The organism is Edaphosphingomonas laterariae, assembly GCF_900188165.1.
Taxonomy (GTDB): Bacteria; Pseudomonadota; Alphaproteobacteria; order Sphingomonadales; family Sphingomonadaceae; genus Sphingomonas_E; species Sphingomonas_E laterariae.
In genome coordinates this window covers 1-56,225 of the sequence record NZ_FZOS01000016.1, presented here as the reverse complement: position 1 = coordinate 56,225, position 56,225 = coordinate 1, and the positions used below count along the sequence as shown (strand labels likewise).

The window sequence follows — 56,225 nt, the reverse complement described above, 5'->3', positions numbered from 1 at the left end:
GCGGCCATGGCCTGACCGGCCATGACGGCAAGAGAGGTGGCGGCGAGAATGCTCAAAGCGAAACGGCGCATGGATAGCCCTCCGGTTAACTCTGAAACCTCCTGAACGAACCTGCCCACCGATCGTTCCCGACCCATAACGCAAAATGCCGCCGATCTTGCGATCGACGGCATCCTGCTTTGAACGGTAATGAACCGTGGTGTCAGGCGACCTGCGCCGGACGATAGGCAACGCGGCGGCGCATCGAGGCGCCGACCACGCCGAAGCCGACCAGCATCATCGCCCAGGTCGTCGGTTCCGGAACGGCATTCACCGTCACCATGTCGAGCACCGCACCATAGGCGCCTTCCGTCGGGTTCGACGAGAATTGCAGCGTGGTGCTGCTGCCGGTCGCCGTGAACTGGAAGGTGTTCTTCAGATACTGCATGTCGTCATGCGCGGGCGCCTTGATGCCCAGGATCGTGTCGCTGGCGAAGATCGTCGCGCCGTTGATCGCGGCAACCAGGCCCTGCTTGGCGATATCGCCGCCATCGGGGTTGCCCGACAGATAATAGTCGACCGTATAGGTCTGGCCCGCGACGGTGGCGAAGGTCTGTTCGATCGCGCCGGGCACGCTGCCGGCCAGATCGACGCTGTGCGTGCCATCGAAGGCATCCCAATAGCCGTTGATCCAGTCAACCGAACCGCTGCTGACCGTCCAGCCGGTGATCGTGCTGTCGCCCGAAGCGAGCGTCGAGAAGCCGCCCGAAGCCGGGTTGGTGGTGCCGGTTTCGAAGCTGCCGTTGACGATCAGCGACGCATTGGCCGAGCCGGCCATCAGCACCGCAGCGGCGACACCGAGAAGAAGTTTACGCACCATAACAGCCATCCCTTTTAAAACTTTGCGTCCCCACGACGCCGGACAGCCAATCAATAAGCAATTCGCGTGCCAGATTGAAATTTGGTCGAAAAACCCCCGTTTTGCGTCGCAACACGACAAGCGCCCTATATCGATGGTTAGCGGTTCGTAAAATATTCCGACGGAATCAGGCGCCCTCTGCAACGGCGCCGGCCATCGGACGGCGATGATTGCGCCGGACGAGTAACGCAGCCGCAGCAAAACAGAGCGTCGCCACCGCGAAACCCGCGATATGCGTGGCCACCGCCAGGCCGTAATTGCCCGTCCAGTCCCGCAACCAGCCGGCAAGCGGCGACATTCCGAAGAGAAATGGCACCGTCAATATTCCCGACAGTCCCATCACCTGAGCGAACGACCGACGGCCGAACAGGTGGTTCACCAGCACCGCCTTGGCTGCGATGAAGCCGCCGCCGCACATGCCGATGACGACCGCATCGAACACCAGCACGCCGAAGCCCACGGGCAGGATCAGGATCATCCAGACGATGCCTTGGATCACGCAATTGGCGATCAGCGCGCCGCCGCCGCCCCAGCGATCGGCCAGCCAGCCGAACAGCAGCGATCCGGCAATGCCGGTGCCACCCGAAATCGACGCGAGCAGCGCCGCCTGTTCGAGGCTCCAGCCGCGTTCGGTGACGAGCGGGACGAGGTGGACCGATTTGGTGACGCCCGCGCCGACGGCCAGCGCCGAACCCAGCACGATCAGCAGGAAAGCCGGCATGGCGAGCAGCTGGAGCATCGGCATCACCGTGGCATCCGCCGCCGCGTCAGGCGTGCGCCGCGCATCTTCGCCAAAGGCCTGCTGCCCCACTTTTTCGGGCCGGTCGATGACGAACAGCAGGACCGGCAGAACCAGCGCGTGCACCGCCGCCAGAAGGAGGAGCACGCGGTGGAAACCGAGGGCTGGCAGCACCCAGGCCACCGCCAACGGCACCAGCATCACCATCAGCGGCATCTGGACGATGCCGATCATCCGCCCCTGCCGTTCGGCATACCAGTTGGTGACCAGCGTGGCGCTGGGCAGCATGCCGAGAAAGGCCACGCCCGGCCCGATCATCAGTCCGTAAATCGCCAGCACCTGCGTGCCGGAGGTGGCCATGGCGAGCGCACCATAGCCGAGCGTCAACAACACCGCGCCCAGCATCATGGTGCGGCGGATGGTGACGCGATCGACGAACTTGCCGATCACCGGGGCGAGCAGGCCAGTGGCGAGCACGACCAGCGACAGAGGCAGCGAAACCATCGCCCGCGACATGCCGAAGGCGCGTTCGAATTCGCCGACGAGCGGCCCGAACGCGCCATAAGTCGGGCCGATCGCCACGCTCTGCGCGATGAACGCAAGGGCGACCATGCGCGGCCCGAGGAACCGCGCGCCATCGGCGCTCACGCCGCGGTCTCCGGCCGGCAATGCATGATGGCTAGGCAACGCGCCGGCGTGGCTTCCGGGTTGCGCCAGGCATGGTTGGTGCCGCGCTGGACGACGACATCGCCGGCCTTCAGTTCGGCCCGGCCTTCATCGAGTTCGAGCACCAACCGCCCTTCGAGCAGGATGAGATAATCGAGCGTCGGGGTACGGTGGAAACCGTTGGCATCAAGGCCGGGAATGCCCTGCTTCAAATATTCGGCCATCACGGCATCGGGGGGAATTTCGATATGGCGGGCGGAAAGGCCGCCGGGCCGGAATTCCAGCGTATCCCGGCTGCCGTCCGGCTCGCTGCCCAGCCAGTTGGCGGGATCCGATTCCCAGACGAGCCCAAAGGGCGGCACATCGGCTTCGACCAGAATGCGCGAACGCCCGTCCGCGCCTTCGGTGGTGACGATGCGCTTCACGCCGCCACCTGTTCGCGAATGTCGAGCATCACCTTCACCGCCTGGGGCTGGCATTGCATTTCGAACGCATCGGAAATCGCATCGAGCGGATAGCTGTGGGAGATCAAAGTGTTGCGATCGACCTTGCCGTCCCGCATCAGTTCCAGCGCCTGAACCAGCTCCTCGGGCGCGTAGCCGTTCGATCCCATGATCACCGGCTCCTTGTGGATGATCGGCATCATGTCGATCGTCATCGGCCCTTCGAACGCGCCGAAGCAGATGATCCGCCCGCCAGTGAGCGAGACGAGCCGGAGCGCGGTTTCGAGCGGCGGTGGCCCGGACATGTGGGCGATATAGCCCGCGCAATCGAAGATCACCGGCACGTTTGCCGAAACGCCGCGATAGCTTTCCTCGCGCCCGCAGATCGCCGCCACCGCCGCGAACACATCGCCATCGCGGGCATTGACCACATCGGTCGCGCCGATTTCCAACGCCTTTTCCAGCCGCGCCTGCTGCACGTCGATCGCGACGATGCGGCCCGCGTCGATCGCCTGCGCGCGGATCGCCTGAATGACGCCGAGGCCGATGATGCCGACGCCGAAGACGACGACATTCTCGCCCGGCCGGATCTCTGCCTTGCGCACCATCTGCAGGCCATCGGCCATCGGCTCGGTCGTCGCCGCCTCGACGAAGCTCACCCCGTCCGGCATCCGCACCAGCTGAAAGGGATTGACCGGCACCGTCACATAATCGGCCATGCCGCCGCCGAAGCCGGTGACGCCGACCACGCGTTCGCCCACGGCCCAGCCTGTCACCCCTTCGCCCAGTTCGGCGATGCGGCCGGCAAATTCGTGGCCGGGCACCTCATAGCCTTCGGGCGTCTTGCGGGCGAGGTGATCGCGCGACGTGTTGTTGCGATACATGTGGAGGTCCGATCCGCAGATGCCGCAAGCCTCGACCGCGACCAGAACCTCGCCTGGCGCGGGCACGGGGCGCGTCGCATCGACGCGCATCTCGATCTTGCCGGGATCGACATAATTGGCTGCCTTCAAGGGCTCTCTCCTCGCTCGTCCCGCTGTGCCGCAGGATCGGTATCGGGGCGAAGGATTCCACGATTTTCAAGCTTCGGCAAATTATATTTACAGTATGTAACGTAAATAATATCGTGAAACCGAATCAAGAAAAACCGGAGGAGAGACGATGCGTAAGGTGAAGCTGAGGGCCGGCGTGTTCCTGGCGCCCTTCCACCCGCTGGACGAAAGCCCGACCTTGGCGCTGGAGCGCGACCTGCAGCTCGCGGTCGACATCGAGAATCTCGGCTTCGAGGAAATCTGGTACGGCGAACATCACAGCGGCGGTTACGAGCTGTCGGCGTCGCCCGAACTGATGATCGCGGCGGCCGCGCAGCGGACCAAGCGGATCAAGCTCGGCACCGGCGTGGTTTCGCTGCCCTATCACAACCCGCTGATGACGGCGAACCGCATCGCCCAGCTCGACCATCTGACCTATGGCCGCCTGATCTTCGGCGCCGGCCCCGGCCTGCTGGTGTCCGACGCCCACATGCTCGGCCTCGATGCGGTGGAATCGCGCGGCAAGCTGGACGAGGGGCTGGATCTGATCACCCGCCTGCTCGCCGGCGAATGGGTGACGCAGAAATCGAGCTGGTACGATCTGCGCGAGGCGCACTGCCAGCTCCTACCCTATAATCGCGATCTCGAACTGTGCGTCGCTTCCACCTTCTCGCCCAATGGCGGCACGCTGGCGGCGAAATATGATGCGGGCATGCTGTGCCTTGCATCGACCATGTATCAGGGCTTCGACGCGCTTTCGACCAACTGGAAGATCGCGCAGGAAAGCTCGGCCAAGCTGGGCCGCACGATGTCGCCCGCGCGCATCCGCTGCGCGACCGAAATGCACATCGCCGAAACCCGCGACAAGGCGATGGATCAGGTGCGCGCCGGCTATGAACGCTATCTGCGCTACATCAAGAACCAGTCCGAACAGCTGCCCGATTCCCCCGCGCACCACACGCTCGAAGACCTGATCGAACGGCAGGAAATCGTGGTCGGCACCCCCGACGATGCCGTCGCCCAGATCCGCCGGCTCGAACAGAAGGTGCCCGATTTCGGCTGCCTGCTGCTGCTGGAAAAGAACTGGGCGGCGCCGGCCGATCTCAAGCGCTCGCTCGAAATGTTCGCGCGCTATGTTCTGCCCGAGGTGAATGGCGACAATGTCGCGCGGACCAGGAGCTTCGACTGGTGCCGCGAACAGCGCGACGGTTTCATCGAAACGATCATGACCGCGAACCAGAAGGCCTTCGCCAAGCATGCGGCGGACAGCGCCGCCGGGGAGAAGGCGGCCTGACCCGGCGCCTGCCACCGGATTTGCCTCCACCCGCCGGACGGGGCTAGGGCTGGCGCCATGGCGACGGCCTCCCCTTCCGACGATGGCGGCGAACCGCGCGCGCGCGGCCGCCCGCGCGACGCGCGCGCCGACGCGGCGATCCTGGATGCCGCGCGCCACATCCTCGCCACGCGCGGCTTCGATGCGCTGAGCTTCGAGGCGATCGCCCAGGCGACGGGCATATCGCGCGTCTCCATCTATCGGCGCTGGCCGTCCAAGGCGCATCTCACCAGCGAGATCGCCAATGGCGGCGGCGGTCATCTGCCCGACGTGATCGCCAGCGAAGGCATAGAGGGGCAGGTCCGCGCGCTCGTCCGCCAGCTCCACGATCGTTATGGCCAGCCCGATATCGGCGCGGCGGCGATCGGCATGATCGTGGCCTATCAGCGCGAACCCGCGCTGCGCGAGGAACTCCACATCCCGCTGGAAGATCAGGCCCGGGCCGACCTGCGCACCGTGATCGCCAGGGGCAAGGCGCTGGGCATGGTGCGCGACACGATCGACGCCGACGCCCTGTTCGACATCGCCGTGGGCGCGGTGATGTTCCGCATGCTCGTCAGCACCGCCGCCTCGGACGAGGATGTGGTGGACGCGATCAGCGAGATCGTGCTGAACGGCGTCGCGCGTGCGCGTGGCGTTCGGACCGATTGCATCGAATAAAACGCGCTAAAGCTCTGCTATATCGTACATTTCGGACATGCGACCAATCGCCCTGACCGGCAAGGTCCGCTAGATCAGATAGCCCAGTTCATAACAGCCCCAGCGCCGGCCTGCGAAGACCAGCGGCACGAACACGCTGCGCAAGGGGCGGTAGCGGCCTTCGCCAAGATCCTGGCGATAGGTATAGAGAAACCAGTCGCCCTCGCGGTCGAGCGCGTCACGGGTCTGGCGGTCCATGAAGATCTGGCGGTTGCGGGCATGTTCCGCATTCCAGATGCGATCGCCCGGCCGCTGTGGTTCGGAGCGCGCGCTGATATGGGTGGGCAGGTGGCCGTTGCGATCGATCAGGCAGCAGCCGACGATCGCGGGATCGCGGGCCGTGGCGGCGTCCAGCAGCGGCCGCAGCTCGCGATCGGCGAAGGGCACGAAGCCGGTGAGGAATTGCGGTGGATCGCTGTCCGGCACGGCGCGATAGCCGGTGTCGAACAGGTCCGCTTCCGCCAGCCGCCCGGCAGCCAGCGCGTCCGCGATCAGCCGGCCGGCATGCGCCGCTTCGTCCAGCGCCAGATCGATGAAGCGCCGGTCCGGCGTCGCGATGCCACTATGCGCCACCTGATCGAGCATCCGGTTCGAAGCTGATTCCAGGTCGTCCAGCCGCTGGCGGGTGCGCGCAAGCTCGGCCGCGTTTTCGGTGCCACGCATCAGGAAGGCGCCAAGGCCGTCGTCCAGCGTCGCCACGTGGCGCGTCACATCCTCGCCCGCGCGGGCAATCGCCGCCGATTGCTGGTCGAACTGGGTGACGAGCGCCGCGATCCTCTCCAGCGTACCGCTGATCTCGCCCGCCCGGCTGCGCGCCGCGCGGCCGCGTTCCGCACTCGCCTGCATGTCGCCGATCACCCGCCAGGCGCTGCGATCCAGCCGTTCGATGCTGCCGCGCACGCTGGCCGTCGCTTCCCGCGCGCTGCCGGCGAGCCGTTTCACCTCGCCCGCGACGGCGGCGAAGCCACTGGCCGACTCCCCTGCCCGCGCCGCTTCGATCGTCGCGTTGATCGCCAGAATGCCGGTCTGCCGCGCGATCGCGTCGAGCTTGCCGGATACCGCCGCGACATGCTCGATCGCCTGGGTGAAGCCCGCCAGTTCGTCACCGATGCGGACGACATCGTCGATCAGCCCGCCGATTTCGCCCAGCGCGTCGATCACCGCACCATGGCTGTCGCTGATCAGGCCGGTCGCGCGTTCGGCCACCTCGCGGATCTCGGTCGCGGCGTCGTGCGCCTCGCCCTGCAGCATCGAGAGCCGCGCCACGCTGTCGCGCAGCGTTTCCAGCCGGCCATGATCGTCCTCGATCCGCTGGTTCACCTGGGAAACGAAACCGGCGACGTCGCTGCATTGCAACGCGAAATCGCCGCACTGCTCGCCCAGCCGCGCCAAATGCTCGTCCGTTCCCAATATCACCAGTGGCTTACTCCCCCCATCGCCACAATGAACGATCATTGACGCAATGCAACAATCTATGCGCGGCGATGGTAAATCCATGGTGAAGGCCGATGCGGGTTTCGCTTGTCCATCGCCCGCCGCCACGGCAAGGCTAGGCCCCATGTTCCTTTCCTTCCTCGATGAGCTGCGCAGCGCCGGCATCCCCGCCTCCATCAAGGAGCATCTGGTGTTGCTGGAAGCGCTGGACCGCGACGTGATCGAACGGCGGCCAGAGGAGTTCTATTATCTCTCCCGCGCGATCTTCGTGAAGGACGAAGGGCTGCTCGATCGGTTCGACCAGGTGTTCGCCAAGGTCTTCAAGGGAATCGAGGGCAGCTATGGCACGGCCGAGGCCGAACTGCCCGAGGAATGGCTGCGCAAGGTGGCCGAGCTGTACCTGACGCCCGAGCAGATGGAGGAGATCAAATCGCTCGGATCGTGGGAGGAAATCATGGCGACGCTGAAGAAGCGTCTCGAAGAACAGCAGGGCCGACACCAGGGCGGCAACAAGTGGATCGGCACCGGCGGCACATCGCCCTTCGGCAATAGCGGCTACAATCCCGAAGGCGTACGGATCGGCGGCGAAAGCCGGCACAAGCGCGCGGTGAAGGTGTGGGACAAGCGCGAATTCCGTAATCTCGATTCCACCAGGGAACTGGGCACGCGCAACATCAAGGTCGCGCTGCGCCGGCTGCGCCGCTTCGCCCGCGAAGGGGCGGCCGACGAACTGGATATCGACGCCACGATCAACGGCACCGCGCGGAAGGGCTGGCTGGACGTGCAGATGCGGCCCGAACGGCACAATGCGGTGAAGCTGCTGCTGTTCCTCGATGTCGGCGGGTCGATGGACCCATATATCAAGCTGTGCGAGGAGCTGTTTTCAGCCGCCACGGCGGAGTTCAAGAATCTCGAATTCTTCTATTTCCACAACTGCCTCTACGAAGGCGTGTGGCAGGATAATCGCCGTCGCTTCGCCGAACGCACGCCCACCTGGGATATCCTGCACAAATATGGGCACGACTATAAGCTCGTCTTTGTCGGCGATGCGGCGATGAGCCCTTATGAGATCACCCATCCCGGCGGATCGGTGGAACATCATAATGACGAACCCGGCTATGTGTGGATGCAGCGCATCACCAACACCTATCCGGCGGCGGCCTGGCTGAACCCGACGCCGGAGGAGCATTGGGGCTATTCGCAGTCGACCCGGCTGATCCGCGAACTGATGAATGAACGCATGTATCCGCTCACCCTGGACGGGCTGGACGATGCGATGCGCACGCTGAGCCGCAAGGTCTGAGCCCTTTCCCGATGGAGAAATCGATGCCCGCCCCCCGCCTGCTTCTGGCCGCGCTGATCGCCGCGACCATGGCCAGCCCCGTGCTCGCCCAGCCCAAGCCGCAAGCCAACCCCTATAGCGATCGGCTGGCCGCGTTGACCGACCTACAGCGCAACGCCGCGCTGCGCCGCGCGGTTCTCGATTCCGGCCAATATTGCAAGCGCGTGGAATGGAGCGCGAAGCAGCAGACCTACAAGAATCTCGTGATGTGGACGGCGCGCTGCAATCCCGGCGGCGACAAGGCCGTATTCATCGGCCCGGACGGATCGGTGCAGGTGCGCCCGTGCAAGGATCTAGCGCAGCTGAAACTTCCCCAGTGCAGGATGCCCCCGGCCAAGCCGGCGACCGCCGCAAAGCCGAAATAAGGAAAGCGCCTCAGCCGGCGGCCCAGAACGCCGCCAGCTGCCCGGCGCACCAATGCGGATCTTCCATGTGGAGGAGATGGCCGAGATCGGCCCGGTCCCGCCGCGTCACATGCGCTGCGCTGGCAGCGATAATATCGGCGATCAGGCGGAAATCGGCCATGTCGCGCCCGCCGCTGAGCAGCAGGATCGGCCGGTCGATCTCGTGCAGGCGCTCCACGTCCGGCAGCGCCGCTTCCTGACGGTCCTCCACCCATTGCACGCCTGAAAAGCGAAGGATTTCATCCGCCAGCATCGCCGCCGCCGCGCTTTCGCGCGTGCTGACAAACAGCGGATGCTGCCCCCACAGCCGCTTCGCCTCCGCCATGTCGCCCGCCCGCGCGGCGCGCGTGATCACGTGCCAGAGCGATCGCCACTCGTCCGACCATTCCCACGCCGTCATCGCGGGGCTGACAAGCGCCAGCCGGTGCACGCGACGCGGAAAGCGGATCGCGAAGTTGAGCGCGATGGCGCCCCCCATCGACAGGCCGACAAGATCGCACCGTTCGATGCCCAGCCCGTCGAGCAGTGCGGCCAGATCGTTCGTGTGGCTGAAGGCATCATCGCCGGTCGCGACGGACTGACCGAAGCCGCGCAGATCGGGGGCGATATAGGTGCGGCCGGCGGGCAGCGCCTGCCACAGCGCCTCCCAGCTCGCGGCATCGCCGCCAAAGCCGTGGACGAACAGCACGGCGGGCCCATCGCCCCGCACCCGAACCGAAAAGCGAACATCCGGCGTTGTTATGGTGCGTGTTTCCGAAACGGCCATCGCGCACTCCCCCGGCATCTGCGGTTCAGGCCGCCTTGTGCAGCACGCCCCCGGTCATCGCCGCCGGTGCCCCGGTGGTGCCGGGGAAGCTGATCGGCCGGCCATCGAGCGCGCGGACGGCCATGTAGGCGAAGCCCTCCGCCTCGGTCGCGTCGCCATTCCAGCCAAGCGCCTCGATCGGTTCGGGCGTGATGCCGCAGGCTTCGGCCAGCATCGCCATCAACGTCGCATTATGCCGCCCGCCGCCGGCAACGATCAGCCGCCGGGGCGCCTCGGGCAACAGCTTCAGGCCATAGGAAACGGTGATCGCGGTGAATGCGGTCAGTGTGGTGGCGCCATCGGCGGGCGAAAGGCCGCGCACCGGCGCCATCGTGAAATCCGATCGATCGAGCGACTTGGGCGGCGGCTGACCGAACCAGCGATTGTCCAGCATCGTCTTGAGGATCGCCTCCTCCACCCGCCCGGTCGCGGCGAGCGCGCCGTCGCGGTCGAACGCCTGCCCGGTCGTCGCCAGCATCCAATCGTCGATCAGGCCGTTGGCCGGCCCGGTATCGAAGGCGATCAACTCGCCCTCGCGGCCGATCCAGGTAAGATTGCCGACGCCACCAAGATTCAGGATCGCGATCGGCTTGGCCTCGTCCGCCACCAAAGCGCGGTGATAGACCGGCAGCAGCGGCGCGCCCTGCCCGCCCGCCGCCACGTCGGCGGAACGCAGATCGTTGATCACCGGAATGCCCAGCGCGTCCGCCATCACCGCGCCGTCGCCGATCTGCCAGGTCCAGCCGCGATCGGGCCGATGCGCGATCGTCTGGCCGTGAAAGCCGATCACGGCCACGTCCGTCGGCGAGATATGCGCGTCCATCAGCAGCTTGCGCACCGCCAAGATGTGGCTGCGCGTCACCAGTTCCTCGGCCGCCTGGATTTCGGGATTGGCGCGCGGGCTTTCGAAGGCCAGCGCCAGTTCGGTCGCGGCCTTCAGCGTGGTGCGCGCCGCTTCGGAATAGCGTTCGCCGCGAAACGCGATCGGCCGCACCTGCCCTTCGCCATCGGTTTCGATCAGCGCGGCATCGATTCCGTCCAGCGAGGTGCCGGACATCAGCCCGACGGCAAGAACGGATTTGCTCATGAATCGAACCTTTCGGGGTGGCCTCGGCGGGCGGCGCGCTCGGCACGCGCGAGCAGGAAGCGGAGTTCCATTGCAGCTTCCTCGCCCAGCGGCAAGCGCAGCCGGGCCGCACGGGCGCGAATCTCCTCCAGTTCCCGGTCGGCGATGCGGATGCCGGTAAAATCCGCCCAATCCCAGGCCTCTGGCGGCCGCTCCTCGATCCCCGCCGCATGGTTGAGGGCGAGGCGCAGATAATGCGCCACCTCCTCGGGCGAACGATCCATCGGCCGTTCGGTCAGCCGCACGATCAGCGCGACCGGGATCGCGACCGGCGCCAGTGCGACGGCAAGCGCGGCATTGAACACATCCTGCCACGTCCAGCTTCGCGCCTTCGCCATCCATTCGCCCAGCGGCACGCCCGTCTCCCCGAAAAATCCTCTGCCATCTGCCCCTACACGGGAAGGCGCGCCCATGCTAAGCGCCGCCACCGAACAATCCCAGATGGCGCCATGACCGAATATAAGTCTGATCTCCTGCGTCTGCTCGACAGCCGAGGCTATATCCACCAGCTGACCGATGCGAGCGCGCTTGACGCGCTGGCCGAACGGGCCGTCGTACCGGGCTATATCGGCTTCGATCCGACCGCGCCTTCGCTGCATGTCGGCCATCTCGTGTCGATCATGATGCTTCGCCAGTTGCAGCGCGCCGGCCACAAGCCGATCGTGCTGATGGGCGGCGGCACCGGCAAGATCGGCGATCCGAGCTTCAAGGACGAAGCCCGCAGCCTGCTGGGCGAAGAAACGATCAAAGCCAATGTCGCGTCGATCAAGCGGGTATTCGAACGCTTCCTGACGTTCGGCGACGGGCCCACCGACGCGATCATGCTCGACAATGCCGAATGGCTCGACAAGCTGGAATATATCCCCTTCCTGCGCGACATCGGCCAGCATTTCTCGGTCAACCGGATGCTCAGCTTCGATTCGGTGAAGCTGCGGCTCGATCGCGAACAGTCGCTCTCCTTCCTCGAATTCAACTACATGATCCTCCAGGCCTATGATTTCCTGGAGCTGTCGCGCCGCGCCGGCTGCCGCCTGCAAATGGGCGGGTCGGACCAGTGGGGCAACATCGTGAACGGGGTGGAGCTTGCCCGCCGTGTCGATGGCACACAGGTCTTCGGCCTCACCACCCCGCTGCTCACCAATGCCGATGGCACCAAGATGGGCAAGACGGTGGGTGGCGCCGTGTGGCTGAACGAGGATCAGCTTTCGCACTTCGATTACTGGCAGTTCTGGCGCAACACCGACGATCGCGACGTCGCATCGCGGCTGCGCCTGTTCACCGATCTGCCGATGGACGAGATCGACCGGCTGGCCGCGCTGCAGGGCGCCGAGATCAACGAGGCGAAGATCGTCCTCGCCAATGCCGCGACCGCGCTTTGCCGGGGTGCGGATGCGGCCGCGCAGGCCGCCGAAACCGCGCGCCGCACGTTCGAGGAAGGCGCCGCCGGCGATGCCCTGCCCACGCATGCGGTGGCGGGCGGCAGCATCGTCATCGTCGATGCGCTGGTCGCGCTCGGCCTCGCCGCGTCGAAGGGCGAGGCGCGTCGCCTGATCAAGGGCGGCGGCGCCCGCGTGGACGGCGAGAAGGTGGCCGATGAGGCACAGGTGATCGCCGTTGGCGACACGCCGGTGAAAATCTCCGCCGGCAAGAAGCATCACGGCGTCCTCACCGCCGCCTGATCGCGCCAGAATACATCTTCGTCGCAATCGTGCCGTTTCGGAACGGAAACGGCACGAGCGGCGCTATTTTCCCAGCATCGACAATGCTACGCCCCCGGTCGACCTGACCGGAGGGCGCGGAGGCACATGAATGCCTCGTCGGACAGGCCGCTTTTTCTTAACTCGGGGTGTGTTCCGATGCGCTTGTCTCTCGCTTTTCTTGCTTGTGCCTATTTTGGCTTTTCCGCCGTCCCCGCCTTTGCCGCCACCTGCGGCAGCGTTTCCTTTGGGGGCGATTTCGCCGGCAGCTACAGCTGCAGCAGCCTGGGCACGCCCACCGGCGTCACCGGCCAGCTCGGCGGCGTCACCTTCCTCGACAACAACACGCTGCTGATCGGCGGCAACGCCAATACGGCGCAGGGCTATATCGCCAGCATCGACGTGGTGCGCGGCGCGGATGGCCACATCACCGGCTTCGGCGCGCCATCGGCCTTTTATGCGGCGGCCCCGCAGATCGACGGCGGGCTCACCTTCGGCCCCGGCGGCGTGCTGTTCGCCACCGGCTATCCCACCAACACGCTGCTGCAATACAAGCCGGGCAGCACCGCGCCGGACAAGATTATCAGCCTTGGCGGTGCCGGCGGCGTCGGCGGCACGGTGGGCACGCTGCAATTCGTGCCGCAGGGCTTCGACGGCGCGGGCAATCTTAAGATCGCCAGCTATTCGACCGGGCAATTCTACACCGCGACGCTCACGGCGGACGGCTCGGGCCTCTACACGGTCGGCGCGGTCACGCTGTCGGGCCAGTTGTCGGGTGGACCCGAGGGCCTCGTCTATGTCGACGGCGGCAATGCCGGCTTCGGCGTCGATAGCCTGCTCGTGTCCGAATATAGCGCGGGCAAGGTCGGCACCTACACGCTCGACGCCAATGGCAACCCGATCGCCGGCACGCGCCGCGATTTCATTACCGGGCTGAACGGCGCCGAAGGGGCGGTGATCGATCCGCTGACCGGCGATTTCCTGTTTTCAACCTTCGGTTCGGGTAACGGCCTGTTCGTCATCAGCGGCTTCACCGCGCCGCCCGCCGCTGTGCCGGAACCGGCGACCTGGGCGATGATGATCGCCGGATTCGGCCTCGTCGGCGGCACCCTGCGCCGTCGCCACGGCACGCTCGCCACGGCCTGATCGTTAACCGCCATGGTCCCGCGGACGGAAAAGTCGCGGGACCATGGCTCGTTTCATCGCATTAACCATTTCTCTTGGGCCGCGCTTAATCCCCGTGGCGCACCGTCAGCGGGCATTTCGGGGTAAGAATCATGGCTTCACAGGGTCTCGCGCGTCATCTTTTCGAGGTCGAAAAGCGCCGCGCCACGCGTGAGGACATTTTCCTGCGCACCACGATCCGGCTGCCCGGCTCCTCCGAGATCCCGGCCGAGATCATCAATGTGTCGCGCTTCGGCTTCATGGCGCGCACCGCCGCCATCGTCGCGCAGGAATCGATGATCGACATCACCATCCCCGGCCATGGCGAACGCCGCGCGCGCGTCGCCTGGGCGCTCGGCAACCGCATCGGCGCCGAATTCCGCCCGCCGATCGAGGCCGAGGAATATCGCCTGATCTTCGATCTGGCCGAATAGGCCGTCAGCCCGAACGCAGCAGCCCCACCGCCGCATCGCGCTCGAACAGATAGAGGGCGGTCCGCGCCGCCTGCCCCCGCTCCGCTTCAAGCCCGCCGTCACGATCGACCAGCAGCCGCGCATCGTCTGTCGCGGTGTCGATCAGCGCCGCCAGTTGCTCGGCATCGGCCAGCCGCAATTCCGCGTCGCCCGATTGGCGCGTGCCGAGGATCTCGCCCGCGCCGCGCAGCTTCAGATCCTCCTCCGCGATGCGGAAGCCATCGTTCGTCTCGCGCATCAGCGCCAGCCGCGCCCGCGCGGTCTCGCTCAACGCGCGGCCCCGCAGCAGCAGGCACACCGATCGTCCCTCGCCCCGCCCCACCCGACCGCGCAACTGGTGCAATTGCGCCAGGCCGAAGCGATCGGCGCCCTCGATGATCATCAGCGTCGCATTGGGCACGTCCACGCCCACCTCGATCACCGTGGTGGCAACCAGCACGGCATGATCGCCCCGCTGGAACGCGGCCATCACCGCATCCTTTTCCGGCCCCTTCATCCGGCCATGGACCAGCCCCACCTTGTCGCCGAACCGCGCCTTCAATGTCGCGGCGCGGTCCTCAGCGGCGGCCTGATCGGAAAGCTCGCTTTCCTCGACCAGCGGGCACACCCAATAAGCCTGGCCGCCGCCGGCCATGTGCCGGCCGAGCGCATCGACCACTTCGTCCAGCCGCTCGTCGTTCATCACCCGCGTTTCGATCGGCTGGCGGCCGGGCGGCATCTCGTCCAGCCGGCTCACGTCCATCTCGCCATAATGACTCAAGGTCAGCGTGCGCGGGATCGGCGTCGCCGTCATCACCAACAGATGCGGCGGCAGTTCGGCCTTCGCCGTCAGCATCATCCGCTGGGCGACGCCGAAACGGTGCTGTTCGTCGATCACGGCAAGCCCAAGCCGCTTGTAGGTCACGCCTTGCTGGAAGATGGCGTGCGTGCCGATCAGGATATGGATCGATCCGTCGGCCAGCCCCATCAGCACGCTTTCGCGCGCGCGGCCCTTTTCCCGCCCGGTCAGGATCGCGACATTGACCGGCATCCCCGCCAGCTGGCGCGACAGCGTTTCATAATGCTGGCGTGCCAGAATCTCGGTCGGCGCGAGCAACGCGCCCTGCGCCCCGGCCTCGACCGCGGTGAGCAACGTCATCAGCGCCACCAGCGTCTTGCCAGCGCCGACATCGCCCTGCAGCAGCCGCACCATCGGCGTCGCCTGTTGCAGATCACCCTCGATCTCGGCGATCGTCCGCCGCTGCGCGCCCGTCGGCGCATAAGGCAGGCGCAGCATGTCGCGCAGCCGCCCGTCGCCCAGCAGCGGCTGGCCACGCCGCCGCCGCGACGATGCCCGCACCAGCATCAGCGCCAACTGGTTGGCGAACACCTCGTCATAGGCCAGCCGTTCGCGCGCCACCTTGTCCGCCGGATCGGCATGGGCGCGCGTGATCGCGTCGCGCCAATTGGGCCATTGATGGCGCGCCAGCAGGCTCGGTTCGATCCATTCGGCCAGATCGGGCGCCCGCGCCACCGCCTGTTCGGCCAATTGCCCCATGCGGCGATTGGCCAGCCCCTCCGACAGCCGATAGACCGGCTCGCGCGCCGGCAGGTCCACCGCCTCGCCCGGCGCGATCACATGATCCGGGTGGATCATCTGCAATTGCTGGCCGTAAAGTTCGATCTTGCCGGAAACGGTGCGCGGCTCGTTCAGCGGAAACAGCTTGCGCGCCCAGCCCGAATTGCGCCCGAAATAGACGAGGCTGAGCGCGTTGCCCGCCTTGTCCACCGCCTGCACGCGAAACGGCGCCCGAGCCGATCCCGATGCGCGATATTCGACCGGCGTCACCACCACCGTCACCACCCGCCCGGCATCCTCCTCCGCCAGCACCTCCACGGCCTTGCGGTCGATCCAGGTGGCGGGAAGGTGGAACAAAAGATCGACGACGCGTTCCAGCCCCAGCTTGCGCAAGGGCTTCATCAGCGCAGGGCCGACGCCCTTCAACGCTTCCACTTCGGCGAACAACGGGTTGAGAATGTCAGGGCGCATAGTAGATGACACGCACTCATATCGACCAGTCGGCAGGTGCGCCAGCACCCGCCGGCTTATTGGCATTGCCCGGGAAGCCGACCATGGATCGTGACATTCGCCTCAAGCGCCTCCGTTTCCGCGCCTGGCACCGCGGCACGCGGGAAGCCGATTATATGGTCGGCGGCTTCTTCGATCATCATTCGGCCAGCTGGGGCGAGGCCGAGATGGACTGGTTCGAAGCCTTTATGGAGGAACAGGACGTCGACATCATGGCCTGGGCCATGGGTGTGGAGCCCGTGCCCGCGCAATGGCAGGGGCCGATGATGGAGGCGCTGATGCGGCTCGATTATATCGAGGTGCTGAAATGACGGCGACGCCGCCGGGGCCACGGCACCTGCATCGCATCGCGGTGCCTATCGCCGTGGCCATGGACGGCATTCGCCGCCGATGACTGATATCCAGCGCATCCTGAAGGCGGATCGGCCGCTCACCCTCGCCGGCGTCGCGGCGGGCTTCCTGCCCTGGTTGCTGGCCGATCTGGCACGGGCCTGCGGCGGGCGCAAGGATGGCGGCCGGGCGGTGTTCGTGGCGCCGGACGATGCCGCGCTGCGCGCCATTGCCGATGCCGCGGCTTATTTCGCGCCCGAAGTGGAAGTGCTTCAATTCCCCGCCTGGGATTGCCTGCCTTATGACCGCGCCTCGCCTTCGCTGCGCGCGACATCGCAGCGGCTGGCGACGCTCCACGCGCTCCAGCGCAAGGCGGATCGGCCGCAATTGCTGCTGACCACCGTCAACGCCGCCACCCAGCGCACGCTCACCCCCTTCCGCATCCGCCAGCTCGTCGCCCGCCTCGCGCCCGGCGAGCGAATCGATCGCGATGCGCTGGCGCTCCTCCTCCAGGCCAATGGCTATGTCCGCACCGATACCGTGGCCGATGCCGGCGAATTCGCGGTGCGCGGCGGCCTGCTCGATCTCTTTCCCTCGGGCGAGGAACTGGCCCTGCGCCTCGATTTCTTCGGTGACGAGATTGAAAGCGTCCGCCGGTTCGATCCGGCCGACCAGCGCACGGTGGACCGGATCGACGGCTTCACCCTGCTCCCCGCGTCCGAGGCGCTGCTGGATGAGGAAAGCATCAAGCGCTTCCGCACGCGCTATCGCGAAGCCTTTGGCGCCACCGCCACCGGCGATCCGCTCTATCAGGCGATTTCGGACGGCCGCCGGCTGGCCGGCATGGAACATTGGCTGCCCTTCCTCGAAGATCGCCTCGCCACCCTGTTCGATCATCTGCGCGACGACGACATCATCGTCCGCGATGCAGGTGACGAAGGCGCGGCCGACGCCCGGTTCGAAGCGATCGCCGATTATCACGCCAATCGCGTCCGGGCGCAGTCCTCCGATCCGGGCAGCTATCGCCCGATCGACCCCAAGACGCTCTATCTGGCGATCGACGAATGGCAGGCTGCGATCGCCGACCGGCCGATCCACCTGATCACGCCGTTCCACGAGCCGGAAAGCGCCAGCGTACTTGATTTCGGGGTCGATGGCCCGCGCGATTTCGCGCCCGAGCGCGCCCAGAATCTCAACATCTATGAAGCCGTTACCGAACATGTCGAGGCGCTGACGCGTGGCGGCCGCAAGGTCGTCCTCGCCAGCTATTCGGGCGGCGCACGCGAACGGCTTGGCGGGCTGCTGAAGGATCACGGCCTGGCCGGCGCCGCCCCCGCCGATAGCTGGCAGGAAGCGCAGGGCATCGCCGCGCGCGGCACCGTTGCGCTCGCCGTCGTCGCGCTCGATCACGGCTTCACCACGCCCGACATGGCGGTGCTGACCGAACAGGACATGCTGGGCGATCGGCTCGTCCGCCGCGCCAAGCGCAAGAAATCCGCCGACGCCTTCATGGCCGAACTGGCGACGCTCAGCCCCGGCGATCTCGTGGTCCACGCCGATCACGGCATCGGCCGTTATGAAGGGCTGATGTCGATCCCGGTCGGCACCAGCCCGCACGATTGCGTCGCGCTCAGCTATGCCGGCGGCGACAAGCTCTACGTGCCGGTCGAAAATATCGACGTCCTGTCGCGCTATGGCGCGGAGACGGAAGGCGCGGCGCTCGACAAGCTGGGCGGCGTCGCCTGGCAGGCGCGCAAGGCGCGGATGAAGGAACGCATCCGCGAAATCGCGGGTGAACTGATCGCCACCGCCGCCGCGCGCGCGCTGCGCCCGGCCGACGTGGCCGAAACCGATAGCGGCAGCTATCCCGCCTTCGTCGATCGCTTCCCCTATCAGGAAACCGACGATCAGGATCGCGCGATCGGCGACGTGCTGGACGATCTGGCCAAGGGCACGCCGATGGATCGCCTCGTCTGCGGCGATGTCGGCTTCGGCAAGACCGAAGTGGCGTTGCGCGCCGCCTTCGTCGCGGCGATGGCAGGCATGCAGGTGGCGGTGGTGGTGCCCACCACGCTGCTCGCCCGCCAGCATTTCACCAATTTCGTCGAACGCTTCCAGGGTTTCCCGATCAATATCGGCCGCCTGTCGCGGCTGGTGCCGGCAGCCGAGGCGAAGAGAACCAAGGAAGGACTGACCGACGGGTCGATCGACATCGTCGTCGGCACCCATGCGGTGATCGCCAAGGCCGTCGAATTCAAGCGGCTCGGCCTCGTCATCGTCGACGAGGAACAGCGCTTTGGTGTCGTCCACAAGGAACGGCTGAAGGCGATGAAGTCGGACGTCCATGTCCTCACCCTCACCGCCACGCCGATCCCGCGCACCCTGCAGATGGCGATGTCGGGCCTGCGCGAATTGTCCGTCATCCAGACCCCACCGGTCGATCGCCTGGCGGTGCGCACCTATGTGATGCCGTGGGATCCGGTGGTGCTGCGCGAAGCCCTGCTGCGCGAACATTATCGCGGCGGGCAGAGCTTCTTCGTCGCCCCGCGCATCAAGGATCTACCCGATATCGAGGAGTTCCTGCGCAAGGAGGTTCCCGAGGTCCGCTATGTCGTGGCGCACGGCCAGATGAGCCCGACCGAGGTGGAGGAGCGGATGTCCGCCTTCTACGACAAGAAGTTCGAGGTGCTCTTGTCCACCACGATCGTCGAAAGCGGGCTCGATATTCCCAGCGCCAACACGCTGATCATCCACCGCGCGGATCGCTTCGGCCTCGCCCAGCTTTACCAGCTGCGCGGGCGCGTCGGCCGATCGAAGACCCGCGCCTACGCCTATTTCACCACGCCCGCGACGCGCACGATCACCGAAGCCGCGATGAAGCGGCTGCACGTGCTGTCCGATCTCGATTCGCTTGGCGCGGGCTTCCAGCTCGCCAGCCACGATCTCGATATTCGCGGCGCCGGCAACCTGCTCGGCGACGAACAATCGGGCCATATCAAGGAAGTCGGCTTCGAACTCTACCAGTCGATGCTGGAAGACGCGATCATGGAGGCCAAGGCCGGCGGGCTCAGGGAAGCCGCCGTCTCGACCCGCGATCTTTCGCCGCAGATCAACGTCGACGCGCCGATCCTCATTCCCGAGGAATATGTGCCCGATCTCGATCTGCGCATGGGCCTCTATCGCCGCATGAACGAGCTGGAAAACGCAACCGAGATCGAGGCGTTCGCGGCCGAGTTGATCGATCGTTTCGGCAAGCTGCCCGAACCGACGCAGAACCTGCTGTCGGTGATCCAGACCAAGCTCAACTGCCGCAAGGCGCATGTCGCGAAGCTCGATGCCGGGCCGCGCGGCGCGCTCGTCACCTTCTTCAACGACAGCTTCCCCGATCCGGCGGGCCTGATCGCTTATGCCCAGCGCCTGCAGGGCACGGCCAAGCTGCGGCCAGACAACAAGCTGGTCATCACCCGCCCCTGGCCCGACGCCAAGGCGCGGCTCAATGGCGCGCTCCAGCTATCCAAGGGTCTCGCCAAGATCCTGCGCTGATCGCGGCCGCTCCGCAGCTCGCCAGCGGCCGGGCATATGCATCGGAGCGTGCAATAAAGTGCGGGCCGGGGGTCGCCCCCCGGCCCGCTCCTGCATCCGCCCTTCACCCCGGCGGGAATTGATTCCGGGGCGCGGGCGAAACCCTTGGTCAGGCCCCCATTGCTCAGGCCCTTTTTGCTCAGGCCCCCTCGTTCAAGCCAGCGCCGCCGGGCGCTCGCGCCGGCGCATCGCGCCGCCGACAAGGCCGAAACCGGCGATCATCATCGCCCAGGTCGCGGGCTCGGGCACCGGGCCCGGCGCGCTGGGCGTCACGCTGTTGACCTTGAGCTGCTTGAGCTTGAAGCCGTCGAGCTTGTCGAGATCGGTGAAGCTGGCGCCGACGAACAGCAGATTGCCTTGTTCGTTCAGCCCGTTGATATCGCGCAAGCCGGCCGTGCCCGACGCGGCCTGGAACGGATTGAACAGCGCATCCACCGACGCCCAGTTGGCGAAGTTCAGCCCCGACGAAAAAGGCGTGGCGCTGTTGCCCACCATGATCGTGGCATCGCTGTCGGTCTCGCGGCCGATCTTGTAGGGCGAGAAATAGGCCTGATCCACCTCGACCACCTGATCGAACTGGAACACGATAAAGTCGAAACCGTCCTTATTGTCGACGGTGTGGGAATTGCCGCTTTGGCCGCTGCCTTCCTTGCTGTTGGTGACGCCAAGGCCGTTCGAATAGGCGCCGAGATAGGCGCTCTGCACCGTGCTGCCTGTGGCCGACGCCCGCCGCCAGGCCGTCGCCTTCACGTTGATCGTCGTCGAACCCGACGTTGCCGAGAATGTCCGGACATTGCCGTCCGTGCCGTCGAGATAGCTGTTACCCGTCAGGTTGAAGGTGAGCAGCGCCGCCGAAGCCGATGCCGGAACCGCCGCCACTGCCAGCGCCGCAGCGCCGATCATGATCGATTTGAAGCCCACCATGAAACGCCCCCCAAACAACCATCCGGAATCGATCCGGCTTTCACGGATGGTATTTGCAAATGGGGGGCCAATCCACGCGAATTACGGAATTGCGTGTCTCATAATGGTAAACAACCTTCTGAAACCCAAAGCGAATGTAAAGTAATTCGACACCGAATCGCGCCGAACGCCATCACCAATAGGGTTTCGAATCCCAATAGGAATACATGGGTGTTTCACTTTCACGGATGCGATCGGTGGCATCGAGGTCGAGGCTCGGCGCATCCTCGATCTGTTCGCGCGTCACGTCGGCCACATAGCCGTGGCGGCCCGCATCATAAGTGATCTTGTCCCACGGCAACGGGTGGACGTGGCTACCGATGCCGAACAGCCCGCCGAACTGCAGCACGGCATAGGCGACCTGCCCGGTCGTCTTGTGGATCATCACCGCGTGGATCGTGCCCAGCTTGTCACCCTGCGGCGAATATACCGGCGTGCCTTCGACGCGGGCGGAGGAAATCAGTTCGTGGCTCTGGTCCATCGCTGTGGTCATGTCTGTCATGGCGACCTCCCAAGGAAGTGTCCCGCTCATGCCAGTCGCGGCCCGTCCCCTCGGCGAAGCCGCGCTGGGGGTGCGATATTATGCGCCTTTTACCCCGCGATTTCCAGTTTCGGACACGGCAAAAGACGCCGCATGGGCCCCCACCCACACGGCGTCAGGTTGTCCACCCTTCTGGGAGAAGCGAGGATCCCTGGATCCCCTTGGATGGAGCCGGATGCGATCAGCCGCGGAAGGCGTCGTAGGTCCATTCCCAGTCGCCCAGCGCCGGGCCGTCCTGGAAACCGAACTCCTCGCGAATGTCGGCGATCTGCCAGTCCAGATAATCTTCCCAGCGGATCATGAAGAAGGGCTTCTTCTGCTTGGCGCCCACCGCATAGCCGCGCGCCATGCCTTCCAGCAGCGTCGGCAGCACATTGGGATAATGCAGGCCCGCGCGGCTGACCGAGGTCGACATCAGGATCGAGCCATAAGCGTTCAGCTCGTGGACGAAATCGCCCTGAAAATAGTTGGAATTGGCGATGGTGTTGGCGGCGATCAGCGCGATTTCGCCCACCGGGCTCGGATCGAGGCCCGTCACCATATGTTCGATATCGTGGTTCTGCACCCGGCGCTTCACCAGATATTCGAAATCATTGGCCGGCGCGCCGGTATACATGAAGTCGATATCCAGGCCGCTCTTGACGATGAAATCGTGCATCAGCGAACCCAGCGTGCCGGGCTTGCAGCCTTCCACCAGCTCGGCGGTGAAGTTGGACAGGAAACGCGCGTCCAGCCATTCGGCGAATTCGGGAATCCGTGCCTTTTCGGCCGCCAGCGCGCCGAAGACATGGCCATAATCCGTCACCTCGCCAAAGGCGCGGCTCAGCTGCGGGATCAGATAGGCGGCCGGCAGGTCGTGCCCGTCGCGCTTCAGCCCGAACTGGGCATAGACATCGCGGAACAGCGGGTTGTTGAGATATTTCGAGTTGCTGATCAGCACGCTCGACGTGGGCGGTTCGGCCGCGCCCATCAGATAGGATGCTTCGTCCTTGTTCAGCTCGATCGGCTTGTTCATCGCCCTCTCCTGGCTTGTCTTTTTCAACCCATGAATTTCGGATCGCGCACGTCGAGCACCGTCCACGGGTGCCCGACGAGCGCATCGACGCTGGCCACGCCGGCCAGCGCCAGCACGTCGACCGCCTCGTCCGCATTGATGTGCACCTGCGATCGGCCGCCATTGGGAAAGGTCAGCTCGATCGCCACCGCCGCCTCGCCATCATGCGTGGCGGTCAGCTGCACGCGCGATATGGTGGCGGTCACCCTGCGCTCCTAAGCCCTCACCCCGCGCGCGGCGGCTCGATGAAGATCACGTCGGTGGGCGTGATCGCGCCCACCGGGCGGAAGGCCACATAGAGGTTCCAGCTCTTCAGCATGTTCACCGCATCCTCGAGCGGCGTTCCCGCCAGTTCGCGGGTCGCGATGCTTTCCCAGCTGTCGCCCGGCTTGGGCTGGATGAAGTTGCGGCGGGGCGCGATGCGGACGGCGTTGTTGGTCATGTCTCTCGCTCCCTTCAGGCGGCCATCGGCACGATCGCGCCGGTGCGGGCTTCGGTATAGCCACCGTCGCGGCTGTAGGCGCGGCGGCCGTTGACGAACACCTGCTCGATGCCGGCGGCGCGGCGGATGTAGCGGAAGCCATCCGCCGGAAGATCGTCGACCGAGATTTCCGGGCCGCGATCAATCGCCGCGGGGTCGAAGATCACGAGGTCCGCCGCATAGCCCGGCTTCAGCAGGCCGCGATCCTTGATTCCCCACAGATTGGCGATGTCCCAGGTCAGCTTGTGCACCGCCTGCTCGACCGACAGCGTCTTGTGGCCGCGCACATATTGGCTGAACAGGTAGCCGGTGTCGCCATAAGTGGAAAAGTTGGTGACATGCGCGCCGCCGTCGCCCGCACCGATGCCGATCAGCGGCTCGGCCAGGAAATTGGCGATCTTCGCGGTGTCATTATGGCCCAGCGCCTCCAGGCCATAGGATGTCTGGAGATCGTCCTCGAGCGCGACGTCGATGATCGCCTCGGCGATGTGGCAGCCGCGTTCGGCGGCGATGTCGCGGATCGTGCGGCCTTCCAGATGCTTGCTGTTCGGTCCCGGCCGCTTCACGAAGGCGTCGGCGAAGTCGATCTGCAGGCCGATCGGCATCATGAAATGCTCGATCTCGGCCTTAAGCTTGGCGCGATGTTCGGGATCGCGCAGCGCGGCGAGCTTCTGATCGTGCGGCATCAAGGTCGTCGCCCACCAGCTCGGCAGCGTCGCGAAGGTGGACATCGGCGCCGTCAGGTCGAACGACAGGTCGATCGGGCGGGTCTGCATCTGCGGCACGACGCGCGCGCCATGCGCGGTCTGCAGCTTGATACGCTCCAGCGCGATCCCGCACAGTTCCGGCGCGGCATTGCTGTCGAACAGCGGCGAGAAGGTGGTGGAGATCCCATGCTTGCGCGAAAGATCGGCCAGAATGTCGATCCGCGCGCACAGCAGGTCCGCATCCCAGAATTCGGGCACGATCTGCAGGATCGCGCCGAATTCGCCCAGCACGGCGCACAGCGCGTCCAGTTCCTTGGGCTCGGCGAGACGCGCGGGCACCGGGCGATTTTCATGGTCGATATCGACCCACGAACCGCTCATGCCGATCGCGCCGGCGCGCAGGCATTCGCGCAGCGCTTCCTGCATCGCCGCGATTTCATCGTCGGTGGCGGCCCGTTCGCGGGCGTCGTCGCCCATCACCCACAAGCGGATCAGGCTGTGGCCCACGGCGGGCGCGACGTTGATGCCAAGCCCGCCACGGATCGCATCGACATATTCGCCGAACGTCTCCCACTTCCAGGTCAGGCCCGCGTCGAACGCGTTCTTGGGCATTTCCTCGATCTTGCGGAAGGTGGCGCCCAGCAATTCGCGATGCTCGGCACGCAGCGGCGCCAGGCTCAGCGAACAATTGCCGGGGACGATCGTGGTGATGCCATGCTCCAGCGAAGGCTGGGCAAGGCCATCCCACACCAGCTGCGCGTCATAATGGGTGTGCGGATCAATGAAGCCGGGGGCGACCACAAGCCCCTTGGCGTCCACCACTTCGGCGGCATCGCCGCTCACCTCGCCCACCGCGACGATACGGCCGCCGCGCACGCCGACATCGCCGGTGAAGCTGGGGCCGCCGGAACCGTCACACACGCGCGCGTTCCGGATGATGAGATCGAGCGACATCAAATGCATCCTCTACCTAGTGACCACGAATCACCGGCGCGATCTCAAGGCCGCGCTCGATGCGTTCGATATTACGATACAGACTGCACCATATATGACAAGTGCAGATTCGACGGAATGCAGCAATGCCACCGATCCGGCGGCCGAACGCACCTAAGCCGCTGCCGTGCTGCGCCTTTGGCGTTCGCAAGCAAAACTATATTGGAATCACTACTAGATTAGTAGACTAAATCCATGCCCACCAGCCAAGGCGCTGGCGGGCCTCCGGTGAGTGGCTGTCGCCGGGCGGATGTGCGCGTCCGCAAGAAGGGCCCGCGGCTTTTGATGGGAAGCAGCTTGCTCCGCGTAACCAACGGCTAAAGCGCACGAAGGTTCGGCCCGCTCAACCGGACGTCGTGATCCCGCGAATGCGAGGAGATGATATGCGACGGCTATGTCCATTCCCGACCAGATGACGGCCTGACGGCCGACTGACCAACCCGATCAAGAACGCACGACCGTGCGCGCCCTTTGGCGTGCGCGAATGGAAGCGGCTGCCCTGCGAAGGCGCCGCGGGGGACGAACACGCATGCCTATTCGACGTGACTATAAGACGAAATTGGGGTTCCATATTGCGGCGAGCGCGACCGCGCTTGCGTTGATCGCACCATCGCCGGCCCAGGCCGGGGACGCTGCCGCGCCGGCGGAAGCGGCTGGCCCGGAGGCGGCGGCTGGCGCGGAATTGCTCGCCGCCACCGAAATCCTGGTAACGGCCCGCCGCCGCGAGGAACGCGCGCAGGACGTGCCGATCGCGCTCAACGCCATCGGTGCCGACACGCTGGAACGCACCGGCACCTTCACCATCAACCAGGTTCAGCAGCTCGTGCCCAGCCTGCAGGTGTTCAGCTTCAACCCGCGCAACACCAACATCAACATCCGCGGCCTCGGCAGCAATGTCGCGCTCACCAATGACGGGCTGGAAAACGGCGTCGGCGTCTATGTCGACCAGGTCTATTATGGCCGCGTCGGCACGTCGCAGTTCGACCTTGTCGACCTCGATCGCATCGAGGTGCTGCGCGGGCCGCAGGGCACCTTGTTCGGCAAGAACACGACCGCTGGCGCGATCAACATCAGCAGCCGCCTGCCCAGCTTCACCCCCGAATTTTCGGGCGAGTTGAGCCTCGGCGATCGCGGCTATCATCAGGTCCGCGGATCGGCGTCGGCACCGCTGATCGACGACAAGCTGGCCTTCCGGCTGAGCATCGCCGACACGCACCGCGACGGTTTCCTCGACAATGTCAGGACCGGCCGCAAAGCGCAGGATTATGACAATTTCTCGGTGCGCGGCCAGCTTCTGGCGACACCCACCGAGGCGCTTTCGATCCGGCTGATCGCGGACTTTTCCCGCCAGCGGCTCAACTGCTGCATCGGCGTGATCGCGGATGTCTTCACCGCCTATGACAATGGCAGCCCGATCCCCAACAGCTTCGCCGATCGCGTCACCCGCGCCGGCTACACGCCGCTGCCCGCCGATCCGTTCGCGCGCAAGACGGATGCGGACTCGGATTTCCATGCCGACATGTATGGCTATGGCTTTTCGGGACAGATCGACTGGGATCTCGGTCCCGTCGCGCTGACCAGCATCACCGCCTATCGCCGCTGGCACTGGAACCCGGCCAATGACGGCGATTCCATCGGCCTGCCGATCATCACGCTGGCCGAGCAAGCCAATCGTCAGCGCCAGTTCAGCCAGGAATTGCGGATCGCTTCGACGGGCGAGAACATCGTCGATTACGTCGCCGGGCTCTATTATTTCGACCAGACGGTGAACGGCTATGGCGCCACCGGCTATGGCCCGGCGGCCCCCAACTGGTTCCTGCCCACCGTCCCGGCGGCACTTGGCAATGCCGCGCTCAACGGCTTCGTCGCGCGATCGACGTCGACGCCACAGACCAAGAGCTATGCCGCCTTCGCGCAAGCGACCTGGAACGCCACGGACGCGCTCAGCGTCACCGCCGGCCTGCGCTTCACCCATGAGGACAAGACCGGCACCTATACGCAGGTGCAGGAAGGGGCGGACCTGAGCGCCCTGCCCCCGGCACTGGCCGCTGCGGCCCAGCAGATCCGCAACAGCTTCGGCCCCGCGACGGATTATACCGCCAGGCGCAAGGACGACAGCCTCTCCGGCACGATCAACATCGCCTACAAGATCGCGCCCGACGTGCTGGGTTACGCCACCTATTCGCGCGGCAACAAATCGGGCGGGCTGAATCTCGCCGCGCTGCCGCCCGGCGTGCCGACGACGGTGAAGCCCGAAAAGGTCAACAATTACGAAATCGGCATCAAGAGCGAGTTTCTCGACCGTCAGGTGACGCTGAACCTCGCCGCCTTCTGGACCGATGTCGGCAATTACCAGACGGCGATCCTGGACATGCTGCCGTCTTCGGTGACGTTCGTCCAATATATCGCCAATGCCGGGAAGGTGCGGTCGCGCGGTGTGGAGGCGGATGCGGCCTATGCGCCCAACGACCTGATCAGCTTCACGGCATCGGCCGCCTATACCGACGCCGAATATCGCGATTATCCCAACGGCCCGGCGCCGGTGGAAAGCGGCCTTGCCGTCGCGGACCTGAGCGGACAGCCGCTCGCGGGCGTGCCGAAGTTCACCTACGCGCTGGGCGCCGACGTCGCCCAGCCGATCGGATCGGTGCAGCTCTACGGCCATGCCGATTATTCGCACCGGTCATCGTTTTACACGGCGGTCAGCAACTCGCGCTTCTCGAAGGTCGACGGCTACGGCCTCGTCAATCTGCGCGTCGGCGTCCGCAGCGAGGATCGTCGGTGGGACGCGTCCCTCTGGACCAAGAACCTGTTCGACAAGGATTATTTCCAGACCCTCACGCCAGGCAACACCGGCCTCGTCACCGGCCTGACGGGCGATCCCCGCACGGTCGGCGCGACGCTGCGCACCAGCTTCTAGGAGGTGGACCATGGCGACAGCCATCAATAGCGACCTGTGGCGGACAAGCGGAGCGGCAGCGGCAGCCACCGCCCCGCCGGATCGGCTGCCGCCGGGCAGACTGCTGGCTTTCTCCGCAGTGGCGCTGCCCGTCGCCGCCGCGCAGATGCCGCTCAACGTCTATCTGCCCGCGATCTTCGCGCAGCATTATGGCGTGCCGCTGGCGGTGCTCGGCACCATCTTCCTGATCGAGAAGATCTGGGGGGCGATCGCCGATCCGATCATCGGAACGCTGAGCGATCGGACGCGCAGCCGCTTCGGCCGCCGCCGCATCTGGATCGCCGCCGGCGGCGCGGTGTTCGGCCTGTCGGCCTTGCTGCTCTTCTTCCCGTTGTGGGGCGTGACGCCGCTCTATCTCGGCCTCGTCCTGTTCGCTTTCTATCTCGGCTGGTCGATGATCCAGATCCCCTTCCTCGCATGGTCGGGGGAGATATCGCACGACTATAATGAGCGGACGCGGGTGGCGACCTATCAGCTTGTCGTCGGCTCCGCCGCTTTGCTGCTCGTGCTCGTGCTGCCGACGCTGGTCGATCAGGTCCGGCCGGGCGACGGGCCGCTCAAGCTCGGCGTGATGGGTGGCCTGCTGCTGGTGACGCTGGTGCCGTCGCTGGTGCTCACGCTGCGCGCCTTTCCCGAGCCGCCTTTGCCAGAGGCGCCGGCGCAACGCCTGCCGTTCGGCAAGGCGGTGCGGCTGGTCGCATCCAACCGGCTGCTGATGCGGATATTGGCGTCCGACTTCGCGGTGACGCTGGGCCAGAATATCCGGGGCACGCTCTTCGTCTTCTTCGTCAGCGCCTATATGGGGCTGCCGCACTGGGCGAGCGGGCTTTTCCTGCTGCAATTCATCTTCGGCATCAGCGCCGGGCCGATCTGGATGAAGATCGGCTACCGCCTCGGCAAGCATCGCGCCGCCGTGGCCGGGGAACTGGTGCAGGTCGCCATCAACCTTGGCCTGCTGTTCGTCATGCCTGGCCAGCTCGGGCTGCTCGTCGCGCTCACCGTGGCGCAGGGCTTCGCGCAGGGTTCGGGCAATCTCATGCTGCGTTCGATGGTGGCGGACGTCGCCGACGCGCATCGCCTGGCGACCGGCGAGGATCGCACCGCGCTGTTCTATTCGGTGTTCAGCATTTCGATGAAGGCGGCGATGGCTGCGGCGGTGGGCATCGCGCTGCCACTCGTGGCGTGGCTCGGCTTCGATCCGGCTTCGCCATCCAACTCGCCGGACGCACTCAAAGGGCTGCTGTTGGTCTTCGCGCTCGGCCCCGCGCTCGCCCACCTCGCTTCCGCCGTCTTGGTCCACGGCTTCCCGCTGGATGCCGCCGCCCATGCCCGCATCCGCGCATCGCTCGATCAGCGCGACACCACCCCCAACCCCATCCAAGCCTGAAGGAGCCAATCATGACATTGCCCGTAATCGAGCTGAAGGAAGCAGAAAGCCTGTTCGACATCCGGCCGCTCCAACCCAGCCTGGGTGCCGAAATCAGCGGCATCGACCTCGCGGAGCCGCTGGACGACCATCGCCTCGGCGCACTTCAGGCCGCCCTGCTCCACTATCGCGTGCTGTTCTTCCGCGATCAGGACATTACGCGCGAACAGCAGATCGCCTTCGGCGCGGCCTTTGGCGAGCTGGAGGTTCACCCCGTCTTCTCGCTGCCGGATTATCCGCAAATCCTGCCGCTCATCTCCCGCGATTTCGTCGGCAAATATCGCGCCACGCCGGACAGCAACTGGCATGCCGACACGACCTTCCGGCCCGAGCCGTCAGCGGCGTCGATCCTGCGTGCGCGGGTATCGCCGTCGCTGGGCGGCGATACCGTCTTCGCCAATGCCGTCGCCGCCTATGAATCGCTGCCCGAAGCGGTGCGCGAGCGGATCGACGGGCTGACCGCGATCCACGATCCGAGCATTTTCATCCAGTTCCTCGACAGCGAGGAGAAGAAGGACGCGCTGCGCTCCCAATATCCCGAAGTCGAGCATCCCGTGGTGCGCATCCACCCGGAAACGGGCGAGAAGCTGCTCTACGTCAATTCGGTCTTCACCCGCCGCATCAAGGGGCTGGAACAACAAGAGAGCAACCGTCTGCTCGCGCTGCTGTTCAACCAGTTCAAGCGGCCGGAATTCCAGGTGCGGTGGAGCTGGCGCCCCCATTCCATCGCCTTCTGGGACAATCGCGCGACCCAGCATTACGCCGTGCCCGATTACAATGAGCCGCGCCACATGGAGCGCGTGACGATCGTCGGTGACCGCCCGATCGGCCCTTCCCGGACCCGCTGACCCCACTTTCAAGGAGACTTGCCATGACCGCCATTCATCAGCGTTTCGTCAATGCCCGCGAAGTCGATAGCGCGCTCGATATCGTCCCCGTCGCCGGGCGCATCGGCGCCGAGATCCGCGGCGTCGCCTTGTCGGGCGATCTGGACGACGCCACCATCGCGGCGATCCGCACGGCGCTCGTGCGCCACAAGGTGATCTTCTTTCGCGACCAGTTCGCGCTGGACGACGCCCGGCAGGAGGCCTTTGCCGAACGGCTGGGCAAGCCGGTTGCCCACCCGACCGTGCCCGTGGCGGAAGGATCACGCTTCCTGCTCGAGCTCGACTCCCGCGAAGGCTATGCCGCGTCGAGCTGGCACACCGACGTGACCTTCGTGCCGGCCTATCCCGAAGCCTCCATCCTGCGCGCGATCGTCATCCCGGAAGCGGGCGGCGACACATTATGGGCGAACACCGCCACCGCTTATGAGGATCTGCCCGACGCGCTGAAGCTGCTGGTCAACGATCTGAAGGCGATCCACACCAATCTCTATGATTACGCCGCCGTCTTCGCCAACGCGCCCAAGGAAGATGCCGAACGCTACAAGGCGGTGTTCGCGTCCACCGTTTACGAAACCGAACATCCCGTCGTCCGCGTCCACCCCGAATCCGGCGAACGCGTGCTTCTGCTCGGCCATTTCATCAAGCAGTTCGTCGGGCTGAACCGCGCGGATTCCGAACGGCTGTTCGCCATCCTGCAAGATCACGTCATCAAGCCGGAAAACACCGTCCGCTGGCGCTGGCGTGAAGGCGACGTCGCGATCTGGGACAATCGCGCCACGCAGCATCGCGCGATCGCGGATTTCGGCCTGCAACGCCGCCATCTGCGCCGCGCCACGATCGCCGGCACTGTGCCGGTCGGCATCGACGGCCAGGAAAGCCGCCTGCTGAAGCCCGAGCGTTCGACCGAAGCCACCGCATGAAGCGCTGCGCGGGGTGCCGCAACAAAGGCGCCCCGCGTCCGAACTGACGCCGTCAGTCCCCTCGCCCCGTGAGGCAGGCCTATTCGTGAATGAGGCACTTTTAATTGGGTACGACACAACGGGATGGAATGGTGGGCGGTGAGGGTTTCGAACCCCCGACCCTCTCGGTGTAAACGAGATGCTCTACCGCTGAGCTAACCGCCCACGTCCCGTGCAGACGCGCCTTTTAGCGGCTTTTGTCCGGCCGCCAAGCCCCCGTTCGTAACATCCGCGCCGTCAGGAAGATTACGTAATCGTCAGGCGGCGTCGCGGCTGTCATCAGGCGCGCGCCGTGGGGGCGTTCTGATGGTCGGCGATTCCTGTCCCGGCCGATCGAATGACACGGTTCGGAATGCGGTACGATCGAGACTATGTGGAACGGCGTTATCGGGAGGAGCGCGATCGGGCGGCCCATGCCGAATGCCCTGAACTTGCCGATATCCACGCCCGGCTGGCCGCCGCGTTCGGCGCCCAGCTGGACATCATCGACCGGCCCGACAGCTTCTATGCCACCGGGCTCGCCATGCGCCGCGCCGCCGCCAGATAGTTGAGCATCGCTTCCGCCGCATCGTCGGCCAGCGTGATGAACACCCGGCGACCATCCTGCGGATCGGCCACGCGGCGGAAGGTGCCGGCATCGGTGAGCGTCTTGATCCAGCGCAGCGCGGTCGTCGGCGGCACGGCGGCGGCGATGCACAGGCTGGACACCGCGACATCCCGCCGTTCCAGCCGCGCCGCCGTCAGATCGAGCAGCATGTCCCACGCCGGATCGGCGAACAGATCGGGCGCGAAATAGCTGTCGCGCAACCGGCGACCACGGATGATCGAACGCACATAGGCCGCATCCACCTCGCCCGGGGCCGCCGGCGGGCGTTCCGCGGCGGGCCAGCGTTCCGCGCGATAAGACAGGGCCTGCGCGGCGACCGACGACGGCGGCGCGGACGCCGCCCCGTCCCCCTCGTCGGAAATCTGCGCCAGCGCGCGCGCCAGCTGGCTCATCTGTTCGCTCAATTGCTGGAGCTGGGGATAGAGCGCGTGACCCTTGCCGCTGTCGTGGAGCCGGGCCGGTGCCGGCGCCACGGCAAGCGCCAGCGCCGTCGCGAGATCGAGCGGCGATGGCTGGCAGAGCAGCGCAATGCCGGGTTCGTCCAGCATCCCCGCCACGCGATCGATCGCCGCCAGCGGTGCCACCACCAAGGCGGACAGCCCCCGCCCCGCCCGTTCACGCAGCAGCGTGCAGGCATTTTCATCCGCCTCGCCCGGCTCATCCCCCAGCGCCAGCACGACGGTGACGGCGGAAGGCGCGGCGGCCATCCCGTCCAGCGCCGCCGCGTCCAGCCGCCGGCTTTCGATCAGCAACCCAAGCGCACGGGCCGCATCTGCAATATCCGCCAGCGCCAGGGCATCCGCGCCCACGGCAAGCAGCGATGCCGGGCGATAACCGGCGGCGAAGGTGGCGGGCGGGTGGAGAGCGGTCTGATCCATCCCCGATGAAATCCCGCATCATAACGGACAGTTCAAGCTCGTTCCGCATCCGTTCCGGAGAGGACACGCCGACCCGCCCGAAACGGATCGGGCCGTTGCCTCCGTTTTGGAGACAACGGCCCGACCATGTCGCTTTGGGGGCCGCGTATCGCGCGGCCCGCCCGATCAGTGCGCCATCGCCTTGACGATGTCGTCGACCATCTTCTTGGCGTCGGCCAGAAGCATCATCGTGTTGTCCATGTAGAAGACGTCGTTGTCGACGCCGGCATAGCCGACACCGCCCATCGAACGCTTCACGAACAGCACGGTCTTGGCCTTTTCAACGTCGAGCACCGGCATGCCGTAGATCGGCGAGGTCTTGTCGGTCTTGGCCGCCGGGTTGGTGACGTCGTTGGCGCCGATCACGAAGGCCACGTCGGTCTGCGCGAATTCGCCGTTGATGTCTTCCAGCTCGAACACCTCGTCATAAGGCACCGATGCTTCGGCGAGCAGCACGTTCATGTGGCCGGGCATGCGGCCGGCGACCGGGTGGATGGCGTACTTCACCTTCACGCCCTCGGCCTTCAGCAGATCGCCCATTTCGCGCAGCGCGTGCTGTGCCTGGGCGACCGCCATGCCGTAGCCGGGAACGATGATCACCTGTTCGGCCTGCTTCATCAGGAAGGCGGCGTCTTCGGCCGAGCCGCGCTTCCACGGGCGCTGTTCCTTGGCTTCGCCACCGGCCGACGCGGCTTCGGCACCGAAGCCGCCCGCGATCACCGAGATGAAGCTGCGGTTCATCGCCTTGCACATGATGTAGCTGAGGATCGCGCCCGACGAACCGACGAGCGCGCCGGTGACGATCATCGCGGTGTTGTGCAGCGTGAAGCCCATCGCCGCGGCGGCCCAGCCCGAATAGGAATTGAGCATCGAAACGACGACCGGCATGTCGGCGCCGCCGATCGGGATGATCAGCAGGAAGCCGATGACGAAGCTGAACGCCGTCACGGTCCAGAACACCCACGGGCTCTGATCGGTCAGGAAGTAACCGACAAGGCCGAGGATCGCGGCAAGCGTGCCGAGGTTGATCACATGGCGCGCCGGCAGCATGATCGGCTTGCCGCTCATATTGCCGTTGAGCTTGAGGAACGCGATCACCGAGCCCGAGAAGGTGATCGCACCGATGGCGATGCCCAGGCCCATTTCGACCCGGCTGACCTTCAGGATCTCCCCCGTCGCCGCGTCGAGAATGCCGAAAGCGCCGGGGTTGAGATAGGCGGCAGCGGCCACCAGCACGGCGGCAAGGCCGACGAGCGAGTGGAAGGCCGCCACGAGCTGCGGCATCGCCGTCATGGCGATGCGCTTGGCGATCACATAGCCGATGCCGCCGCCAACCGCGATGGCGATGGCGATTTCGATCAGCCCGGTATTGTGCAGGATCAGCGTCGTCGCGACGGCGATCAGCATGCCGATCATGCCGAAGCGATTGCCCCGGCGCGAGCTGGTGGGGCTGGAAAGCCCGCGCAGCGCGAGAATGAACAGCACACCCGACACCAGATAAGCGAGCGCGGCCCAGCCCGGCACCGCGATATGTTCGGCCGCAGCATGGGCTACGGTGGTAGCGGCTTCGGTCATCTTACTTTATCCCCCTCGTCGCGTCGCGCGACGGCAGAGCCCGCCCCTTCCGCCGGAAGGGGAAGCCATTTCAGGCGAAAGGCCTCAGCCCTTCTTTTCCTTCTTCTTGTACATCGCCAGCATGCGTTCGGTGACCGCGAAGCCGCCGAAGATGTTGACGCTGGCCAGCGCCACCGCGACCAGGCCGAGCCATTTCGCGCCCGGGGCCTCGGTTGCCGCCGCCGCGATCAGCGCGCCGACGATGATGACCGAAGAAATCGCGTTGGTGACGGCCATCAGCGGCGTGTGCAGCGCCGGCGTCACCGACCAGACGACGTAATAGCCCACGAAGCAGGCCAGCACGAAGATCGACAGGATCGATATGAAGTCCATTGGGCTATCCCCTTTGCCCCTTTGCCGTCATGCCAGCCCGGGCTGGCATCTCGCGAGGGCCGGGTACGCCCCCTTCGAGACCCCGGCTTGCACCGGGGTGACGCGATTTCCTCAGCCCAGCAAACGCTGGTTGACGACCTTGCCGCCCTGCGTCAGCCGGACGCCCTGCGTGATCTCGTCCTCATCGGGCAGCACCGGGCCACCCTTCTCCTTGTCCCAGAATGCGGACAGGAAGTTGTAGAGGTTGCGCGCGAACAGCGCCGACGCGTCGGCGGCCATCCGGCCCGGCACGTTGCGGAAGCCGACGATCTTCACGCCATGCTTTTCAACGATCTCGCCGGCGACGGCGCCTTCGACATTGCCGCCCTGTTCGACGGCAAGATCGACGATCACGCTGCCCGGCCGCATCGTCGCGAGCTGGGCGTCCGTAATCAGGCGCGGCGCGGGCCGGCCCGGGATCAAGGCGGTGGTGATCACGATGTCCTGCTTGGCGAGGTGGCTGGACACCAGCTCGGCCTGCGCCTTCTTATATTCGTCGGACATTTCTGTGGCATAGCCGCCCGAACCTTCGCCTTCGATGCCGGCAACGCTTTCCACGAAGATCGGCTTGGCGCCGAGCGACATGATCTGTTCCTTGGTCGCCGAACGCACGTCAGTGGCCGACACCTGCGCGCCCAGGCGGCGCGCGGTGGCGATCGCCTGGAGGCCTGCGACGCCGACGCCCATGATGAAGGCCCGCGCGGCCGAAACCGTGCCCGCCGCCGTCATCATCATCGGGAAGGCGCGGCCATAGACCGACGCCGCATCCACCACGGCCTTGTAACCGGCGAGGTTCGACTGCGACGACAGGATGTCCATCGACTGCGCACGCGTGATGCGCGGCATGAATTCCATCGCCAGCGCATCAATGTTGAGCTTGGCATAGTCGTCGATGCGCGCGCGCTCGCCAAAGGGGTTAAGGCCCGCGGCCAGCCAGGCACCGGGCTTCACGCCCGCCAGCGAGGCCGGATCCGGCCCCTGCACGCCCAGCAGGATATCGGCATCCTTCAGCACGCTCGCGCGATCGCCCACCGTCGCGCCGGCGACGGCATAATCGGCATCGGCGATATTCGCGCCAATCCCCGCCCCGGCTTCCACGGCCAGCGTGGCGCCCAGGCTTGCGAACTTCTTCACCGTTTCCGGCGTCGCGGCAACACGGGGCTCACCCGCTGCGGTCTCCTTGAGGACCGCGATCTTCACGCCCGCCACTGGTCAGTTGGCGATCAGATAGATGACGACGGCAGCGGCGATCACCGAAATGATCGTGCCAATCTTCAAAAGTGAAAGGAAACCACCGTAGGTGCCTTCATGCGCCTTCATATCGTTCTTGGCGCCGTTCGTTTCCGCCATTTTGTTTCCCCCAAGGGTCCACGAATGGGTTGCGCCATAACGCCACATCCCCCCAGCCTCAACCCACGAACGGCTTTGGCGGCACAAGCAACGCGCGTGTCTCCTTAAGCGTAGCTTTACCGGACTCGATTAATAGCGCGATCCGGGTTAGTTATATCCATCGGGCAGGGGATTCTCATGGGGCGAGAAGCGGCACGAGCGCTGTTGCTAATCGACGATGAACCGGCACAGAGCCGGTTGATCGCCGCGATGGCCGCCCGCGCGGGCTGGAAAACGTTCACCGCGCGCGATGGCGATGCCGCGCTCGCCATGATCGAAAACGGCTCCACCCCGATCGACGTCGTCCTGCTCGATTGCTGGGCACCCGAAAGCGCGACCGGCAACACGCTGTCGGCACTGCGCGTCGCCCACCCCAATCTGCCGCTTGTCATCCTCACCGCGCGCACCTCGGTTGCCGCCGCGGTGGAAGCGATGCGCGGCGGCGCATCCGATTTCCTGGTCAAGCCGATCGCGCCCGATCGGCTGCTCGCCGCGCTCGACGCAGCCGCCAATGGCAAGGCCGGCGAATTGCGGCCGATGGCGGAAAAGATCGGCACGCTGCTCGCCTTTGACGAGATCGTCGGCTCCGCCCCGGAATTCCGCGCCGCCCTCGCCATCGCCGCCAAGGCCGCGCGCGCCCGCGTGCCGGTGCTGATCGAAGGTGAAAGCGGCGTCGGCAAGGAAGTGGTGTCGCAGGCCATCCACGCCGCATCGCCGCGCGCGCGCCGATCGCTGATCACGGTCAATTGCGGCGCGATCTCGCCCAACCTCGTCGAATCGGAACTGTTCGGCCACGAAAAGGGCGCGTTCACCGGCGCCTTCGATCGCCATATCGGCAAGTTTCAAGATGCCGATGGCGGCACGCTGTTTCTGGACGAGGTGGGCGAACTGCCGTTCGACGCGCAGGTCAAGCTGCTCCGCGTCCTCCAGACCGGCGAAATTCAGCCGATCGGCAGCCGCGCGGTGCGCCATGTCGACGTTCGCGTGATCGCCGCCACCAACCGCACGCTGGCCGACGAAGTCGCCGCCGGGCGCTTCCGCGAAGACCTCTATTACCGCCTCAACGTCGTCCAGGTGACGATCCCGCCGCTGCGCGATCGGCCCGGCGACATACCCGCGCTCACCCGCCATCTGCTGTCGCGCATCGCGCAGCAGCCGGGCCTGCGCGGGCTTGGCATCACCGATGATGCGCTGAAGCTGCTGATGACGTTCAGTTGGCCGGGCAATGTCCGCCAGTTGCAGAACGCGCTGTTCCGCGCGGCGGTGCTGTGCGAGGGCGACGCGCTCACCTTCGGCGATTTCCCGCAGATCGCCTATGAGGCGACCGCCCCCGCGCAGGGCCGTTCGGCCCAGAATGTGCCCAATGCCGGCGGCGTCACCCTGTTCGAAGCCGATGGCCATATGCGCACGCTGGAAGATATCGAGGCCGATGTGATCCGCCTCGCCATCGGCCATTATCGCGGCCGGATGACGGAAGTCGCCCGTCGCCTCGGCATCGGGCGGTCGACGCTCTATCGCAAGCTCGGCGAACTCGGCATCGATCACGCCGCCTGATCGGCCGCACGGCCGACACCCGCGACTGTGCCATTACCGGACAGTGGCCACTTTGCCTTCGATTAGAAATATCTTCGACATTTCCGAGTCTTGTTGAACCTCCAACGACCTCCCCACGCCGCCACAGGCGTCAGATTCACTCGGGAGGTTCCACATGTTCAAGTCTCCGTTGATGGCCGCCGCGCTGGCCGCCGCCGCGATCGGCACCGCGCCGGCCGCCCACGCGACGATCATCGATTTCGACAATTTCACGGGCAGCTATTCCACCGGCGCCTATGAGGAGGATGGCTATCGCCTGTCCGTCGCCATCTGCAGCAACATCTGCTTCAAGGCAGTGGATGCCGCGAACAGCATCGATGCCGATGGCACCTCAGTCGTCCGTTCGGGCGGCGCTACCTCGATCTCGGTCGAGCGCAGCGATGGCGCGGCGTTCCGTTTCGGATCGATGGATTTCGGCAAGACGCTGGTCGATACGACGCCGCCTTATACCCATTCGTCGACCTACGAGTTCACCTTCTCGCTGACCGACGGCACCCAGCAGAAGGAATATTTCACCTTCCTGCACAACGGTTCGTCGCCGATCGCGACGCACACCGCCAGCTTCGCGAGCCTTGCCGACAAGGACATCACCAAGTTCACCTTCCGCAACCAGAGCAGCGCGGGCCAGTTCGACAATATCGTGCTGAACGATGTCGCCGCCGTGCCGGAACCGGCGACCTGGGCGATGATGATCGGCGGATTCGGCATGGTGGGCGGCGCGCTCCGCCGCCGTCGCCCCAACCGCGCCTTCGCCTGACGATCATGGGCGGACGGGCGGGGCCTTCCCCTACCCGTCCGTTACCATGGCTTACTTCGCGGCGGCCTCGGCCTTGCCGACCAGGCTGCGCGCGCGGCCATAGAGGAAATAGACCACCAGCCCGAACGCGTTCCAGACGAAGAACCAGATCTGCGTCTTGGTCGGCAGACTGAGGAACAGATAGAGGCAGCCGAGGATCGCCGCCACGCCGACCAGCGTCGCCGCCGGGGTGTGGAACGGGCGATGCATGTCGGGCGCGCGCCGGCGCATCACCAGCATGCAGGTCGATACCGCGATGAACGCGACCAGCGTGCCCGAATTGGCGAGCGCGGCAATCTCGTCCAGCGGCACGAAGCCGGCGATCAGCGACACGAAGGCGGCGGTGATCAGCGTGATCCTGACCGGCGAGCCACGCCGCGAAAGCTGGGCAAGGCGGGGCGGCAGGAAGCCATCGCGCGCCATCACCAGAAAGATGCGGCTCTGGCCGAACAGGAAGGCCAGCAACACCGTCGGCAGCGCGATCACGGCTGCGGCGGCAACGATCGTCGCGATCTTGCCCTGGCCGATTTCGCGCAGGATCAGCGCCAGCGGCTCGGGGCTGTCGGCAAAGCGGGTGAAGGGCAGCGCGCCCACCGCCGCCGCCGCGACAAGCATGTAGATCAGGGTGCAGGCGATCATCGATCCGATGATGCCGATCGGCAGGTCGCGCTCGGGCTTCTTGGCTTCTTCCGCCGCCGTCGAAATCGCGTCGAACCCGTAAAAGGCGAAGAAGATGATCGCCGCCGCCGCCATCACGCCGCGTTCCACGCCATCCCCGCTCATCGACTTGGCGAAGCCGAAGGGCATGAACGGTTCAAGGTTGGTCGCATTAAAATAAGGCAGCGCCACCGCCACGAACAAGGCGAGCGTCGCGATCTTCACCAGCACCAGAATGGCGTTCAGCGTCGCGCTTTCCCGCGTGCCGACGATCAGCAGCCCGGCGACCACCGCGATGATGAACACGGCCGGCAGGTTGACGATCCCGCCCAGTTCCGGCCCCTGCATCAGCGCCATCGGAAAGCCGGTCGATGCATGCAGCAATGGCGCGGCATAGCCCGACCAGCCGACCGCGACGGTGGACACGACCAGAGAATATTCGAGGATCAGGCTCCACCCGACCACCCAGGCGATCAGTTCGCCAAGCACGGTATAGCTGTAGGAATAAGCGCTGCCGGCGGCCGGCAGCATCGTCGCCATTTCGGCATAGGCCAAAGCCGCGCAGGCGCAGATCGCGCCGGCAATGGCGAACGAGATCAGCACCGCCGGTCCCGCGCGATCGGCGCCGACGCCGATCAGGGTGAGAATGCCCGTGCCGACAATCGCGCCGACCCCCATCGCCACCAGGTGCGGCCAGGACAAGGTTGGCGTCAGCCGTTGGCCGTCCGCATGACTGGCGGACGCGTCCAGTGGCTTGCGTCGATCGAACAGACCCATTCGTTACTCCCCGTTGTAATCTTGTTACACAAACCCTGCGACGGGCCGGGGGGAAAGGTCAAGCGGCGACGCGCACCTCCGCACGGGAAGCAACGAAAGCCATCGCGAAACCGGCGATTGCCAAGGCACTGCCAAAGATCGCGAACATGCCTTCCAGCCCGAAAGCGAGTTGCAGCGGATCGAGCAGGATGGGGTTGGCGAACTGGCCGAGGAAGATAGCGGAGAACATGCCGCCGATCGCATGGGCATGGCGCGCGGGCGGCACGCGTTCCAGCACCATCGCCGTGACCTGCGGCGTCGCCAGCCCTGCCCCCATGCCGGCGACGAACAGGCAGGCCGCCATCAGCGGGATCGTCGTCGCCACCGCCATACCGGCCAGCCCACCGCCCAGGCTGACGAGCATCGCCACCTTGATCCAGCGTTCGCCCAGCCGCGGCCGGATGAAGCCGAAGGAGCCGGCGGTGATCGCCGACGTGCCGGCAAAGACCGAAATCAGCATGCCCTGCGTCGCTGCGCTGGCAATGCCCCGTTCGGTGAGCAGGAAGGGACCGTGGATGCCGGGCGTGAAGAAGCCGAGCGACATCACCACCATCAGCAGATAGACGGGCGCAAGCCGGCGCCAGGGCAGCCGTTCGGCCGCGGCCGCGACAGCCGGGCCGCTGGCGCCGCGCGGTTCGGGCGCGAGCCGCATCGCATAATAGGTCGCCACGAAGGCCGGCACGCCGACCAGATAGAGCGTGAAGGGCGCACGCCACCCGGCCGCATCCACCATCGCCCCGCCGATGCTGAGCGCAAGGATCGATCCACCGCCGCCAAGCGCGCTGGCAAAGCCGATCAGCCGATCACGCTGATGGGGTTCGAACAGCCCGGTCAGCGCCACGGTGACGGTGCCGATGAAAGCGCCCGCCGCGCCAATGGCGATCCGGCTGGCGATCAGCGCCGGCATGCCCGTCACGACCAGACCGGCAAGGCCCGCCACCACATAGACGGCCAGCGCGGCGAGCAGGCAGCGGCGGAAACCCACGCGCTGCGCGATGACGCCGACGAACAGCGAGACGATCGCGGTGGACAGCGCCGGGCTGGACATGACCAGCTTCGCCGCCAGTTCGCCCCCTGCCCCGCCGCCGAAATGGAGCGCCATCGCCGGCAAGGCCGGGCTCACCGCCATCGGGATCAGCGAATTGAGGCCCGCGCCGCTGGCGGAAAGCACCTGCAGCACCAGCATCCGCCCGCGCGTCGCCATCCCCTGGTCGAGCCGCATTCCCGTCTCCGTCCGTTCCGCTGCCCGCCACCCTGCCAGCGGCCACCCGTGCGGCCTATGCGCGACGCTGGCGCATTGCGGACATAGCAACGAATTGCGGCCCTCAATCACCCGCGCGGCCTTTGCGGCGGCCAATGTCCGCCCGCATGATCGCCGCCATGACAGCGCATGGCGGAGACCGGTTCGTGGCTGAAAAGAAACCCAATTTCCTGCTGATCGTGGCCGATGACCTCGGCTTTTCGGATCTCGGCGCCTTCGGTGGAGAGATCGACACGCCCCATCTCGACGCGCTGGCGCTGGCCGGCATGCGCTTCACCGATTTCCATTCGGCGCCCGCTTGTTCGCCCACCCGCGCGATGCTGATGACGGGCGCCGACCCGCATGTCGCCGGCATCGGATCCATGCTCGAAGTCGCAGCACCCGGCTTCGCCGGAGCGCCCGGTTATGAAGGCCATCTCAACGATCGCGTCGTCACCGTCGCCGAACTGCTCCGCGATGCGGGCTATCGCACGCTGCTTTCGGGCAAATGGCATCTGGGCGACACGGCGGAAAGCAGGCCGCATGCGCGCGGTTTCGAACGCAGCTTCGCCTTCATGCCCGCCGGCGGCAGTCATTATGGGCTGGGCGAGGTCAATCGCTTCGCCACCGTCGAATCCGTCTATGAGGAGGATGGCCGCGTCGTCACCGAATTGCCGGCCGATTTCTACTCGTCGGACTATTTCGCCGACCGGCTGGTGGATTATCTGGCCGAAGATGGCGAGCGGCCGTTCTTCGCCTATCTGCCCTTCACCGCCCCGCACTGGCCGCTGCAGGCGCCCGAGGCCGAAATCGCCAAATATCGCGGCCGTTACGATGATGGTCCGTCGGTGCTGCGCGAACGGCGGCTCGCACGGATGACGGCGCTGGGCCTCTGCCCGGCCGATGTCGTCCCCCACCCCGTCGTCACGCGGGAACCGGAATGGACGGCGATGAGCGCGGAGGAGCGCGCCGTCTCCGCCCGCTGCATGGAAGTCTATGCCGCAATGGTCGATCGCATGGATCAGGCGGTCGGCCGCGTCATCGCCGCGCTGCGCGCCAGCGGCCGGCTCGATGACACGCTGATCCTGTTCCTGTCCGACAACGGGGCCGAAGGCGCGGTGGTGGAAGCGATGCCGATCTTCGGGCCGATCATCGCCGATCGCATCCGCCAGCATTATGACAACAGTCTGGCCAATATCGGCACGGCATCGAGCTGCGTCTGGTATGGCGCGCGCTGGGCGCAGGCCGCCACGGCGCCGTCGCGCCTGCAAAAAAGCTTCACGGCCGAAGGCGGTATCCGCGTCGTCGGCTTCGCCAGCGGCGCGGGCGTCACGCAGCGCGGCGCCATCGGCCGCGCCTTCACCACCGCGATGGACGTCGCGCCGACCTTGCTCGATCTTGCCGGCGTCTCCCATCCCGGCCCGGCGGGCGGCGTCGCCGCCATGCGCGGCCGATCGATGGCGCCGTGGCTTGGCGGCATGGCGGAGAGCGTCCATCCGGCGGACACCGAAACCGGCTGGGAGTTGTTCGGCCGCCGCGCGATCCGCAAGGGCGATTGGAAGGCCTTGTGGTTGCCCGTGCCGGCGGGCAGCGGTGGCTGGCAACTCTATGATCTCGCTTCCGATCCCGGCGAAATACGCGATCGTTCCGCCGACAAGCCGACAATTTTGGCGGAACTAGTTGCCGCCTGGGAACGCTATGTGCAGGAGGTGGGCGTCGCCCCCGGCCCGGTCAGCGTGTTCGAGCTGGAGGGCACCGAAATCATCTAAAGGACAGGAAGCAATGAGCGTCGCGTTTCGGCGGGATTCGGATGAGGAACATAAGGAACCCCGCCCCGAACTCCCCATCCCGGTCGGCCCCAATCTCGTCACCCCGCGCGGGCTGGCACTGATCGAGGCGAAGGTGGCCGAGCGCGAGGCGGCGCTGGCGGCCGGTGGCGACGAGGCCGCCATCGAAGCGATCAAGCGCGAGCTGCGCTACTGGCATGTCCGCCGCGCGACCGCGCAGGTGACGCCGGCGCACGACGATGGCGAAGCCGGTTTCGGCACCCGCGTCCGTTTCCGCCAGAATGGCGAGGATCGCACGGTCGACATCGTCGGCGATGACGAGGCCGAACCGACCGAGGGCCGCATCGCCTTTTCCGCACCGCTCGCCCGCGCGTTGATCGGCGCGGGCGAAGGCGATCGCGTCGACTTCGCCGGCAAGGCGGCGGCGCTCAAGATCCTGTCGGTGAAGCCGATCCCGGAAGCCTGAGCGCCAGGCCCCGAACAGGGCGGGCGGCGATCAGGCCGTTGCCGGCTCCGCCGCCGCCCCGCTCTTGCGCGCGATATAGCCGCGAATCTCGCGCCGCACCTCGGGCGCGAACACATAGAGCATCAGCACATTGGGCAGCGCCATCAGGAAGAAGGCGCTGTCGATCAGGTTGATGACTCGGCTGATATCCAGCAGCGCGCCAATCGGCAGCAGCAGGCAATAAAGCAGGCGATAGCCGATCGTCGCCGTGCGCGACGGGCCGAACAGATAGGCCCAGGCCTGCCCGCCATAATAGCCCCAGGCGATCAACGTCGAATAAGCGAACAGCACGACGGCAACGGCCAGCACGTTGGGGAACCAGCTGATCACGCCGGCAAAGGCGGCCGACGCCATCGAAATATCCTTGAAGCCGTCGTCCCACACGCCCGAAACCACGATCATCAGCGCGGTCAGCGAACAGACGACCACCGTGTCGATGAACGGTTCCAGCAACGCCACCAGCCCTTCCGACGCGGGCTCGCGCGTGCGCGCGGCGGCGTGCGCGATCACCGCCGATCCAACCCCCGCCTCGCACGAATAGACCGCGCGGCGCATGCCGATCACGAACGCGCCGATCGCGCCGCCGGCCGCCGCCTTGCCAGTGAAGGCGTCGGAAATGATGGTCAGCAGCGCGGCGGGAAGTTCCGCCCGATGGTGGATGATGATGGCCAGCGCCGCCAGCAGATAGAGCAGGCTCATCGCCGGGACGAGCAGCACGGTGACGCGGCCGAGCCAGCGGGCGCCGCCAACCACGACCAGCGACACGGCCAGCGCCAGCCCGATGCCATATTCCAGTGCGAAATCGGCGCCGACCACCGCGCTCACCTGCGCATAGCTCTGGTTCACCTGCACCAGCGGGATCGCTCCGCCCAGCGCGAAGACGGCATATAGCGTGCCGATCGCCGCCCCGATCCTGGGCCAGCCGCGCGCCTTGAGGCCATTCTTCATCACATACATCGGCCCGCCGCGCACGCGCCCCGCGTCGTCGAATTCACGATATTTCAGGCCCAGCGTCACTTCCGCGCATTTCAGCGCCATCGCGAACAGCCCGATGATGAACAGCCAGAAGGCCGCCCCCGGCCCGCCTGCGGCGATGGCGATGGCCACGCCCGCGATATTGCCCAGCCCCAGCGTGCCCGAAAGCGCCGTCGCCAGCGCCGCGAACTGGCTCATTTCACCGGGATGGGCGGGGTCGGCATAATGGCCACGCAACGCACGCAAGCCAAAGCGAAATCCGGTGATCTGCGGCACGCCCAGCCACAATGTGAAGAACAGCATCGGCACTGCCAGCCACAGCACGATCGCCTCGATCTGGGTGCCGAAAAACGGGATTTTCCAGAAAACGAAGGCTGCCAGCGCGTCAATCCAGTGGGACAGGGTTTCGATCAAGGCTCGCTCCGGCCGGGTGTTGGCTTTATCCTGTCGCCTCAATAGACGAACATCATCCGTGGCACAGGCAGGATCGAAGCAGGGCATGGCAAGGAAATATTTCGGCACGGACGGGATTCGCGGGCGCACCAACGAAGCGCCGATGACCGCGGAAATCGCGATGAAGGTGGGGCAGGCCGCCGGCGCCCATTTCGTGCGGGGCGATCATCGCCACCGCGTAGTGATCGGCAAGGACACCCGGCTTTCCGGCTATATGATGGAATCGGCGCTGGTGGCGGGTTTCACCAGCGTGGGCATGGATGTCGTGCTGGTCGGGCCAATGCCCACGCCGGCGGTGGCGCTGCTCACCCGTTCGATGCGCGCCGATCTCGGCGTGATGATTTCGGCCAGCCACAATCCGTTCGCCGATAACGGCATCAAGCTGTTCGGGCCGGATGGCTACAAGCTTTCCGATGCCGACGAACTGGCGATCGAGGCGCTGCTCGATGCCGAGCCGCAGCTTGCCGTGTCCGACCATATCGGCCGCGCGCGGCGGATCGAGGACGCACGCGGCCGTTATATCCACGCCGCCAAATCCACCTTCCCCGATCGGCTCAAGCTCGATGGCCTGCGCGTCGTCGTCGATTGCGCGAACGGCGCCGCCTATCAGGTCGCGCCCGATGCCCTGTGGGAACTGGGCGCGGAGGTGATCGCGCTCGGCGTCAGCCCCGACGGGATCAACATCAACGCCAAATGCGGGTCCACTGATCCGGCGGCGCTCGTCACCAAAGTCATCGAAACGCGCGCCGATATCGGCATCGCGCTCGATGGCGATGCCGATCGCCTGATCGTGGTCGACGACAAGGGCAATGTGATCGACGGCGATCAGCTGATGGCGCTGGTCGGCACGTCCTGGGGCCGCAAGGGCCTGCTGCGCGGGCCGGGCATCGTCGCCACGGTGATGTCCAATCTCGGCCTGGAACGCCATCTGCAGGGCCAGGGCCTGTCGCTCCATCGCACGGCGGTGGGCGATCGCTATGTGCTCGAAGCGATGCGCGCCCACGGCTACAATGTCGGCGGCGAACAATCAGGCCACATCATCCTGTCCGATCACGCCACCACCGGCGACGGCCTTGTCGCCGCGCTGCAGGTGCTGGCCGAGCTGGTGGAATCGGGCAAGCCCGCGCACGAACTGCTCCGCCAGTTCGATCCGCTGCCGCAATTGCTCAAGAATGTCCGCTTCAAGGGCGGCGCCCCGCTGGAAAAGGACAGCGTGAAGAAGGCGATCGCCTATGCGGAAACCCGCCTCGCCGCCGCCGGCCGCCTCGTCATCCGCAAGTCGGGCACCGAGCCGCTGATCCGCGTGATGGCCGAAGGCGAGGATGAGGTGCTGGTCGCCGAAGTCGTCGACAGCATCTGCGAGGCGGTGAAGGCGGCGGCATGACGATCGCGCGCGTCCTCATCATCGCCGGTTCCGATTCAGGCGGCGGCGCAGGCATCCAGGCGGATATCCGCACCGTCACCATGCTGGGCGGCCACCCGATGACCGCGATCGCGGCGATCACTGCCCAGAACACGCTGGGCGTGACCGCCGTCCACCCCGTCCCCACCGACATGGTGATCGCGCAGATCGACGCGGTCGCCGCCGATATCGGCGTGGACGCGGTGAAGATCGGGATGATCGGATCGGCCGAAACTGCCAGCGCCGTCGCCGACCGGCTGGAAGCGATGGGCGATGTGCCGATCGTGTTCGATCCGGTGATGATCGCATCCAGTGGCGCGGTGCTTGCCGACGAAGCGACCATCGCCGCCTTCGCCCGGCTGATGAAGATCGCGACGGTCGCGACCCCCAATGCGCCGGAACTCGCGGCGCTCACCGGCCTGCCCGTCACCAGCATGGCCGAAGCCGCGATCGCGGCGACGCGCTTGTTCGAAACCCATGGCTGCGCGGTGCTCGCCAAGGGCGGCCACTTGCCGCCGGTGCTGCGTAACGGGCGCGAGATGGTGGGCGATCTCCTCGTCCACGAAGGCGCGGTCGTCGAATATTGGAACGACCGGATCGAAACGCGCAACAGCCACGGCACCGGCTGCACGCTCGCCAGCGGCATCGCCACCGGCCTTGCCACGGGGCTGGCGCTGCAGCTTTCGGTCGATCGCGCGCGCGATTATCTGCGCGCCGCGCTCGCCGCCGCGCCCGGCCTTGGCGCCGGCCACGGCCCGATGGGTCACGCACTGGGCGGCGTGCCGTTCGATGTGATGAGCGGGCTCGCCTGATGCCGGGACCGGCCCGTTGAGCAACGGCCCCAATTTCGATCTCGAACTTGCTCATCCCGGCCCCGTCGCCGGGGTGGACGAAGCCGGGCGCGGTCCGCTCGCCGGGCCGGTCGTCGCGGCCGCCGTGATCCTCGATCGCGCCCGCATCCCCGCCGGCATCGACGATTCCAAGAAACTCGGCGAAAAGGCCCGCACCCGGCTCTGCGCCGAAATCCGCGAAGTCGCCCTGGTCGGCGTCGGCATCGCCACGGTGGAGGAAATCGACACGATCAACATCCTCTGGGCGTCGATGCTCGCCATGGAACGCGCCGTCGCCGCGCTCGGGCAGGCGCCGGGCATGATCCTCGTCGACGGCAATCGCTGCCCGCGCTGGGCGCACCCGTCGCAGGCGATCGTCGGCGGCGATGCGCGCAGCCTCTCGATCGCGGCCGCCTCGATCATCGCCAAGCAGACGCGCGACGCGATGATGCTCGATTATGATCGCGATCATCCGGGCTATGGCTGGGCCTCGAACAAGGGCTACGGATCGCGCCAGCACCTCGATGCTTTGGGCCGGCTCGGCCCTACTCCGCTCCATCGGCGCAGCTTTGCGCCGGTCGCACAATATTTTTTACCACTGTGAGTCTTCGCGGGCACACCACAAGCGATTGAGTCTCTGGTTAACACGAGACTCAACATAAGGTGTGCAGACTCCTTTCGTTCCGCCATGGTAAGGTTATCCACAGGGGTATGACCCCAAGTGGCTGATCTTGACCACCGACTCCGGCTGACTCATCCCTGCGGATCAACGAACAGGGGACTTATCGATGGCGGTTGTGCAACGCGTTCAGCGCAAGGGGACGGTCGCGGCCACGGCCAAGCGTCCGAAACTCACGGTGCTGCCGTTCGAAACCATCATGCAGGGCGATTGTATCGAGCAGATGAAGAATCTGCCCGATCGTTCGATCGACATGATCTTCGCCGATCCGCCCTACAACCTCCAGCTCGGCGGCGATCTCCACCGGCCGGATGGCAGCCAGGTCGATGCGGTCGACGATGATTGGGACAAGTTCGACAGCCTGAGCACCTATGATGCCTTCACCAAGGCATGGCTGCGCGAGGCGCGGCGCGTGCTCAAGGACGATGGCACGATCTGGGTGATCGGCAGCTATCACAATATCTTCCGCGTCGGCGCGGCACTGCAGGACGAAGGCTTCTGGATCCTCAACGATATCGTCTGGCGCAAGGCGAACCCGATGCCCAATTTCAAGGGCACGCGCTTCACCAACGCGCATGAAACGATGATCTGGTGCTCCAAGAGCGAAAAGGCGCGCTACACCTTCAACTATCGCACGATGAAGGCGCTGAACGACGATCTGCAGATGCGGTCGGACTGGTCGTTGCCGATCTGCTCGGGCGGCGAACGGCTGAAGGACGATGACGGCCACAAGGCACATCCGACGCAGAAGCCCGAAGCGCTGCTCTACCGCGTGATGCTGGCCAGCACCGAACCGGGCGATATCGTGCTCGATCCCTTCTTCGGCACCGGCACCACCGGCGCCGTCGCCCGCCGCCTCAAGCGCCGCTGGATCGGCATCGAGCGCGAGGACAAATATGTGAAGGTCGCCCGCGCGCGCATCGATTCCACGCTGCCGCTGGATGAAAGCGCGATGGTGCTGATGCCCGAAAAGAAGGCCCAGCCCCGCGTCGCCTTCGGCCTGCTCGTCGAACTCGGCATGATCGAGCCCGGCACGCACGTCACCGATGCCAAGCGCCGCTGGAAGGCCGAGGTGAAGGCGGACGGCACCCTCGCCTTGCTCGATGGCATGGGCGCGGGCTCGATCCACAAGCTCGGCGCCACGGTGCAGGGCGCGCCCTCGTGCAACGGCTGGAACTTCTGGCATTATGAGGAAGCCGGCAAGCTGATCGAGATCGACGCGCTCCGCCAACGCCACCTCGCCAAGACGGGGGAGTGAAGTCCAGATCTTGGAAAATGCTCAATGGCTGGCGGTCTTCGGGCCGCCTCCCGTGCCAATGACCGCCGGGCTGGACCGCCGGCATGGCGTAATGCAGGCCTGATCCGTGCGGTTCTGGCACATCGCTTCATCTGCGATTGCCTTGGGCGTGGCCGTGATCGGATGGTGCTATTGGACAGCCATCACCGATCCGATCGTCAGGCAGGCGGACGTGCCACTGCTGCCGCCGGATAGTGGGCTGCCGCCGCTCCGGCTGCTGCTGATCTCCGACATCCATGTGGCAGGGCCGGATATGACGCCCACCCGGCTTTCCCGCATCGTCGGGCAGATCAATGCGCTGCACCCCGATGCCGTATTGATTGCCGGCGATCTGGTGAGCGACAAAAGAATAGCGACACGCACTTTTTCTCTGCGAGACGCGATTGCCCCACTCGGTCGTTTGAAGACCCGGCTCGGCGCGTTTGCTGTCCTCGGCAACCATGATCATTGGCGCGATGCCGACGAGGCGCGCTATGAACTGGCGCGCGCAGGCGTCCATGTGCTCGATAACAACGCCGCTCAAGCAGGGCCGTTGGTGATCGGCGGAATAGACGACGCCTTCACCGGCAACGACGATCTTCCGGCTACGCTACGCAGCATGGCAGCCATGAAGGGTACACCGATACTGATAAGCCATAGCCCGGATCCGTTCCCTGATGTGCCGCCATCGATCGGGCTGATGGTCGCCGGGCACACGCATTGCGGCCAAATCCGGCTGCCGCTGGTTGGTGCCCTCAGCTATATGTCGGCCTATGGCGATCGCTATGCCTGCGGACACATCCGTGAAGCGTCAAAACAACTCATCGTCGGCGCCGGCCTCGGCACGAGCCTTTTGCCGCTGCGCCTTGGTGCCGTTCCGGATATGTGGATGATCACGATACGACCGCGCGATCGGATCGAAAATTGAGGCAATGCTACCACGCCCTCCTGCCTGCGCCGCCGGGTCAAGGCTGTCCTACAGTCAGCGGCCGGTGGTAAGCGGAAACCCGTGCCAAAATACAAAATTCAACGCCGCCACGGCCATTTGCTGGAACCTCGATGCGGCGGGGCCCAACGCCATGGCACATCTCAACTTCCTCAACTTTGCAGGACGCGCGGCGATCTTTCGCCGCCCCCCACCAGCAGTCTAAAGCGGTAGCATGACCCAAATCTCCCTCGCCGCCCGCCTCTATTTCCGCCCCACCGCCTTCATTGCGGCGCCCTTCGATCGCGACGGGCAGGCGTTGCGGCTGGCGGGCGGGATGCTGTGGTTTTCCGCTGTCGACGTGATCGCGATCGAAGGCGGGCGCCGTGTCGCGGACCAACTGGTCCCCGTCGAGCGGCTGGACGCTCTCCTCGCCACGCTCAGCCCCGCCCAGGCGGAGGCGGCGCGCGGCACGATCGCCCGCCTCACCGCCCCCCGCCCGCATCTTCAGTGCGGCGATCGCACCATCCGGCTCGACCAGCCGCAGGTGATGGCGATCCTCAACATGACGCCGGACAGCTTTTCGGACGGTGGCGCTTATGTCGACGATCCGGCCAGCGCGGCCGATGCCGGCGTCGCGATGGCGGCCGCCGGTGCCGCGATCATCGATGTGGGCGGTGAATCCACCCGCCCCGGCGCGACGACGGTGTGGGAAGGCGACGAGATCGCGCGCACCGTGCCGGTGATCGAACGGCTCGCGCGCGCCGGCACCGCCGTGTCGATCGACACGCGCAAGGCCGCCGTGATGGAAGCAACGCTCGCCGCCGGCGCGCATATCGTCAACGACGTGTCCGCGCTGCTGTGGGACGAACGCGCGCGCGCCGTGGTCGCCGCCGCCGGCTGCCCGGTCGTGCTGATGCACCATCAGGGCGATCCGCAGACCATGCAGGATGATCCGCGCTACGGCGATGCGCTGATCGAGGTCTATGACTGGCTGGAGGCGCGCATCGCCGCAGCCGAGGCCGCCGGCATCCCGCGCGCGCGGATCATCGTCGATCCGGGCATCGGCTTCGGCAAGAGCGTGCGGCACAATCTTGCGATCCTGAACGGCCTCGCCTTGTTTCACGGCCTTGGCTGTCCCGTGCTGCTCGGCGCCAGCCGCAAGCGGCTGATCGGCGCGCTGGCGGACGAGGCCCCGGCCGATCGCCGCCTGCCCGGTTCGCTCGCCCTCGCGCTCGCCGGCGCCAATGCCGGCTGCCAGCTGATCCGCGTCCACGATGTCGCCGAAACCGTGCAGGCGCTGAAGGTGTGGCGCGGCATGCGCGACGAGGCGTTGAGCCCGCAATGAACGCGCGCATTGGCATCACCCGGATGTCCCATCATGGCTGAGCCCGCCGATCTCGCCATCCGCCTGCGCCGCGCCGCGTTCAACCGCGCGCTCGCCGATACCGATCTCGATGCCATCGGCCCGATCCTCGCGCCGGGTGTCTTCCTCGTCACCGGCACCGACAGCGCCGTCATCTCCGGCCGCAAGGCGCAGCTGATCGCCTGGAAGCGTGAGTTCGCGGCCTCCGACCGCACCGTCTACTCGCGCACGCCAGACACCATCCGCGTTTCCGAAGTCGAGCCGATCGCGCTCGAACAGGGGCGCTGGCAGGGCGTGCCCGCACATGGCGGAGCGCCGGTCGCGTCCGGCGAGTATAGCGCGAAATGGCGGCGCATCGGCGCAGACTGGGTGATCGAGGCGGAAATCTACGTCACCTTCGGCTGAGCGCGATCGGCGCCCGCCGCGCGGATCAGCGGCGCTGCCGCCATTCGCCCCAGCGGAAGGAGCGTTCCGCTTCCCCGCGATGCGCGCTCAGGAACCAGCGCTCCTCGCCCTCGATGCCGATCGCGGTCAGCCGGCCGGTGCGATAGGCGCCGGTGTCGATGCCGATGCGGTTGAACTGCTCGTCCGGCTCATCGCAGATCGTGTGCCCGTGGACCACGACGACGCCGTGATCCTCCTCGAAATCCAGAAAATCCTCGCGAATCCAGCGCAGATCGTCGACCGCCTGTTCGTCGATCGGCACGCCGGGCCGGATGCCGGCATGGACGAACAGATAATCGCCGAAGCGAAAGCCATCGCCAAAGCCACGCAGGAAGCTGACATGCTCGTCGGGAATATGCCCGCGCAACATCGCCGTCATCGCCTCGTCGTCGGTGGAATCGAGCATCGCGGCGACATCGACGCCATAGCTGTGCGCGCAGGCCAGCCCGCCATATTGCAGCCAGTTGGGTAGCAGCCAGCTTTCGCCGTCGAGGATGCGGAGCAGGAATTCTTCGTGATTGCCGGCCAGGAAGACGAATTGCAGACCGGCGAGCGGCTGGTTGCGCAGCAGTTCGACCACGCCCCGCGAATCGGGGCCGCGATCGATGAGGTCGCCCAGCAGCACCACATAGGCCTTCGCGTCACTGCCGCGCTTCAGATGATCGGTGCCGATCTGGCCCAGCAAATCGGCCAGCTGGTCGATACAACCATGCACATCGCCGATCGCATAACAGCGGCTGCCGGCCGGGCCACTCGCCACGCGCCGTTCCGGTTGTCGGCGCGCCTTGCGCCGTCGAAAGGGAAAGAGGTTCATCGCCACTGCCTACTCGGCGCTCCCGCGCCACGATCCGCCGCATGCATCGCCACTGAAATAATCCAACGCACCGTAACAACCTAACGCTTTCCCGCCAAATTAGGCATAGACCAACGCGCACAGCGAAAGGCACACCGAATGACAAACACAAATCGGCCGACAGTGATGGTGACGGGCGGAGCCGGTTATATCGGCAGCCATGCCGTGCTGGCGCTGCTCGATTCCGGCTGGTCGGTGGTGGTGCTCGACAATCTGGTCACGGGATTTCGCTGGGCGGTGGATGCCCGCGCCACCTTCGTCGAAGGCGCGGTGGAGGATGACGCGCTGGTCCGCCGCGTGATCGCCGATCATGGCGTCGGTGCGATCCTCCATTTTGCGGGATCGGTGGTGGTGCCCGAATCGGTCGTGGATCCGCTCAAATATTATCGCAACAACACCGCCGCCTCGCGCGCATTGATCGAAAGCGCGGTGGCGGGTGGCGTGCGCCATTTCATCTTTTCGTCCACGGCGGCCACCTATGGCATCCCGCGCGCGACCCCGATCCGCGAGGATGCGGCGCAGGTGCCGATCAACCCTTATGGTTCGTCGAAGCTGATGACCGAATGGATGCTGCGCGATGTCGCCGCCGCCCACCCCATCAACTATGGCGCATTACGCTACTTCAACGTCGCAGGGGCGGACCCGCAGGGCCGTTCGGGTCAGTCGACCGCGGGGGCCACCCATCTCATCAAGGTCGCCGCCGAAGCGGTTAGCGGCCAGCGCGATCATGTCGCGGTGTTCGGCAGCGATTATGCCACGCCCGACGGCACCGGCGTGCGCGACTATATCCATGTCAGCGATCTGGCCGCAGCGCATGTCGCCTGCCTGCAATATCTGGTCGATCATCCGACCACCAACCTGACGCTCAACTGCGGCTATGGCCGTGGCTATTCGGTGCTCGAGGTGCTCGATGCCGTCGATCGCGCGGTCGGCCGCCCGATCCCGCGCAAGATGCTGCCGCGCCGTGCCGGCGATCCCGATGCGCTGGTGGCGGACAATGGCGCGATCCTCGCCACGCTCCCCTGGCGGCCGCAATATGACGATCTCGACAGGATCGTCGCCGATGCGCTGCGCTGGCAACAGCATCTCGCCGATATGCAGCGTTAAGGCCCGGCGGCGGGCCGGTTCGACCCGGCGCCGGCCCGGATGGTCAGCCGGTCAGCCGGTCGATACCAGCCAGCGCTCCGTGCCTTGCAGGCAAAGCGCGGTGAGCCGCCCCGTCCAATAGGCACCGGTATCGATGCCGATCCGGTTGCGGCGCTCGCTCACATCCTCCTCCGCGCTGTGGCCGTGGATCACCATCCGGCCATGATCGGCGCGGCTGTCGAGAAACTCGTCCCTGATCCACAGCAGGTCGCCCGGCTCCTGATCCTCCAGCGCAACGCCGGGGCGGACGCCGGCATGGACGAACAGATAGTCACCGATCGCCACATAATGCGGCAGCGCTTCCAGCCAGTCGATCACGTCGCCCGGCACCTGCGCGGCAGCAGCCTCGGCGATCGCGCCGACGTCGCCCTGGTCCAGCAGCCGATGGGGCACGCCCCAACTCGCCAGTGCCGCATCGCCGCCCATGGCCAGCCATTGCGCCATCGCGCCTGCCCGCCCGCGCAGGGCATCCACCGCCATCGCCTCGTGATTGCCCATCAGAACGGTGACGTGGGGATCGCTATCGAAGGCGCGCAGCAGATCGACCACGGCCGCGCTGTCCGGTCCGCGATCGATGAAATCGCCAAGGATCACGATCTGCGTGGCGCCGGCATCGCGCGCCTCCAGATCCGCGTCGATCCGTTCGAACAGATGCCCCAATATGTCGAGGCATCCATGGATATCGCCGATCGCGCAGACGCGCTGGCCATCGGGAATGGTGGGGGTCCGCCTGCGGCGGGGCCAGGGCATCAGGCTGTTTGCGAGCGACCGCATATCCAGGTGCCAATCTCCGTGATCGAAACGTCAACGCACCCGGAGCAGCCCGAACATCGCCGCATCCGCAGCCGGCGTAGCACGAAGATGGTTAATCACGAAACACCACAAAGATGTTGAACGATTTGTTCACCAAATCCGCCAACCGCTAGCCAACCAGTCGCCCGGCATCGTCCGTCCCGCGTGAAAGGCAGGATGGAGCCGATGGCGGGATTATCGGGCAGGATGGGCAGGTTAACGCGTACGCTGGCGCTCGTCGCGCTGGCGGCGGCAAGCCCGTTGCTGCAGGGCGCGATCGACCAGACGGCCAATAGCGACCAGCGCCTGCTGGCATCGCATAATCGCGAACGCGCGATGCTCGGCATCCCCCCGCTCGCCTGGAACGAGGGCCTTGCCCGCGATGCCGCGGCATGGGGCCGGCACCTCACGCGCGTTGGCTATCTGGTCCACTATCCCGACAACCCCAATGATCCCGACCCGCAGGGCGAAAATCTGTGGGCCGGAACGCGCGGTTACTACTCTATAGAAGATATGGTCGGCCTGTGGATCGCCGAGAAGAAAAATTACCGCGCCGGCGTTTTTCCCGCCAACAGCCGCACCAACCGGCTGGATGACGTTGCCCATTACACGCAGGTGATGTGGCGCAGCTCCACCGATGTCGGCTGCGCGGTCGTGCGCGGCAGACAGGATGACTTCCTTGTCTGCCGCTACAGCGAAGGCGGCAATGTGTTAGGCGAACGGCCGTTCTGATTCCGGCCGGATCGGGCCGAAGCTGACCGACACGTCAGGCGTCGCCGCCTCAAGGCCGCCGCCCCGCTCCCAATGCCGGCGACGGCTGTAGCGCATCGCGCCACCGATGAAGCCGAAGCCCAGGATCATCTGCGCCCAGGTCGCGGCGTCCGGCAGCACTGGCACGGGCGGCTCAGGCGACGGCGGCACTTCGCCGCCACCCGGCGGATTGCCGCCCCCACCGCCGCCACCGCCAACACCCGTGGGCCGCGGAACGAACGGCGTCGCACGCGGCGGGTTAAGCAGCGTCTTGGGATCGAGCGAGGCGAAGTCCAGCGGTGCCAGCGTGGCATCGGTCGGCAATTCCATCGCCGCCAGGACGACGGGCACAGCCGTCGGGCACGGCGCGATCGCCGCAGCCGCCACCTCGGCCGCCGGCTTGCGCACGCGCGTCTTCGGCTTGGCATATTGCCGCGGCGCCGTTGCCTTATGCACGGCCTCCCGCACCTGCGGCACGGAAACGGTCAGCGCTGCCGACCCTACGACTGGACAGACGCAAGCTGCCATGAGCTTTGCGGCCTTCGAAGCCACCATGGATTTAAGCACTTTGCCACCCCTCTCGGCGTACGCAATACGCCCGTACGCTTAGGCTTCCGTATAGGACTTGATGCTAAAACCCAAGTGTCACCATGTCGTTAACCCTGAATTCTCCTAACGGATCGCGGTTTCGCAACATTTCGACGCGACGACCGACATTCCATTCCAAAAACTGTCCCGGTTTTAGGCGTCGTGGACAAAGCTTGACGGCGTGACTCTGGATTGATTCAAGGCTGCTTTTGGGAGGCAGCGTTGGGCGAGCGGATCGGCGTGTCGGAT

At 65.9% G+C, this 56,225-nt stretch carries 54 protein-coding genes and 1 tRNA gene (1 of these 55 running past the window's edge); 27 read left to right on the top strand and 28 right to left on the bottom strand.

Features of this window, described 5'->3' with window-relative positions; genetic code table 11:
- From CHB74_RS14035 to CHB74_RS14015, 5 genes are all read right to left on the bottom strand, one after another.
- Positions 1-71, bottom strand: the 5' end (the start) of a protein-coding gene (locus tag CHB74_RS14035; RefSeq protein WP_144033798.1) for a hypothetical protein. Its footprint begins 208 nt before the window's first position; the window shows 71 of its 279 coding nt (coding positions 1-71); it begins with the start codon at positions 69-71; the stop codon falls past the left edge of the window.
- Between the two features lie 131 nt (positions 72-202).
- Positions 203-859: a choice-of-anchor C family PEP-CTERM protein gene (locus tag CHB74_RS22470; protein WP_179220843.1), complete on the bottom strand. Its 657-nt coding sequence runs from the start codon at positions 857-859 to the stop codon at positions 203-205.
- Between the two features lie 166 nt (positions 860-1,025).
- Positions 1,026-2,285: an MFS transporter gene (locus CHB74_RS14025; RefSeq protein WP_245842931.1), complete on the bottom strand. Its 1,260-nt coding sequence runs from the start codon at positions 2,283-2,285 to the stop codon at positions 1,026-1,028.
- Positions 2,282-2,728, bottom strand: a complete 447-nt coding sequence (locus tag CHB74_RS14020) for a cupin domain-containing protein (protein WP_245842930.1) — start codon at positions 2,726-2,728, stop codon at positions 2,282-2,284. Before CHB74_RS14020 ends, CHB74_RS14025 begins: the two co-directional genes overlap by 4 nt.
- On the bottom strand, positions 2,725-3,759 hold the full coding sequence (locus tag CHB74_RS14015; RefSeq protein ID WP_089220255.1) for a zinc-dependent alcohol dehydrogenase: 1,035 nt from the start codon (positions 3,757-3,759) through the stop codon (positions 2,725-2,727). The genes CHB74_RS14020 and CHB74_RS14015 overlap by 4 nt, the downstream gene beginning before the upstream one ends.
- A gap of 148 nt (positions 3,760-3,907) precedes the next feature.
- On the opposite strand from CHB74_RS14015, the gene CHB74_RS14010 reads away from it, so the two are divergent.
- Together CHB74_RS14010 and CHB74_RS14005 are read left to right on the top strand one after the other, a co-directional pair.
- The gene (locus tag CHB74_RS14010; RefSeq protein ID WP_089220254.1) at positions 3,908-5,071 is read left to right on the top strand and encodes an LLM class flavin-dependent oxidoreductase; all 1,164 of its coding nucleotides are present in this window, start codon (positions 3,908-3,910) and stop codon (positions 5,069-5,071) included.
- Between the two features lie 57 nt (positions 5,072-5,128).
- Positions 5,129-5,770 carry a TetR/AcrR family transcriptional regulator gene (locus CHB74_RS14005; RefSeq protein WP_089220253.1) on the top strand — a complete coding sequence of 214 codons (642 nt, stop codon included), beginning with the start codon at positions 5,129-5,131 and terminating at the stop codon, positions 5,768-5,770.
- A gap of 69 nt (positions 5,771-5,839) precedes the next feature.
- Here CHB74_RS14005 and CHB74_RS14000 read toward each other — a convergent pair whose 3' ends face one another.
- Entirely contained in the window at positions 5,840-7,225 is a 1,386-nt protein-coding gene (locus CHB74_RS14000; protein ID WP_245842929.1) for a methyl-accepting chemotaxis protein, read from the bottom strand.
- 142 nt (positions 7,226-7,367) lie between these two features.
- Between CHB74_RS14000 and CHB74_RS13995 the strand changes: the two genes are divergently transcribed.
- Both CHB74_RS13995 and CHB74_RS13990 read left to right on the top strand, forming a co-directional pair.
- Entirely contained in the window at positions 7,368-8,546 is a 1,179-nt protein-coding gene (locus CHB74_RS13995; RefSeq protein WP_089220251.1) for a vWA domain-containing protein, read from the top strand.
- Between the two features lie 23 nt (positions 8,547-8,569).
- On the top strand, positions 8,570-8,950 hold the full coding sequence (locus CHB74_RS13990; protein ID WP_089220286.1) for a hypothetical protein: 381 nt from the start codon (positions 8,570-8,572) through the stop codon (positions 8,948-8,950).
- 10 nt (positions 8,951-8,960) lie between these two features.
- Here CHB74_RS13990 and CHB74_RS13985 read toward each other — a convergent pair whose 3' ends face one another.
- Genes CHB74_RS13985 through CHB74_RS13975 form a run of 3 tightly spaced genes read right to left on the bottom strand, consistent with a single transcriptional unit; the run spans position 8,961 to position 11,276 of the window.
- Positions 8,961-9,755, bottom strand: coding sequence for an alpha/beta fold hydrolase (locus CHB74_RS13985; protein WP_089220250.1), 795 nt, complete (start codon positions 9,753-9,755; stop codon positions 8,961-8,963).
- A gap of 25 nt (positions 9,756-9,780) precedes the next feature.
- Positions 9,781-10,881: an anhydro-N-acetylmuramic acid kinase gene (locus tag CHB74_RS13980; protein ID WP_089220249.1), complete on the bottom strand. Its 1,101-nt coding sequence runs from the start codon at positions 10,879-10,881 to the stop codon at positions 9,781-9,783.
- Positions 10,878-11,276, bottom strand: a complete 399-nt coding sequence (locus CHB74_RS13975) for a hypothetical protein (protein WP_245842928.1) — start codon at positions 11,274-11,276, stop codon at positions 10,878-10,880. The genes CHB74_RS13980 and CHB74_RS13975 overlap by 4 nt, the downstream gene beginning before the upstream one ends.
- Positions 11,277-11,369: 93 nt before the next feature.
- Here CHB74_RS13975 and tyrS point away from each other — a divergent pair, with 93 nt between their 5' ends.
- The 3 genes from tyrS to CHB74_RS13960 all read left to right on the top strand — a co-directional run bounded on the left by tyrS (position 11,370) and on the right by CHB74_RS13960 (position 14,215).
- Positions 11,370-12,599 (top strand): tyrosine--tRNA ligase, encoded by a 1,230-nt coding sequence (tyrS, locus tag CHB74_RS13970; RefSeq protein WP_089220248.1) that lies wholly within the window; start codon positions 11,370-11,372, stop codon positions 12,597-12,599.
- A 177-nt stretch (positions 12,600-12,776) separates the two neighbouring features.
- Positions 12,777-13,763, top strand: a complete 987-nt coding sequence (locus tag CHB74_RS13965; RefSeq protein WP_089220247.1) for a PEPxxWA-CTERM sorting domain-containing protein — start codon at positions 12,777-12,779, stop codon at positions 13,761-13,763.
- 131 nt (positions 13,764-13,894) lie between these two features.
- Positions 13,895-14,215: a hypothetical protein gene (locus CHB74_RS13960; RefSeq protein WP_089220246.1), complete on the top strand. Its 321-nt coding sequence runs from the start codon at positions 13,895-13,897 to the stop codon at positions 14,213-14,215.
- A 4-nt stretch (positions 14,216-14,219) separates the two neighbouring features.
- On the opposite strand, the gene recG is transcribed toward CHB74_RS13960, so the two are convergent.
- Positions 14,220-16,283, bottom strand: coding sequence for an ATP-dependent DNA helicase RecG (gene recG / locus CHB74_RS13955; protein ID WP_089220245.1), 2,064 nt, complete (start codon positions 16,281-16,283; stop codon positions 14,220-14,222).
- An 83-nt stretch (positions 16,284-16,366) separates the two neighbouring features.
- On the opposite strand from recG, the gene CHB74_RS13950 reads away from it, so the two are divergent.
- On the top strand, positions 16,367-16,633 hold the full coding sequence (locus CHB74_RS13950) for an FAD assembly factor SdhE (protein WP_089220244.1): 267 nt from the start codon (positions 16,367-16,369) through the stop codon (positions 16,631-16,633).
- Positions 16,634-16,712: 79 nt separating this feature from the next.
- Positions 16,713-20,195 carry a transcription-repair coupling factor gene (gene mfd, locus CHB74_RS13945; RefSeq protein WP_089220243.1) on the top strand — a complete coding sequence of 1,161 codons (3,483 nt, stop codon included), beginning with the start codon at positions 16,713-16,715 and terminating at the stop codon, positions 20,193-20,195.
- Positions 20,196-20,387: 192 nt separating this feature from the next.
- Here the strand turns inward: mfd and CHB74_RS22465 are convergent, their stop codons facing one another.
- The 6 genes from CHB74_RS22465 to CHB74_RS13915 all read right to left on the bottom strand — a co-directional run bounded on the left by CHB74_RS22465 (position 20,388) and on the right by CHB74_RS13915 (position 24,934).
- Positions 20,388-21,158, bottom strand: a complete 771-nt coding sequence (locus tag CHB74_RS22465; protein WP_245842927.1) for a PEPxxWA-CTERM sorting domain-containing protein — start codon at positions 21,156-21,158, stop codon at positions 20,388-20,390.
- A gap of 172 nt (positions 21,159-21,330) precedes the next feature.
- Positions 21,331-21,699 carry a PRC-barrel domain-containing protein gene (locus CHB74_RS13935; RefSeq protein ID WP_245842926.1) on the bottom strand — a complete coding sequence of 123 codons (369 nt, stop codon included), beginning with the start codon at positions 21,697-21,699 and terminating at the stop codon, positions 21,331-21,333.
- A gap of 220 nt (positions 21,700-21,919) precedes the next feature.
- Positions 21,920-22,753, bottom strand: a complete 834-nt coding sequence (locus CHB74_RS13930) for a Coq4 family protein (RefSeq protein ID WP_089220241.1) — start codon at positions 22,751-22,753, stop codon at positions 21,920-21,922.
- Positions 22,754-22,776: 23 nt separating this feature from the next.
- Entirely contained in the window at positions 22,777-22,998 is a 222-nt protein-coding gene (locus CHB74_RS13925) for a hypothetical protein (protein WP_089220240.1), read from the bottom strand.
- Positions 22,999-23,015: 17 nt separating this feature from the next.
- Entirely contained in the window at positions 23,016-23,234 is a 219-nt protein-coding gene (locus tag CHB74_RS13920) for a hypothetical protein (protein WP_089220239.1), read from the bottom strand.
- Between the two features lie 14 nt (positions 23,235-23,248).
- Positions 23,249-24,934: an N-acyl-D-amino-acid deacylase family protein gene (locus tag CHB74_RS13915; RefSeq protein WP_089220283.1), complete on the bottom strand. Its 1,686-nt coding sequence runs from the start codon at positions 24,932-24,934 to the stop codon at positions 23,249-23,251.
- Positions 24,935-25,502: 568 nt separating this feature from the next.
- Here CHB74_RS13915 and CHB74_RS13910 point away from each other — a divergent pair.
- The 4 genes from CHB74_RS13910 to CHB74_RS13895 are packed head-to-tail and all read left to right on the top strand — an operon-like array spanning position 25,503 to position 31,165.
- Positions 25,503-27,893, top strand: coding sequence for a TonB-dependent receptor (locus CHB74_RS13910; RefSeq protein ID WP_089220238.1), 2,391 nt, complete (start codon positions 25,503-25,505; stop codon positions 27,891-27,893).
- A 10-nt stretch (positions 27,894-27,903) separates the two neighbouring features.
- Positions 27,904-29,319: an MFS transporter gene (locus CHB74_RS13905; RefSeq protein WP_089220237.1), complete on the top strand. Its 1,416-nt coding sequence runs from the start codon at positions 27,904-27,906 to the stop codon at positions 29,317-29,319.
- A gap of 11 nt (positions 29,320-29,330) precedes the next feature.
- Positions 29,331-30,206, top strand: a complete 876-nt coding sequence (locus CHB74_RS13900; protein WP_089220236.1) for a TauD/TfdA dioxygenase family protein — start codon at positions 29,331-29,333, stop codon at positions 30,204-30,206.
- Positions 30,207-30,229: 23 nt separating this feature from the next.
- Positions 30,230-31,165, top strand: coding sequence for a TauD/TfdA dioxygenase family protein (locus tag CHB74_RS13895; RefSeq protein ID WP_089220235.1), 936 nt, complete (start codon positions 30,230-30,232; stop codon positions 31,163-31,165).
- A 129-nt stretch (positions 31,166-31,294) separates the two neighbouring features.
- Here the strand turns inward: CHB74_RS13895 and CHB74_RS13890 are convergent.
- Positions 31,295-31,369 (bottom strand) — tRNA-Val (locus CHB74_RS13890).
- Positions 31,370-31,556: 187 nt separating this feature from the next.
- Between CHB74_RS13890 and CHB74_RS13885 the strand changes: the two genes are divergently transcribed.
- Positions 31,557-31,751 carry a hypothetical protein gene (locus tag CHB74_RS13885; RefSeq protein ID WP_089220234.1) on the top strand — a complete coding sequence of 65 codons (195 nt, stop codon included), beginning with the start codon at positions 31,557-31,559 and terminating at the stop codon, positions 31,749-31,751.
- On the opposite strand, the gene CHB74_RS13880 is transcribed toward CHB74_RS13885, so the two are convergent.
- The 5 genes from CHB74_RS13880 to CHB74_RS13860 all read right to left on the bottom strand — a co-directional run bounded on the left by CHB74_RS13880 (position 31,709) and on the right by CHB74_RS13860 (position 36,064).
- Entirely contained in the window at positions 31,709-32,689 is a 981-nt protein-coding gene (locus CHB74_RS13880) for a helix-turn-helix domain-containing protein (RefSeq protein WP_089220233.1), read from the bottom strand. The two genes, CHB74_RS13885 and CHB74_RS13880, sit on opposite strands and share 43 nt — an antisense overlap.
- Before the next feature lie 165 nt (positions 32,690-32,854).
- Positions 32,855-34,303 (bottom strand): NAD(P)(+) transhydrogenase (Re/Si-specific) subunit beta, encoded by a 1,449-nt coding sequence (locus CHB74_RS13875; RefSeq protein WP_089220232.1) that lies wholly within the window; start codon positions 34,301-34,303, stop codon positions 32,855-32,857.
- An 84-nt stretch (positions 34,304-34,387) separates the two neighbouring features.
- Positions 34,388-34,675 (bottom strand): NAD(P) transhydrogenase subunit alpha part 2, encoded by a 288-nt coding sequence (locus CHB74_RS13870; RefSeq protein ID WP_089220231.1) that lies wholly within the window; start codon positions 34,673-34,675, stop codon positions 34,388-34,390.
- A 111-nt stretch (positions 34,676-34,786) separates the two neighbouring features.
- On the bottom strand, positions 34,787-35,914 hold the full coding sequence (locus CHB74_RS13865) for an NAD(P) transhydrogenase subunit alpha (protein ID WP_089220282.1): 1,128 nt from the start codon (positions 35,912-35,914) through the stop codon (positions 34,787-34,789).
- A gap of 12 nt (positions 35,915-35,926) precedes the next feature.
- On the bottom strand, positions 35,927-36,064 hold the full coding sequence (locus tag CHB74_RS13860; protein ID WP_089220230.1) for an aa3-type cytochrome c oxidase subunit IV: 138 nt from the start codon (positions 36,062-36,064) through the stop codon (positions 35,927-35,929).
- 177 nt (positions 36,065-36,241) lie between these two features.
- Between CHB74_RS13860 and CHB74_RS13855 the strand changes: the two genes are divergently transcribed.
- Entirely contained in the window at positions 36,242-37,657 is a 1,416-nt protein-coding gene (locus CHB74_RS13855; RefSeq protein ID WP_089220229.1) for a sigma-54-dependent transcriptional regulator, read from the top strand.
- A 154-nt stretch (positions 37,658-37,811) separates the two neighbouring features.
- Positions 37,812-38,453: a PEPxxWA-CTERM sorting domain-containing protein gene (locus CHB74_RS22460; protein WP_245842925.1), complete on the top strand. Its 642-nt coding sequence runs from the start codon at positions 37,812-37,814 to the stop codon at positions 38,451-38,453.
- Between the two features lie 51 nt (positions 38,454-38,504).
- Here CHB74_RS22460 and CHB74_RS13840 read toward each other — a convergent pair whose 3' ends face one another.
- Positions 38,505-39,926 (bottom strand): amino acid permease, encoded by a 1,422-nt coding sequence (locus CHB74_RS13840; protein ID WP_089220227.1) that lies wholly within the window; start codon positions 39,924-39,926, stop codon positions 38,505-38,507.
- 58 nt (positions 39,927-39,984) lie between these two features.
- Entirely contained in the window at positions 39,985-41,187 is a 1,203-nt protein-coding gene (locus CHB74_RS13835) for an MFS transporter (RefSeq protein ID WP_089220226.1), read from the bottom strand.
- Positions 41,188-41,372: 185 nt separating this feature from the next.
- On the opposite strand from CHB74_RS13835, the gene CHB74_RS13830 reads away from it, so the two are divergent.
- Both CHB74_RS13830 and CHB74_RS13825 read left to right on the top strand, forming a co-directional pair.
- Positions 41,373-42,974 carry a sulfatase family protein gene (locus CHB74_RS13830; RefSeq protein WP_281253546.1) on the top strand — a complete coding sequence of 534 codons (1,602 nt, stop codon included), beginning with the start codon at positions 41,373-41,375 and terminating at the stop codon, positions 42,972-42,974.
- A 13-nt stretch (positions 42,975-42,987) separates the two neighbouring features.
- The gene (locus CHB74_RS13825; RefSeq protein WP_089220225.1) at positions 42,988-43,458 is read left to right on the top strand and encodes a GreA/GreB family elongation factor; all 471 of its coding nucleotides are present in this window, start codon (positions 42,988-42,990) and stop codon (positions 43,456-43,458) included.
- Positions 43,459-43,488: 30 nt separating this feature from the next.
- Here the strand turns inward: CHB74_RS13825 and CHB74_RS13820 are convergent, their stop codons facing one another.
- A complete protein-coding gene (locus tag CHB74_RS13820) occupies positions 43,489-44,886 on the bottom strand; it encodes an alanine/glycine:cation symporter family protein (protein ID WP_245842924.1) in 1,398 nt (465 codons plus the stop codon).
- Between the two features lie 85 nt (positions 44,887-44,971).
- On the opposite strand from CHB74_RS13820, the gene glmM reads away from it, so the two are divergent.
- The 7 genes from glmM (at position 44,972) to CHB74_RS13785 (ending at position 51,808) form a co-directional block, all read left to right on the top strand.
- Positions 44,972-46,309, top strand: coding sequence for a phosphoglucosamine mutase (glmM, locus tag CHB74_RS13815; RefSeq protein WP_089220223.1), 1,338 nt, complete (start codon positions 44,972-44,974; stop codon positions 46,307-46,309).
- The gene (gene thiD / locus CHB74_RS13810) at positions 46,306-47,139 is read left to right on the top strand and encodes a bifunctional hydroxymethylpyrimidine kinase/phosphomethylpyrimidine kinase (protein ID WP_089220222.1); all 834 of its coding nucleotides are present in this window, start codon (positions 46,306-46,308) and stop codon (positions 47,137-47,139) included. Before glmM ends, thiD begins: the two co-directional genes overlap by 4 nt.
- A gap of 16 nt (positions 47,140-47,155) precedes the next feature.
- The gene (locus CHB74_RS13805; protein ID WP_089220221.1) at positions 47,156-47,761 is read left to right on the top strand and encodes a ribonuclease HII; all 606 of its coding nucleotides are present in this window, start codon (positions 47,156-47,158) and stop codon (positions 47,759-47,761) included.
- A 184-nt stretch (positions 47,762-47,945) separates the two neighbouring features.
- Positions 47,946-49,094, top strand: a complete 1,149-nt coding sequence (locus CHB74_RS13800) for a site-specific DNA-methyltransferase (protein WP_089220220.1) — start codon at positions 47,946-47,948, stop codon at positions 49,092-49,094.
- Positions 49,095-49,200: 106 nt separating this feature from the next.
- On the top strand, positions 49,201-50,040 hold the full coding sequence (locus CHB74_RS13795; RefSeq protein WP_144033797.1) for a metallophosphoesterase: 840 nt from the start codon (positions 49,201-49,203) through the stop codon (positions 50,038-50,040).
- A gap of 232 nt (positions 50,041-50,272) precedes the next feature.
- Positions 50,273-51,385, top strand: a complete 1,113-nt coding sequence (folP, locus tag CHB74_RS13790; protein ID WP_089220218.1) for a dihydropteroate synthase — start codon at positions 50,273-50,275, stop codon at positions 51,383-51,385.
- A gap of 33 nt (positions 51,386-51,418) precedes the next feature.
- The gene (locus CHB74_RS13785) at positions 51,419-51,808 is read left to right on the top strand and encodes a nuclear transport factor 2 family protein (RefSeq protein WP_089220217.1); all 390 of its coding nucleotides are present in this window, start codon (positions 51,419-51,421) and stop codon (positions 51,806-51,808) included.
- 25 nt (positions 51,809-51,833) lie between these two features.
- On the opposite strand, the gene CHB74_RS13780 is transcribed toward CHB74_RS13785, so the two are convergent.
- Positions 51,834-52,607, bottom strand: a complete 774-nt coding sequence (locus CHB74_RS13780; protein WP_342746600.1) for a metallophosphoesterase family protein — start codon at positions 52,605-52,607, stop codon at positions 51,834-51,836.
- Positions 52,608-52,799: 192 nt separating this feature from the next.
- Here CHB74_RS13780 and galE point away from each other — a divergent pair, with 192 nt between their 5' ends.
- On the top strand, positions 52,800-53,807 hold the full coding sequence (gene galE / locus CHB74_RS13775) for a UDP-glucose 4-epimerase GalE (protein ID WP_089220215.1): 1,008 nt from the start codon (positions 52,800-52,802) through the stop codon (positions 53,805-53,807).
- 51 nt (positions 53,808-53,858) lie between these two features.
- Here galE and CHB74_RS13770 read toward each other — a convergent pair whose 3' ends face one another.
- On the bottom strand, positions 53,859-54,620 hold the full coding sequence (locus tag CHB74_RS13770; protein WP_089220214.1) for a metallophosphoesterase family protein: 762 nt from the start codon (positions 54,618-54,620) through the stop codon (positions 53,859-53,861).
- Between the two features lie 225 nt (positions 54,621-54,845).
- Here CHB74_RS13770 and CHB74_RS13765 point away from each other — a divergent pair, with 225 nt between their 5' ends.
- Complete coding sequence (locus tag CHB74_RS13765) at positions 54,846-55,370, top strand: CAP domain-containing protein (RefSeq protein WP_245842923.1); 525 nt, start codon at positions 54,846-54,848, stop codon at positions 55,368-55,370.
- Here the strand turns inward: CHB74_RS13765 and CHB74_RS13760 are convergent.
- Positions 55,350-55,943, bottom strand: coding sequence for a PEPxxWA-CTERM sorting domain-containing protein (locus tag CHB74_RS13760; protein ID WP_245842922.1), 594 nt, complete (start codon positions 55,941-55,943; stop codon positions 55,350-55,352). The two genes, CHB74_RS13765 and CHB74_RS13760, sit on opposite strands and share 21 nt — an antisense overlap.
- Positions 55,944-56,225 lie beyond the last annotated feature (282 nt).

What these genes read in the sequence shown, in the direction of transcription:
- CHB74_RS22470 (WP_179220843.1), bottom strand. Translation starts at nt 859, where the DNA reads ATGGTGCGTAAACTTCTTCTCGGTGTCGCCGCTGCGGTGCTGATGGCC.
- CHB74_RS14010 (WP_089220254.1), top strand. Translation starts at nt 3,908, where the DNA reads ATGCGTAAGGTGAAGCTGAGGGCCGGCGTGTTCCTGGCGCCCTTCCAC.
- CHB74_RS14005 (WP_089220253.1), top strand. Translation starts at nt 5,129, where the DNA reads ATGGCGACGGCCTCCCCTTCCGACGATGGCGGCGAACCGCGCGCGCGC.
- CHB74_RS13995 (WP_089220251.1), top strand. Translation starts at nt 7,368, where the DNA reads ATGTTCCTTTCCTTCCTCGATGAGCTGCGCAGCGCCGGCATCCCCGCC.
- CHB74_RS13990 (WP_089220286.1), top strand. Translation starts at nt 8,570, where the DNA reads ATGCCCGCCCCCCGCCTGCTTCTGGCCGCGCTGATCGCCGCGACCATG.
- CHB74_RS13985 (WP_089220250.1), bottom strand. Translation starts at nt 9,755, where the DNA reads ATGGCCGTTTCGGAAACACGCACCATAACAACGCCGGATGTTCGCTTT.
- CHB74_RS13980 (WP_089220249.1), bottom strand. Translation starts at nt 10,881, where the DNA reads ATGAGCAAATCCGTTCTTGCCGTCGGGCTGATGTCCGGCACCTCGCTG.
- tyrS (WP_089220248.1), top strand. Translation starts at nt 11,370, where the DNA reads ATGACCGAATATAAGTCTGATCTCCTGCGTCTGCTCGACAGCCGAGGC.
- CHB74_RS13965 (WP_089220247.1), top strand. Translation starts at nt 12,777, where the DNA reads ATGCGCTTGTCTCTCGCTTTTCTTGCTTGTGCCTATTTTGGCTTTTCC.
- CHB74_RS13960 (WP_089220246.1), top strand. Translation starts at nt 13,895, where the DNA reads ATGGCTTCACAGGGTCTCGCGCGTCATCTTTTCGAGGTCGAAAAGCGC.
- recG (WP_089220245.1), bottom strand. Translation starts at nt 16,283, where the DNA reads ATGCGCCCTGACATTCTCAACCCGTTGTTCGCCGAAGTGGAAGCGTTG.
- CHB74_RS13950 (WP_089220244.1), top strand. Translation starts at nt 16,367, where the DNA reads ATGGATCGTGACATTCGCCTCAAGCGCCTCCGTTTCCGCGCCTGGCAC.
- mfd (WP_089220243.1), top strand. Translation starts at nt 16,713, where the DNA reads ATGACTGATATCCAGCGCATCCTGAAGGCGGATCGGCCGCTCACCCTC.
- CHB74_RS22465 (WP_245842927.1), bottom strand. Translation starts at nt 21,158, where the DNA reads ATGGTGGGCTTCAAATCGATCATGATCGGCGCTGCGGCGCTGGCAGTG.
- CHB74_RS13935 (WP_245842926.1), bottom strand. Translation starts at nt 21,699, where the DNA reads ATGACAGACATGACCACAGCGATGGACCAGAGCCACGAACTGATTTCC.
- CHB74_RS13930 (WP_089220241.1), bottom strand. Translation starts at nt 22,753, where the DNA reads ATGAACAAGCCGATCGAGCTGAACAAGGACGAAGCATCCTATCTGATG.
- CHB74_RS13920 (WP_089220239.1), bottom strand. Translation starts at nt 23,234, where the DNA reads ATGACCAACAACGCCGTCCGCATCGCGCCCCGCCGCAACTTCATCCAG.
- CHB74_RS13915 (WP_089220283.1), bottom strand. Translation starts at nt 24,934, where the DNA reads ATGTCGCTCGATCTCATCATCCGGAACGCGCGCGTGTGTGACGGTTCC.
- CHB74_RS13910 (WP_089220238.1), top strand. Translation starts at nt 25,503, where the DNA reads ATGCCTATTCGACGTGACTATAAGACGAAATTGGGGTTCCATATTGCG.
- CHB74_RS13905 (WP_089220237.1), top strand. Translation starts at nt 27,904, where the DNA reads ATGGCGACAGCCATCAATAGCGACCTGTGGCGGACAAGCGGAGCGGCA.
- CHB74_RS13900 (WP_089220236.1), top strand. Translation starts at nt 29,331, where the DNA reads ATGACATTGCCCGTAATCGAGCTGAAGGAAGCAGAAAGCCTGTTCGAC.
- CHB74_RS13895 (WP_089220235.1), top strand. Translation starts at nt 30,230, where the DNA reads ATGACCGCCATTCATCAGCGTTTCGTCAATGCCCGCGAAGTCGATAGC.
- CHB74_RS13885 (WP_089220234.1), top strand. Translation starts at nt 31,557, where the DNA reads ATGCGGTACGATCGAGACTATGTGGAACGGCGTTATCGGGAGGAGCGC.
- CHB74_RS13880 (WP_089220233.1), bottom strand. Translation starts at nt 32,689, where the DNA reads ATGGATCAGACCGCTCTCCACCCGCCCGCCACCTTCGCCGCCGGTTAT.
- CHB74_RS13875 (WP_089220232.1), bottom strand. Translation starts at nt 34,303, where the DNA reads ATGACCGAAGCCGCTACCACCGTAGCCCATGCTGCGGCCGAACATATC.
- CHB74_RS13870 (WP_089220231.1), bottom strand. Translation starts at nt 34,675, where the DNA reads ATGGACTTCATATCGATCCTGTCGATCTTCGTGCTGGCCTGCTTCGTG.
- CHB74_RS13860 (WP_089220230.1), bottom strand. Translation starts at nt 36,064, where the DNA reads ATGGCGGAAACGAACGGCGCCAAGAACGATATGAAGGCGCATGAAGGC.
- CHB74_RS13855 (WP_089220229.1), top strand. Translation starts at nt 36,242, where the DNA reads ATGGGGCGAGAAGCGGCACGAGCGCTGTTGCTAATCGACGATGAACCG.
- CHB74_RS22460 (WP_245842925.1), top strand. Translation starts at nt 37,812, where the DNA reads ATGTTCAAGTCTCCGTTGATGGCCGCCGCGCTGGCCGCCGCCGCGATC.
- CHB74_RS13840 (WP_089220227.1), bottom strand. Translation starts at nt 39,926, where the DNA reads ATGGGTCTGTTCGATCGACGCAAGCCACTGGACGCGTCCGCCAGTCAT.
- CHB74_RS13835 (WP_089220226.1), bottom strand. Translation starts at nt 41,187, where the DNA reads ATGCGGCTCGACCAGGGGATGGCGACGCGCGGGCGGATGCTGGTGCTG.
- CHB74_RS13825 (WP_089220225.1), top strand. Translation starts at nt 42,988, where the DNA reads ATGAGCGTCGCGTTTCGGCGGGATTCGGATGAGGAACATAAGGAACCC.
- glmM (WP_089220223.1), top strand. Translation starts at nt 44,972, where the DNA reads ATGGCAAGGAAATATTTCGGCACGGACGGGATTCGCGGGCGCACCAAC.
- thiD (WP_089220222.1), top strand. Translation starts at nt 46,306, where the DNA reads ATGACGATCGCGCGCGTCCTCATCATCGCCGGTTCCGATTCAGGCGGC.
- CHB74_RS13800 (WP_089220220.1), top strand. Translation starts at nt 47,946, where the DNA reads ATGGCGGTTGTGCAACGCGTTCAGCGCAAGGGGACGGTCGCGGCCACG.
- folP (WP_089220218.1), top strand. Translation starts at nt 50,273, where the DNA reads ATGACCCAAATCTCCCTCGCCGCCCGCCTCTATTTCCGCCCCACCGCC.
- CHB74_RS13785 (WP_089220217.1), top strand. Translation starts at nt 51,419, where the DNA reads ATGGCTGAGCCCGCCGATCTCGCCATCCGCCTGCGCCGCGCCGCGTTC.
- galE (WP_089220215.1), top strand. Translation starts at nt 52,800, where the DNA reads ATGACAAACACAAATCGGCCGACAGTGATGGTGACGGGCGGAGCCGGT.
- CHB74_RS13770 (WP_089220214.1), bottom strand. Translation starts at nt 54,620, where the DNA reads ATGCGGTCGCTCGCAAACAGCCTGATGCCCTGGCCCCGCCGCAGGCGG.
- CHB74_RS13765 (WP_245842923.1), top strand. Translation starts at nt 54,846, where the DNA reads ATGGGCAGGTTAACGCGTACGCTGGCGCTCGTCGCGCTGGCGGCGGCA.
- CHB74_RS13760 (WP_245842922.1), bottom strand. Translation starts at nt 55,943, where the DNA reads ATGGTGGCTTCGAAGGCCGCAAAGCTCATGGCAGCTTGCGTCTGTCCA.